Origin of the sequence: Photobacterium sp. WH77 (genome assembly GCF_022014395.1) — a bacterium.
Classification (GTDB): Bacteria; Pseudomonadota; Gammaproteobacteria; order Enterobacterales; family Vibrionaceae; genus Photobacterium; species Photobacterium arenosum.
On the sequence record NZ_JAKLTE010000006.1, the window covers coordinates 228,054 to 274,333 of the forward strand.

At 46.6% G+C, this 46,280-nt stretch carries 45 protein-coding genes and 1 other RNA gene (1 of these 46 only partly in view); 36 read left to right on the forward strand and 10 right to left on the reverse strand.

Annotated features, from left to right (window positions below):
- On the forward strand, positions 1–102 hold the 3' portion of the coding sequence (fadJ, locus tag L6J37_RS09050) for a fatty acid oxidation complex subunit alpha FadJ (RefSeq protein WP_237794819.1). 2,046 nt of this gene lie to the left of the window's left edge; only the last 102 of its 2,148 coding nucleotides appear in the window; its start codon lies off the left edge, out of view; the stop codon is at positions 100–102.
- A 100-nt stretch (positions 103–202) separates the two neighbouring features.
- Here fadJ and L6J37_RS09055 read toward each other — a convergent pair whose 3' ends face one another.
- Together L6J37_RS09055 and L6J37_RS09060 are read right to left on the reverse strand one after the other, a co-directional pair.
- The gene (locus L6J37_RS09055; RefSeq protein ID WP_027253977.1) at positions 203–508 is read right to left on the reverse strand and encodes a hypothetical protein; all 306 of its coding nucleotides are present in this window, start codon (positions 506–508) and stop codon (positions 203–205) included.
- Between the two features lie 239 nt (positions 509–747).
- On the reverse strand, positions 748–3,513 hold the full coding sequence (locus L6J37_RS09060) for an insulinase family protein (protein ID WP_237794820.1): 2,766 nt from the start codon (positions 3,511–3,513) through the stop codon (positions 748–750).
- 211 nt (positions 3,514–3,724) lie between these two features.
- On the opposite strand from L6J37_RS09060, the gene sixA reads away from it, so the two are divergent.
- Both sixA and L6J37_RS09070 read left to right on the forward strand, forming a co-directional pair.
- Positions 3,725–4,219, forward strand: coding sequence for a phosphohistidine phosphatase SixA (gene sixA, locus L6J37_RS09065; RefSeq protein ID WP_192014736.1), 495 nt, complete (start codon positions 3,725–3,727; stop codon positions 4,217–4,219).
- Positions 4,220–4,316: 97 nt separating this feature from the next.
- A complete protein-coding gene (locus tag L6J37_RS09070; protein WP_237794821.1) occupies positions 4,317–4,676 on the forward strand; it encodes a hypothetical protein in 360 nt (119 codons plus the stop codon).
- Positions 4,677–4,747: 71 nt separating this feature from the next.
- On the opposite strand, the gene smrB is transcribed toward L6J37_RS09070, so the two are convergent.
- The gene (gene smrB, locus L6J37_RS09075; RefSeq protein ID WP_027253981.1) at positions 4,748–5,281 is read right to left on the reverse strand and encodes an endonuclease SmrB; all 534 of its coding nucleotides are present in this window, start codon (positions 5,279–5,281) and stop codon (positions 4,748–4,750) included.
- Positions 5,282–5,334: 53 nt separating this feature from the next.
- Between smrB and prmB the strand changes: the two genes are divergently transcribed.
- The 15 genes from prmB (at position 5,335) to L6J37_RS09150 (ending at position 18,660) form a co-directional block, all read left to right on the forward strand.
- Positions 5,335–6,267, forward strand: coding sequence for a 50S ribosomal protein L3 N(5)-glutamine methyltransferase (prmB, locus tag L6J37_RS09080; protein WP_237794822.1), 933 nt, complete (start codon positions 5,335–5,337; stop codon positions 6,265–6,267).
- 210 nt (positions 6,268–6,477) lie between these two features.
- Positions 6,478–6,786, forward strand: coding sequence for a hypothetical protein (locus L6J37_RS09085; RefSeq protein WP_237794824.1), 309 nt, complete (start codon positions 6,478–6,480; stop codon positions 6,784–6,786).
- 424 nt (positions 6,787–7,210) lie between these two features.
- A complete protein-coding gene (locus L6J37_RS09090; protein WP_237794826.1) occupies positions 7,211–7,564 on the forward strand; it encodes a glyoxalase/bleomycin resistance/dioxygenase family protein in 354 nt (117 codons plus the stop codon).
- A gap of 290 nt (positions 7,565–7,854) precedes the next feature.
- Positions 7,855–8,619: a hypothetical protein gene (locus tag L6J37_RS09095; protein ID WP_237794827.1), complete on the forward strand. Its 765-nt coding sequence runs from the start codon at positions 7,855–7,857 to the stop codon at positions 8,617–8,619.
- A gap of 418 nt (positions 8,620–9,037) precedes the next feature.
- Positions 9,038–9,628: a hypothetical protein gene (locus tag L6J37_RS09100; protein WP_237794829.1), complete on the forward strand. Its 591-nt coding sequence runs from the start codon at positions 9,038–9,040 to the stop codon at positions 9,626–9,628.
- A gap of 546 nt (positions 9,629–10,174) precedes the next feature.
- A complete protein-coding gene (locus tag L6J37_RS09105; RefSeq protein WP_237794831.1) occupies positions 10,175–11,941 on the forward strand; it encodes a hypothetical protein in 1,767 nt (588 codons plus the stop codon).
- 307 nt (positions 11,942–12,248) lie between these two features.
- Complete coding sequence (locus L6J37_RS09110) at positions 12,249–12,986, forward strand: alpha/beta hydrolase (RefSeq protein ID WP_237794833.1); 738 nt, start codon at positions 12,249–12,251, stop codon at positions 12,984–12,986.
- Between the two features lie 82 nt (positions 12,987–13,068).
- Positions 13,069–13,578 (forward strand): DinB family protein, encoded by a 510-nt coding sequence (locus tag L6J37_RS09115; protein WP_237794835.1) that lies wholly within the window; start codon positions 13,069–13,071, stop codon positions 13,576–13,578.
- 183 nt (positions 13,579–13,761) lie between these two features.
- Complete coding sequence (locus L6J37_RS09120) at positions 13,762–14,166, forward strand: GFA family protein (protein WP_237794837.1); 405 nt, start codon at positions 13,762–13,764, stop codon at positions 14,164–14,166.
- 110 nt (positions 14,167–14,276) lie between these two features.
- Entirely contained in the window at positions 14,277–14,663 is a 387-nt protein-coding gene (locus L6J37_RS09125) for an NUDIX hydrolase (protein WP_237794839.1), read from the forward strand.
- Between the two features lie 173 nt (positions 14,664–14,836).
- Complete coding sequence (locus L6J37_RS09130) at positions 14,837–16,087, forward strand: MFS transporter (RefSeq protein WP_237794841.1); 1,251 nt, start codon at positions 14,837–14,839, stop codon at positions 16,085–16,087.
- A 116-nt stretch (positions 16,088–16,203) separates the two neighbouring features.
- A complete protein-coding gene (locus L6J37_RS09135) occupies positions 16,204–16,641 on the forward strand; it encodes a hypothetical protein (RefSeq protein WP_237794842.1) in 438 nt (145 codons plus the stop codon).
- A gap of 140 nt (positions 16,642–16,781) precedes the next feature.
- A complete protein-coding gene (locus L6J37_RS09140; protein ID WP_237794843.1) occupies positions 16,782–17,378 on the forward strand; it encodes a class I SAM-dependent methyltransferase in 597 nt (198 codons plus the stop codon).
- Between the two features lie 243 nt (positions 17,379–17,621).
- Complete coding sequence (locus L6J37_RS09145; RefSeq protein ID WP_192014745.1) at positions 17,622–18,092, forward strand: DUF1456 family protein; 471 nt, start codon at positions 17,622–17,624, stop codon at positions 18,090–18,092.
- 217 nt (positions 18,093–18,309) lie between these two features.
- On the forward strand, positions 18,310–18,660 hold the full coding sequence (locus L6J37_RS09150; RefSeq protein ID WP_027253994.1) for a putative quinol monooxygenase: 351 nt from the start codon (positions 18,310–18,312) through the stop codon (positions 18,658–18,660).
- Between the two features lie 79 nt (positions 18,661–18,739).
- On the opposite strand, the gene L6J37_RS09155 is transcribed toward L6J37_RS09150, so the two are convergent.
- Positions 18,740–19,321, reverse strand: a complete 582-nt coding sequence (locus L6J37_RS09155) for a TetR/AcrR family transcriptional regulator (protein ID WP_192015046.1) — start codon at positions 19,319–19,321, stop codon at positions 18,740–18,742.
- A 133-nt stretch (positions 19,322–19,454) separates the two neighbouring features.
- On the opposite strand from L6J37_RS09155, the gene L6J37_RS09160 reads away from it, so the two are divergent.
- Positions 19,455–20,495, forward strand: coding sequence for an alkene reductase (locus L6J37_RS09160; protein WP_192014746.1), 1,041 nt, complete (start codon positions 19,455–19,457; stop codon positions 20,493–20,495).
- Positions 20,496–20,695: 200 nt separating this feature from the next.
- Positions 20,696–21,937 carry a winged helix-turn-helix domain-containing protein gene (locus L6J37_RS09165; protein WP_218383707.1) on the forward strand — a complete coding sequence of 414 codons (1,242 nt, stop codon included), beginning with the start codon at positions 20,696–20,698 and terminating at the stop codon, positions 21,935–21,937.
- Positions 21,938–22,064: 127 nt separating this feature from the next.
- Here the strand turns inward: L6J37_RS09165 and L6J37_RS09170 are convergent, their stop codons facing one another.
- Positions 22,065–22,397, reverse strand: a complete 333-nt coding sequence (locus L6J37_RS09170) for a PBPRA1643 family SWIM/SEC-C metal-binding motif protein (protein WP_027254000.1) — start codon at positions 22,395–22,397, stop codon at positions 22,065–22,067.
- 176 nt (positions 22,398–22,573) lie between these two features.
- Positions 22,574–23,302 (reverse strand): SDR family NAD(P)-dependent oxidoreductase, encoded by a 729-nt coding sequence (locus L6J37_RS09175; protein ID WP_218383706.1) that lies wholly within the window; start codon positions 23,300–23,302, stop codon positions 22,574–22,576.
- Between the two features lie 118 nt (positions 23,303–23,420).
- On the opposite strand from L6J37_RS09175, the gene L6J37_RS09180 reads away from it, so the two are divergent.
- From L6J37_RS09180 to L6J37_RS09195, 4 genes are all read left to right on the forward strand, one after another.
- Positions 23,421–24,320 (forward strand): LysR family transcriptional regulator, encoded by a 900-nt coding sequence (locus L6J37_RS09180; RefSeq protein ID WP_237794844.1) that lies wholly within the window; start codon positions 23,421–23,423, stop codon positions 24,318–24,320.
- Positions 24,321–24,360: 40 nt separating this feature from the next.
- The gene (locus tag L6J37_RS09185; RefSeq protein ID WP_237794845.1) at positions 24,361–24,723 is read left to right on the forward strand and encodes a GFA family protein; all 363 of its coding nucleotides are present in this window, start codon (positions 24,361–24,363) and stop codon (positions 24,721–24,723) included.
- A gap of 303 nt (positions 24,724–25,026) precedes the next feature.
- Positions 25,027–25,278: a helix-turn-helix domain-containing protein gene (locus L6J37_RS09190; RefSeq protein WP_218383703.1), complete on the forward strand. Its 252-nt coding sequence runs from the start codon at positions 25,027–25,029 to the stop codon at positions 25,276–25,278.
- A complete protein-coding gene (locus L6J37_RS09195) occupies positions 25,279–26,595 on the forward strand; it encodes a type II toxin-antitoxin system HipA family toxin (RefSeq protein ID WP_237794846.1) in 1,317 nt (438 codons plus the stop codon).
- Between the two features lie 121 nt (positions 26,596–26,716).
- Here the strand turns inward: L6J37_RS09195 and queC are convergent, their stop codons facing one another.
- Together queC and L6J37_RS09205 are read right to left on the reverse strand one after the other, a co-directional pair.
- Positions 26,717–27,415 carry a 7-cyano-7-deazaguanine synthase QueC gene (gene queC / locus L6J37_RS09200; RefSeq protein WP_237794847.1) on the reverse strand — a complete coding sequence of 233 codons (699 nt, stop codon included), beginning with the start codon at positions 27,413–27,415 and terminating at the stop codon, positions 26,717–26,719.
- Between the two features lie 105 nt (positions 27,416–27,520).
- Positions 27,521–28,588 (reverse strand): PLP-dependent cysteine synthase family protein, encoded by a 1,068-nt coding sequence (locus L6J37_RS09205; RefSeq protein WP_192014758.1) that lies wholly within the window; start codon positions 28,586–28,588, stop codon positions 27,521–27,523.
- Between the two features lie 135 nt (positions 28,589–28,723).
- On the opposite strand from L6J37_RS09205, the gene L6J37_RS09210 reads away from it, so the two are divergent.
- The 3 genes from L6J37_RS09210 to L6J37_RS09220 all read left to right on the forward strand — a co-directional run bounded on the left by L6J37_RS09210 (position 28,724) and on the right by L6J37_RS09220 (position 32,986).
- Positions 28,724–29,200: an Lrp/AsnC family transcriptional regulator gene (locus L6J37_RS09210; RefSeq protein ID WP_192014759.1), complete on the forward strand. Its 477-nt coding sequence runs from the start codon at positions 28,724–28,726 to the stop codon at positions 29,198–29,200.
- A gap of 259 nt (positions 29,201–29,459) precedes the next feature.
- The gene (locus L6J37_RS09215) at positions 29,460–31,205 is read left to right on the forward strand and encodes an ABC transporter transmembrane domain-containing protein (RefSeq protein WP_192014760.1); all 1,746 of its coding nucleotides are present in this window, start codon (positions 29,460–29,462) and stop codon (positions 31,203–31,205) included.
- Positions 31,202–32,986 carry a SmdB family multidrug efflux ABC transporter permease/ATP-binding protein gene (locus L6J37_RS09220; protein WP_237794849.1) on the forward strand — a complete coding sequence of 595 codons (1,785 nt, stop codon included), beginning with the start codon at positions 31,202–31,204 and terminating at the stop codon, positions 32,984–32,986. The genes L6J37_RS09215 and L6J37_RS09220 overlap by 4 nt, the downstream gene beginning before the upstream one ends.
- A 162-nt stretch (positions 32,987–33,148) precedes the next feature.
- Here L6J37_RS09220 and tesB read toward each other — a convergent pair whose 3' ends face one another.
- Positions 33,149–34,015, reverse strand: coding sequence for an acyl-CoA thioesterase II (tesB, locus tag L6J37_RS09225; RefSeq protein ID WP_192014762.1), 867 nt, complete (start codon positions 34,013–34,015; stop codon positions 33,149–33,151).
- Between the two features lie 129 nt (positions 34,016–34,144).
- Between tesB and L6J37_RS09230 the strand changes: the two genes are divergently transcribed.
- Positions 34,145–34,567 carry a YbaY family lipoprotein gene (locus L6J37_RS09230; protein WP_192014763.1) on the forward strand — a complete coding sequence of 141 codons (423 nt, stop codon included), beginning with the start codon at positions 34,145–34,147 and terminating at the stop codon, positions 34,565–34,567.
- Between the two features lie 52 nt (positions 34,568–34,619).
- On the opposite strand, the gene L6J37_RS09235 is transcribed toward L6J37_RS09230, so the two are convergent.
- A complete protein-coding gene (locus L6J37_RS09235; RefSeq protein ID WP_192014764.1) occupies positions 34,620–34,946 on the reverse strand; it encodes an MGMT family protein in 327 nt (108 codons plus the stop codon).
- Between the two features lie 39 nt (positions 34,947–34,985).
- On the opposite strand from L6J37_RS09235, the gene L6J37_RS09240 reads away from it, so the two are divergent.
- The 8 genes from L6J37_RS09240 to L6J37_RS09275 all read left to right on the forward strand — a co-directional run bounded on the left by L6J37_RS09240 (position 34,986) and on the right by L6J37_RS09275 (position 46,265).
- A complete protein-coding gene (locus tag L6J37_RS09240) occupies positions 34,986–35,717 on the forward strand; it encodes a hypothetical protein (RefSeq protein WP_192014765.1) in 732 nt (243 codons plus the stop codon).
- Positions 35,718–35,868: 151 nt separating this feature from the next.
- Positions 35,869–35,965: signal recognition particle sRNA small type (gene ffs / locus L6J37_RS09245), an RNA gene on the forward strand.
- 652 nt (positions 35,966–36,617) lie between these two features.
- Positions 36,618–37,859 carry an HlyD family secretion protein gene (locus L6J37_RS09250; protein WP_218383668.1) on the forward strand — a complete coding sequence of 414 codons (1,242 nt, stop codon included), beginning with the start codon at positions 36,618–36,620 and terminating at the stop codon, positions 37,857–37,859.
- Positions 37,860–37,907: 48 nt separating this feature from the next.
- Complete coding sequence (locus tag L6J37_RS09255; protein ID WP_237794850.1) at positions 37,908–40,019, forward strand: peptidase domain-containing ABC transporter; 2,112 nt, start codon at positions 37,908–37,910, stop codon at positions 40,017–40,019.
- Between the two features lie 26 nt (positions 40,020–40,045).
- Positions 40,046–41,251 (forward strand): lanthionine synthetase LanC family protein, encoded by a 1,206-nt coding sequence (locus L6J37_RS09260; RefSeq protein WP_218383664.1) that lies wholly within the window; start codon positions 40,046–40,048, stop codon positions 41,249–41,251.
- Positions 41,252–41,373: 122 nt separating this feature from the next.
- On the forward strand, positions 41,374–44,520 hold the full coding sequence (locus tag L6J37_RS09265) for a lantibiotic dehydratase (protein ID WP_237794851.1): 3,147 nt from the start codon (positions 41,374–41,376) through the stop codon (positions 44,518–44,520).
- Between the two features lie 138 nt (positions 44,521–44,658).
- On the forward strand, positions 44,659–44,835 hold the full coding sequence (locus tag L6J37_RS09270) for a hypothetical protein (RefSeq protein ID WP_192014770.1): 177 nt from the start codon (positions 44,659–44,661) through the stop codon (positions 44,833–44,835).
- A 299-nt stretch (positions 44,836–45,134) separates the two neighbouring features.
- A complete protein-coding gene (locus L6J37_RS09275; protein WP_192014771.1) occupies positions 45,135–46,265 on the forward strand; it encodes a hypothetical protein in 1,131 nt (376 codons plus the stop codon).
- The last annotated feature ends 15 nt before the right edge of the window (positions 46,266–46,280 follow it).

Here is a 46,280-nt window from a genome sequence, read left to right on the forward strand (position 1 = left end):
GTTGAATTGCTCAATGAGCATGTCAATAAGTACGGTGATCGCTTCCTCCCCTGCGAACGTCTGCTGCAGATGGCGCAGGATGAACAGCGTTTCTACGACTGATTTCCTGTTCAGAACCTGATAAATCAAAGGCCTGCATAGCAGGCCTTTGTCGTTAGAGGGAGATGGAGACAGAGATGAAGTCAGGAGCGATGCGAAACGCTTAACTGATTTTGTGGTGCTTTAACCCTTGCTGCACATTGATGCCCAGACGAAAGCGCCGGTACAGGCTTTTCGGGCGGACTAAGTGCAGCAGCAGGATAACCGAGCCAGCCACCATCAGTGGGTTAAAGCCAATCCACAGCATGAAAGTCAGTGAACACAGGGCGATAGCGGTCAGCAGACACAACATGCTGTCAAGCTGGCGCGGATGAATAGCCTTCATACAGGAACGGCAGAATAGCCGGCTGTGTAAACTCTGGTTTTTCGCCGTAATAGACTGACGGCAGATCGAACAGGCGTGTGACATAACAGGTTCCTGAACATTGTTCTGAGAAATTATGCTTATTCGACCTCACGGCTTCTTGCATCACTATCCGATACAGACGGCCAGCCTGAGGCTGTATTTTTGGATTTGTTAATGTAGATAATCGACTGACAGGAAAAGGAAAATTAAGAGGGATGTCAAAAGTGGAATCATGATTCCACTTTTATCGTTTGGTATATGCAAACAGCCTCCCCCTGAGATCGGGACTCAGGGGGAAGCGGTTACTGGGCGTTACGCTGAAAATCGCTGACTGAGGGAATAGGATCACCCGCTTCCAGCGGGGTAAGGTTCCGGTGCGCGCCGCCCTGATAATACATCACCAGCCGATTCGCCGTTCTGGGTTTAATGTCTTCTACCAGAAAGCGGACTAACTCAGCACGGGACAGCGATGCCATTTCGTGGGCAATTTTGTGTCTTTGGTCAAAATGGTCATCTTTGTGGCCAATGCTGACCCAATAGCGCTGGGCACGTGCGCGCAAATTGGTATCCGGCTCGGACAACTGAGCGATCAGCCCTTGTTTACTGGCCTGCCACTGGCTCTCATTGAGCTCAAGCAAGACCAGCGCAAAGGCATTGGTAAACTCATCAATCGCTTCGAGCAGCTGCAACGGACCGGCCACCGGCGATTGTATATACAGCAGCAAGCCCGGATAGCGGTTAAGCGGCAGATTCGCCGTGCCTACCATGTACCCCAGTTGCTGTTCGGTACGCAGTTCGTGGAAGAAGGTGGTCGACATCAGATGATTGGCCAGAGTGTAGGTAGCAATGGCCTTGGGCGACTGTTCCCGTGACTGGTAGTAAATCAGGATGGCGGAATCGGCATGGCCGCAGTCCACTTCATAGCGCAGCGTGCCACATTCTCCCAGATGGACCAATGGCCGCTGTGCTTCACCATAGAGCTGATCTGTCACCCGAAACGCGTCTTTCAGCACTTCTGCCAATGCCAGTGCATCATCTTTACGCCAGTCACCATATACGAAAGCATCAATGTGCAGTTCGGCAAACATGGCTTCGACAAAACCGGGTAACTCGGTGACTTCAACGGTTTTCAGCTCTTTGATCATAGCCGGGTAGGGTGGGTTATTCGGTTGCAGCAAGCCGGTCAGTTGGTTAAACAGCTGAGAAATGGGTTTGTCTTCCGCAGCATTGCGCCAGTTACGCAGCATCTGTGCTTTGATGCTGTTAAATCGGTCGATATTGAAAGTGCGGCCGGAGAATTTTTCCAGCAGCAGTTTGAGCAGCAAAGGCTGCTTCTCGCTGAAACCGGATAACTGGAGTGTCACCCCGCCCTGATGGGCATACAGGTTATACGCCATCCCCGCCACTTCTGCCGGGTAGGCCACTTCGTTGCAGGACTCCATCAGCATTTCGACACACAGGCGCGTCTTGACGATATTGCGCACAGAGCTTACCGCGTGCGGGCTGTCGATGGCGACATAAACCAGGCCTTTGGGCACTCTGAACTCATGTTCTTGCATAAACCACAGCCGGAAGCCCGGCAGATCCTGAATTAACTGAGGAATCGCTTCCTGTTCATCCGTCAGCGGGTGTGGATCCATACGCTGGCACAGGTAGGGGTTTTGCTCGGGCAGCAAGAGCGCCGGGTTGTTGCCCGGCTCAGCCCAGGCAGTTAACTGTGCTTCGGTAAACGGCGTGACCGAATAAGGGGTGTGATACCAGTCGGCCACTCTGTCGTGCTTTTGGCCTTTTGCCACCAGCGTCAGGCGAAGATTGTCCGGACGAAGATAGCCAAGTACGTCTTTCAGCAGCGCTTCATCGTACTGGCTCATCATATAATCGCCGTAGACGATATCGTCCGGGGCGTAGTGCAGCAGGTTCATCACCAGATAGCTGACGGTATCGAGCGGCCTGCTTTTCTCCTGATAGCGGAACGCCTGCTCCAGCACTGCTTGCTTTTCCAGGTAGCGCCATTCTGCCAGCCCTTGCTCTGTGATGAGCCGGATATACTGGAAAATAGTGGTGACGATATGATCGACACGGTTCAGGCCATCGGGTGTCAGGTTCAGGCCGATGGTAAATTCCCGGAAATTACTGCCACTGATCCCGCCGCCTGCTGCCAGAGTATTGATCAGCCCTTCACTTTTGAGGACAGACATCAGGCTGCCTGTGCCTTCATTGCCCAGTAAATGCGCCAGATAGGATAATGGCTTGCTGCGATAATGGGCATCCATGGGGGGCAGAGTAAAAGACAGCGTGAGTTTCCGTACTTCCTTAATTGGCTCAATCGCAATAAAACAGGCGTTTTCTCTGTCTGTTATCAGGGGAACCTCAATGGCGGGTTTGTCCTGGCCTGAGTTGGGAATAGCGCCAAAGAACTGTTCGGCGTAGGTCGCCAGTTCGTCCATAGATTGCGGTCCCAGTAGTACCAGCCCCATTTGATTGGCGGAATAATGTTGCTGGTAGAACGCAATCAGTTCATCGCGAACCGGGTTATCCGGCCTGTCTTCCAGGGTGGTGATATCGCCCACTGAAAATTTAGCAAACGGGTGCTCAGGGTTAATGGTTTCTTTGTGCACCTGATAAAGACGGCGTACATCGTCTTTGAGCTTGAGTTTGTACTCGGAATCGACAGCCTGACGTTCTTTGTCGACCGCGTCGACATTGAACAGCGGGGCAATAAAAAATTGCCCGAAACGTTCCAGACCGGCTGCAAAGGCCGGCGGGGCGATTTCAAAAAAGTAGGTGGTGTTTTCCGTGCCGGTCCAGGCATTGTTGCTGCCGCCGTACTGGTTAACAAAAGACTGGAATTCGCCCGGGTTGGGAAACTTTTCCGTACCCAGAAATAACATGTGTTCAAGGAAGTGCGCCATTCCCTGACGATCCAGCGGATCATCAAAGTGGCCGATGCCGACAGACAGCGCTGCTGCAGCCCGGGGTGCCGTGTGATCATGAACCAGCAAGACCCTGAGTTGATTGTCCAGTGTCAGATAGCGGTACTCTTTGGGATCGTTCGGACTTTTGAACACAGGAAGCGCCTATATTTACAGGGAATTAGGGTAATTATGACGCCCAATAATGGCACTGGCAAATTCTGTCTGGCAATGATGTGTGACTGCGCGTCAGTAATAAGAGCGATTCAGCCGTCACGCTTTCACATCGCGTAATATGAAATGGCTACCCTGTCTGTACCAGCCTTTGCTAGCATAACGACAGAAACGCGCAATCGGACTGGAGACTATGCGAATTTTTATCATGCGTCATGGCGAAGCACAGCATTTTGCCCCAAGTGACGCGGAGCGGCCCCTGACAGCCCAGGGCAAGACGTATTCCCGGCAGATGGCCAAGCAGTTAGCGAGTCATCTGGACGGGCAGCTTGATCTGGTGTGGATCAGCCCGTATCTGCGCGCTCAGCAAACCTGGCAGGCGATGTCAGAAGAGCTGCCTGTGCCAAACACCCTGATGACGGTTGATGATATCACGCCCTACGGTGACGCCAGTCAGGTGGCAGACTACCTCAAAGCCGTGATTGCGCTGGAGAAGCCGCAAACGGTTCTGGTGGTGTCGCATTTACCGCTGGTGGGCTATCTGAGTGCCGAGCTGGTACCGGGATTGCAGCCGCTGATGTTCCGCACTTCTTCCATTGCCGCAGTGGATTTTCATGCTGAGGGGGAACCGTCCGCCTTATTATGGCAGGAGAATCCTGTTGATGTTGTCCAGCCTAATCACCATTGATTGGCTGCGGTACGCAGTTTTAGATTGCCGGCCTGTCCTGATCCGACAGGTCTGGTACAATAAACGATAAAAATAAAGACTGATAAATTAAGTGGTTATGAAAAAAATTGTATTCGTATTGCTTGGCTGTCTGGGACTGACGGCCTGTGTGGCAAACATGGTGACACCCAATATTGTCGCCAACGGCGCGATAAAATGGGCAAATGGTGTGAGAGAAGAGATGAACATTTCTCAAACCGGCAGCACCTTAACCTTTGTGAGACCGCCTTCTATGCTGAATCCGGGCGGTATCACCATTTTTTCCCGTATTGACAGTGCCCGTAATGGCAACTGTGAGCACTATTACAACGAAGGTTCGGTAAAAGTACGGATGCAGGTGTGTGATACCGGCGAAGTTACTCTGATCCAGGACGGACAGGTGGTTAACGTCGGTGCATTGTCTCAGACTGTGTATTGATCAGATCAGAGCTGCTGAGCGAGGCGTCAGGCGCTGCAGCCTGACACGCTTTCGTACCGGGAGGAATCGCTCTACCGCTCGGGCACTTCAATCAGCACCAAGAGTGCACCAGCGCCACCAAACTCCAGGGGTGCCTGGTGAAATGCCATCACATCCGGGTGCTGAGCCAGCCAGAGCGGCGCTTTCTGCTTCAGAATATGCTTGCCTATCCCGTGCATCACACAGGCGCAGGACACCCCGTCTTTAATGCAGGCTGCAATCATCGCCGCCAGCTCACGCTTGGCTTCTTTTTGTGTCATACCATGCATATCCAGAAAAATATCCGGTACATAGACACCGCGCCGTAACTTTTTCACTTCATACTTGGAGACGCCGGATCGGGCATATTGCATCGGGCCATGTTCGCTCAGATGAGGTTCAAACTCGTCAGAGAAATAAAACTCGTGATTATGGCTCTCTTTGGCACTCACATTGCGCTTATCGGTCTTCGGGCTCTGTCGGCGTGAAGTGATTATGGTATCATGCGACAACTTTTTAACGCCCTTCACTGCATCCTGAAAGAGCGAGAAATCGTCCTCTTCCAGAGCAGGGTCTTTTTTACTCATAATGAATTTCCAACTACTTTATCGCGGTATTGTAGCGCCATTTGGAGGCTATTTTGGATAAGATTTTTGTCGACGAAGCCGTCAACGAACTTCACACACTGCAGGATATGCTACGTTGGACCGTCAGTCGATTCAACGATGCCGGCCTGTTTTATGGCCACGGCACAGACAATGCCTGGGATGAAGCGGTGCAGCTGGTACTGCCAACCCTGCATCTGCCGATTGATATTCCGGCTGACGCGCGTTTCTCGCGCCTGACCAGCAGCGAGCGCCGAACGATTGTCGAGCGCGTGGTGCGCCGGGTAACCGAGCGTACCCCTGTGTCCTACCTGACCAATAAAGCCTGGTTCTGTGGCCTGGAATTTTTCGTCGACGAGCGCGTGCTGGTGCCACGCTCACCGATTGGCGAACTGATTGATAACGGTTTCGAACCTTTCCTGACCCGTGAACCTACCCGCATTATGGACTTGTGTACCGGCAGTGGCTGTATCGGTATCGCCTGTGCCTATGCGTTCCCGGAAGCGGAAGTGGATCTGGTGGATATCTCGACCGATGCCCTGGCAGTGGCCGAGCAGAACATTCACGACCACGGTCTGGAACAGCAGGTGATCCCGCTGCATTCGGATCTGTTGCGTGACGTACCCAGAGACAAGTACGACATCATAGTGTCCAATCCGCCTTATGTGGATCAGGAAGACATGGACAGCCTGCCGGAAGAGTTCCGCCATGAACCGGAGCTGGGTCTGGCCGCCGGTTTTGACGGTCTGGATCTGGTGCGCCGTATTCTGGCCAATGCCCCGGATTATCTGGCAGACGAAGGTATTCTGATCTGTGAAGTGGGCAACTCCATGATTCACATGGAAGAGCAGTACCCGCACATCCCGTTCACCTGGCTGGAATTCGAAAACGGCGGCCACGGCGTCTTCATGATGACCCGTGAACAGCTGGTCGATTGTGCCGGCGACTTCGCTGACTACAAAGACTGATCTCTGCTTCACCGTACTTAAATAACGAAACAGCCAGATTGCGATCTGGCTGTTTTTGTATCTGCTGATTTTGTCAGGCATGACTTTGCGGTTGGTCGCAAAAACGGCGTTTCGTTTTTTCACTCCGGCAGTCGAGGCCTAAACATGATGCAAGTATGCCTGGCGCCTATTTATCTCCGTACCAACAATCAATTAAAAAAGGAACTTAAGATGAGTCAGATTCAATCAAAACATGGATTCGCTCTGGGAGTTGTGCTGACAGCGTTATCCATGACCCTGACCGGATTTGCATCGGCGGCTGATCAAACAGGGACGACACAGCTGATCATCAATGATGGCAAGCAGGATCAGATGATCATTAATGATGGCAAGCAGGATCAGCTGGCCGAGGATGTAAAAGCAACGTCAGATTCACTGGAAAAAAGTGCCGTTCAGAAAGAAGCGTCACAAGAGCAATTAACGCATCCTGATGCTGATAAAGAGAAAAGTAATCAGGACAGCCAAAAGAATCGTTCATAAGGCCGCTACGCATCAGTTGATGATTGAATTCATAACGCGCTGAAATCTCCGGGGGCGCGCTGAGCGTCCTCTGAATAAGGGAAAAGACCACAATTTCCCGTGCGAGTCCCCCCTCAATATATGCAATGCTATGACCCTCTTTGATGAACAGACTGGCGTGGTTGCTTGCCGCAAGCGCACAAGTTCAGCCAGGCTAATACCGGATAATCTGGCTGTTTCTTGATTGACTGTTTTTATCACCTCCCCGCGAAACTTGCCCTAAACCACAAAGTTGACACTGCAATGTCATGTTTTAGTGAAACCTGTCCCATATGCCAATAATATGTCTGACTCATCAGACGAAAATACCCTGCTTACGTGACTTCACTGTCAGGGGCGGTAGCGTCTTTCACCGTGAGCATGAATTGAACCGAGGGGGATCGAGATGACACCTTCAGCGCTCCTGGTGCATGTTCCAGACGTGCAAGCCGGGCTGGATTGGTACCGCAATGCTTTCCCGCAAGCCAAACCTGTCTATATAGAAGCATTTGATTTCACTGTGCTCGACATCAACGGATTCTCACTGGAAATCGTACAGGCCGATGAAAAAGTCAGCGCAGGCGCAAAGGGCACAGTGCTTTATTGGTCAGTCCCTTGTCTGCAAACCGCCATCAATCATCTTACCGAATTAGGTGCAGTACATTACCGAGGCCCGATCAATATCGAAAACTGCTTGAGCATGTGCCAGCTTCTGGACCCCTTTGGGAATCTGATTGGGTTGCGGGGGAAGAGGGTTTGAACAGCCTTACCTGATTTGATTGAGTGATAGGATATGATGTTTTTTAATTTGTTGAATTTAAAGGGTTTTTTGGTTGGTGTGTTTTGTATCAATTTGTTATTGTGAGTGGGTTGTGTTTTACGAAAGAGTTATGTGACATAGGGTTGTAGAGAAAATGTTATAAATTTACTCAACATCGAGGAATAGTATGAACGATAAGAAAGAAAATGAAGAAGTCAAAGTAAATGAACCTGAGCCTGAGCTTGAGATACAAGCTCCTAAGCTGTCATTTGGTCTAGAAGACCACACAGATGACTAGTTGGTTTGCAAGAAAGCAGCATGATTTACAGCCAGCTATGGATAAGCTGGTTAGATTGGCTAGTGAACATTGGCCTGAAGATAAATGGGCATTTTTATACTATTATTCTAGAAAATCGTTGGACGAGGAGATTGATAGGTTTCAGCGAGTTGATGATAAGTCAATAAAGTTGCTTTCATCTGTCTCAGTCATAATTACTATTTTTGTAGCACTATTTAAGTGGGTTGTAGAGGATAGTAAAGTATCATTTTCACCCTATGTGTACTGTGTTGCTATTTCACTTTTTTCGGCACTAGGCATTGCGTGGTTTTTCTTTTTTAAAGCACTAAAGTTGCAATTGACACCACGAATGCCTCTTGATGATTCGATATTCATGCTAGTAAAAGAAAAAAATATGGCGACTATTCATGTTGCCTTGTACAAAAGTTGCCAAAATGCGGTAAATAAAAGCCGAGATATTGTTGAAGGTAAGGCCAAGAAACTACAATATGGTTACAAGGCTACTTCTTTTTCTGCTGTGTTTCTTATCATCTTTGTCGCAATGGTTTCTTTTGAATCAATAACTTATTCATACGGTCATATAAAAACCAAGGAGAGCACTGTAATGCCTGATGATAACCCAAAAAATCCAGTCCCAGAGCCAAGTAGTAATGAGCCTGATTTAGATGTTACTGCACCTGATATCCAGATGGTCACTAATAGTGATGACACACCATTAGAAACCAAAGGGGCAATTATTACAGAATCTGACGACTGAGATTTATAACAAATAAGGATAAGTGTCGTGCAGTCGACACTTTATCCGGGGGCAAGCCCGAAGCGGAATTATTATGGAAATAGCTTGGTTGAATGCCGTAGGGCGGCGATGCAGACTGTTGTTAACCAGCTCTCTGACCCAATAATGAGAATCACCACAGGCTTGTATCCCGATGCTCGCTGGTGGGATATAAGAAAACGTTTCAAGGACTTTTGAACGCATTATTGTTTTGTGGTTCAACACCTTGTCTTGGTGATCCTCGCCGTGGATACTAAAGCTATGATTTGGCTAAATCAATGCTATAGACAAATTGTGACATGGTGACCTCCAGTGATTAGGTAATCAGATTTACCGAGTGTGGCAAAGCCTGATGAGGGGAGCTCATGTGATTCGTTAGAATAAATTCGAGAGTCTTGCAATGATATCAAAATATAAATCATTTGAACCTAAAACAATCCCAGCAAGCGCTCTTGCAAAGATGGGACTGAAAGGCGTTACAGATGTTCCTGTTCATCCTGAACAATATTCACAGTTGAATTATTGCCTTAATAATGTCCAGAGATATCTAGAAAGTAATGATGGTTCACTGATGTTTGGTTGGATTACTTCTGTTTGGGACAATCTTATCCTTAGGCTTACGGCACACGTTGTTGTTCAAAAGGCAGATGGTAAACTAGTTTGTATATCTCCATCTGCACTAAACGCCAAAAAGGTAAAGTTCATACCAGATCCTGAAATTCAGAATTTAATCCAAAATGGGCGCATGCCGATAAAACATATCGCGTTGAAAGAACATGTTCTGATTCAAGAGTTGTTAGACTTAGAAACAGAATTCGAAAGTTTACACCTGTCTGAAATAGGAGTGATAACAGCACAAGTAGCTAATGAGTTTGACTTCAAACGAGTACTGATATATTCGAAATTAGAGAAGTTAGCGCAAGAAGTAACCTCGAAAAATGACCAGTGCTTTTGTGGTTCAACTAAGCAAAGGAAACAGTGCTGCAAATAAATTTATTCTAACAAACGTCTAGGGATAACACAGGGTGAGAGCACGTATGCTCGCTTTTTGCTCACTAATAAATTCTCTCGAAACATCCGAACAACTATTGAACAACTCACATGTTTAGAACCTGTGGTAGATGGCTAAAAATCACTCTTTTTATAGCTCCACACATGCTATTTAAGTAGTGATTTTACAATTTATTAACTCATGCTCTCGCCCTGAGGGATAACATAGCTGGTTTTTCCACAATCCTTGTTAACAACGATGCCATGATCTTTGGCGTATAACCAAGTTTCGCCAACTCCCATAACCAGCAATTAGGAGCGGCACAGGTTTCCATTCGAAATATTGGGAAAAGTTTAAAGGACTGTCGAACGTGATACTACAGCTGTGTTTGGTATAAATTAATGCCAGAAATAGATGGAGACATGGTGATCTCTAGTGATTTCGTTTCCAAACTTACCAAGTGTAGCAAAGTTTGAAGAGGGGAGTCTATTGTCACTCGTAACGGCTATTTTCGTGTATAGGCGTATTATAGAAGGATTTTAATATATGATTAATAATTTAAGTCTGAGTAAGAATGTTCAGTTTTATGTGCTGAATAAAGCACTTACTAAGAAGTCTATTCAAGATACGTTCAAAGAAATATCGAAAGAACGTGTTGGTAATTATCTATTAAATGACCAAAAAATAAGTTATATAACGGCCTCAGGTAATCAGGTTGTTTACTCAATCCTGTCATACAAGATCGAAGTAGAACCTTCATTTTTAACGGGAACTTCGGTAAAAGAGAAAAAATATGCATATCTATTACTAATTGAATGCGATGATGCCTTGGCAATTTTGAAAAAATATGTTGATTCGCCAGAAAAACACTTTTCTTCTTTTATTGAAGAGTTTGATTACGAAAAATTCTGTCATTTTCACGGGGATAAAAACCCAGAATATGAGAGGGTTACAATGAAAAACATGAGCATATCAAATGCTGTTATAAGATCACGCTCGTTAGAAGCAAAAAGTTTAAATGGTATTATATCATCCAACTCATCTAGCCGATCAATTCCAAGTAACTTCAGAATGAAAGTAGGGGATGATTCATACACTCTAACCCCAAGTACCTCTCGAGTTAGCAATAGAGATAAGAAATCAGCATATGACGAACTAATCGATTGGGTTGTAGAAATTAAAAATGAAATAAAAGTAACCACTAATCAAAGTGAATTCCTTAGTAATTTTGCTTCTCCTATTTGTTTGAAAGAAATTATAGATCTAGGTCATCAAGTCGTAGCTATCCTCATAGATTTGTCTGAAATTGAAAATAAGGTTTCGGATGGTATCGCAGTTTTAAATAGAGAAGATGGTAGCCAATTGAATGGAAAGGAAATTAATAGACTTTTTAATCAATTAAAATCTCCTATTTTAGTCGATGGTAATTTTCTGAAAGTTAAAGGTTCAACTCTATCCGGAAAGATTTCATACTCAAAAAAGTTAATTACTATCAGGAATAATATTCTTGATGGGATTTTTGTGAATGAAAATGGATCTGAAAGCTATACTTTAGGGAGATATATAAATAAAGAGAAGCCTTTTTCTGCTGTCTTTGATTCGCCAAATTATTCTTATTATTCAAGATCTTGCTTTGAGGATAAGCACCTAATAAATAACATTCAATCGATACTTAATATATTTGATGATGGTTATGATTTTAGTGGTACCCTTAGTGAAAAAGAAAAACCGCATGCTGCCAATTTAACCAGATTCCCTGCCAACTCGCTTTTCCGGAAAGTAGAGGATCAATATTGCGCTTCTCATGATATTGTTATCTGTGATGACATGAATGATGAATGGTCTGATCATATTGCTATAGATAGTAAAAGTGCCATTCCATCTATCTCATTTATACATTCAAAATTTACTATAAAAGATACATATGGTGCGAGTGCTTTTCATGATGTAGTCGCTCAAGCATTAAAAAATATTGGTCGAACTCAGGCAGAAAAACAACTATTTAAAAATAAATATGACAATGATTGGCACAAAAATTATGAAAGCACCAATATTAACAGAGTTTCTGGTGCTCTGAATTGGCGAGATATCGAATTAGCTCTTGATAAAGTGAATCAGAACCCTAATGCTATTAAAAAAATTGTACTTGCAACTCCTTTTTTGAGTAAAGCTAAATTAGCCGGAGAACTAAATAAGTTGACTTCAGGTCAAAAATGTAAGCCGCACTATGTGCAATTGATCTGGTTAATAAACACGTTTATAAGTTCATGCAAAGATTTTGGTGTTCAAGCTCATATATTGTGTAAACCATAGTCTTAACAAATAAAAATAACCGGCACTTTACCGTGTGTTGGATAAGCCCAAAATGGCCTTATTAGGAAATAGCTTAGTTGTGAGGGCCGGAGGGCGGTGATCTAGGCTGTTCTTATCAGGCATAGTAAGCCCATAAGCTATCAGGTGATTAATAATTTCAGTTAGCTACATGATCTTTCCTGCTGGGAACAGCTCGATTTGACCGAGTTCAAACGAAATGGTCATATTATCACTCAATTAGCAAAGGCAGCATAGCCCTTCGGGCTGAACGCTCGCCGCTTCTTTGGACGTTATGTCGACAAGGAAAATGATGAATCGAATTCTTGCATTAATACTTATATTCACGTCTTCGATTGGGGTAGCCGGTGAAATTGTCGATCACAATAGAAATCGGATTATCCCAGTTGAGATTTCGTTTCCTCCGAGCAGCTTTGACTGCTCTATTGACTCAAAGTGCCCAGTTATCTTCTTGAGCACAGGCTATAGTGTTTCTCATACAAAATACCAATTCCTAACAGATCTGTTTTCTGAGCTCGGCTATTTGGTTGTCGCTATCGGACACGAACTGCCGAGTGATCCTCCGTTATCTGTATCAGGCAATTTATTTGAGACTCGCTCAGAAAACTGGATGAGAGGCTCTCAAACACTAAAAGTCGTGAGGCAGGAGCTACAAGCTAAATACCCAGAATACAGCTTTAATAGCTTAGTTTTGGTTGGTCATTCAAACGGGGGCGATATATCAGCTTGGCTAACTCGTGAATCGCCTTCATACGTAAGCCAAATCATTACCTTAGATCATCGCCGCGTTCCTCTTCCTAGAACCAAAGACATCAAAGTGTTGTCCGTCCGAGCTAGCGACTTTGAAGCTGATGATGGTGTTTTGCTTACCAATGCTGAACAAGTGCAATACGTTAGTTGCATTATAAAGATTCCTAATGCTCGACATAATGACATGACTGATTATGGTCCTATATGGCTTAAATCGAATATTCAGCAAATCGTTCGTGACTGGTTAGATGAAGCATCGTGCGAATTGTCGGCATAATAAACGACTATGGTATCAATTGCTGGCTTTGCCCAGTCTTTATCAGCAACGATGCCATGATCTGAGATATTTCGGAGAAAAAATGCAGTTTTCTAAAGCGTTTCAATATAAACAATGGGCCAATGCTGAGCTGCTTCAATTAGGGGAGCGGCAGTTTTCAAAATTACCGGAAGTTGATGCCACATTTTTCGTTCGGATTTTAAATCATACCACCGTTGTCGATAGTCTGTTCATCAGTCGAATTATCGGTGAACCTGAGAAATACAGTGGTGATAATACAGTAGAAACTCCTTCCTTATCCGAACTGCGTCAGACAATGAATGAGCATGACTCATGGCTTATCAATTATACGCAGTCAGCCACGCCGGAAGAACTCAAGCGTATTGTTTCATTTAAGTTTATAGATGGTGCCTTCGGACAGCTCAACGTTGAAGAAATCTTGCTGCATTTACTGACCCATGGCAGTAACCACCGAGGCATGGCTTCAAGAGTGTTAGCTGAAAATGGTCTTGAGCGTCCAAAAGATACATTTACGCGTTATCTGCATGAAACAGAGCCCACAAGAAGATCGCGTGCTGGCACCGAACACTGATGAGTCTTCTCGAAGGTAAAAGGGACTGCCAACGCGTGACATTATTAGTTTTGCCGTCAGTGCGATGATTCGGCTAAATCAATGCCATAGATAGGTGGCATAGTGGCCTCCGGCTCATCCAGTGCAGTAAAGCCTGAGGAGGGGGCGATGTCACTCGTTATACAACATGGAGGGAAACGTAAGATGAGCAACACATACAAAGGGTCTTGTTTGTGCCGGAGCGTTCAGTTTTCTGTTAGCGGTTTCAGTGAAAAGGCTGCGAACTGTTATTGCACAATGTGTCGTAAATTTCATGGTGCTGCTTTTGGAACTCTGGTTGGGGTGCAGGGCTTAAACTGGCTTTCAGGAGAGCACTTGCTGAAAGAGTTCGTTGCACCCAATGGCACGATTCGAACCTTTTGTTCCCATTGCGGCTCCAGTTTGGGCTTTCGCATAAAAAATGCGACGCCGAATGACATTGAGCTCGCTATCTCGACGTTTGACGACGATATCCCCGTTAAAGTCGATGCTCAAATTTACACCGCATATAAGCCAAACTGGTGTCAATTACATTCCAATTTACAGACGTTTTCAGAAGGGCGAGGTTAGGTGTTTTTCTTTAATAACAATCATTTATGACGTAAAGAGGTAAGTTTTGGCACACATGTACTCACCCCTTAAGCGGGCGTTTTGCATTAAAATCCACAAGGAAAGTGAGTATGAAAAATCTCGCCATGGGTGTAGTTGTAAGAGAAGGTAAAGTTCTCATCCAAAAGCGTTTTAGACCAGAAAAAGGAATGGTTTTTGAGTTTCCAGGTGGCTCAGTAGACGCGGGGGAATCAGGTGAGCAGGCTGCAATAAGAGAGTTGTGGGAAGAGACAGGTCTGAAAAATTTAAAACTCCTTGGCAGCCACAAAGCAGAAAATGATTTTGGTGGTGAAATTCACTATGTGGTTTTGGCGGCAAGTACTGGCATTGAACCTCAAATGATTGATCCTGATCGTCAACAAACTTTTTATTGGTTCGAGCCTTCAGAGGTTCCTCTTCAATATTTTTACAGGGCTGATATTGCGTTTATCGAAAGCTATTTGGGCCAATACACATAACAAACAAAATTTAAAGGTAAGGTCTTTCAATGTTGGGGGACAACTCATTTCGACAACGAATGTTTTTCACTGATATTTAAAGCATCACTTATTTTTGAATAACCACCAATTCCCCAGTCTCTGCTTTAGACGGCTGAGAACTCTGTGGGTATCGAAAATGTTACAGGAGTTTCATGGTACAGAAATTATTGTCAGCGATTTCAATTTATCGGGGCTTACCAAGTAATATTTATTACCTGGCGTTAGCACGAATGATTTTAGGAATGGGTAATTTCATTATTCCATTTTTAGTCTTGCTTTTAACAGATAAACTGGGTTATTCAGCCACGGTCGCAGGTTCTCTCGCTATGGGGGTGACAGGGACTTATCTTTTGGGTAGCTTTTTAGGCGGGAAACTATCAGATGTATTTGGGCATAAGCAGGTCATGGTATTTGGCGAGTTTATAGGTGCTATATTTCTTATTTTCTGTGGTTTTTTTCCTGAATCATCTGTGTTAGTTCCGGTGTTTTTATTTGTATCTTATTTCTTTGTTGGTTTGTCATTGCCAGCAAGTAACGCTTTAGTTGCAGACCTCTCTAATGTTAATAATCGTGATGCGGTGATGTCGTTGAGTTATCTCGCATATAATTTTGGCTCTGCTTTAGGTCCAATCATAGCGGGGTATTTATTCTGGCATTTTACGGAATGGATATTCTTTGGTAATGGCTTTGCTGCATTGTTTGGGGTTTTGATTGTGGCTGCTTTTATTCAGGTACAACCAGAAAATGAAGCAATTAACGAAAATGAGTTAGAACAGCCTGTTGAAGGAACCATATGGGCTGTTTTGAGTGCAAGACCAAGGCTTTTATTCTTTACGCTATTTTGTGGGCTGTTGTGGTACTCTTTACACCAAATGACAATGGCAAGCCCATTATATTTAAGTTATATATTTGGTGAATCGGGTCCAATCATATTTGGCCAGTTAATGACCTATGCCTGTGTGCTGGTCGTGCTTATTACGCCTCTTTTAATGAAACTTACGTCGAGTAAAGCGGAGACTGTCTGTTTGGCCTATGCTGGCTTGATGTTTGCTTTTGGATATATGCTAGTGATGGTTTTTCCAACTATTCCTGTACATTTTCTGGCTTGGTTGTTTTTATCTTCCGGAGAAGTATTGTTACTGACAAAAGAGGGAATATATTTGGCGAATAACTCTCCGTCCAGTCACAGAGGGAGAATTCAAGGAGTACTCGTGACGCTCAGGAGTCTCTTGGTTATGCCAAGCTTTGTCGTTGTCGGATATTTTATTGATCGTTATGGCTATAGTGTTACTTGGTCTAGTGTGATTGTGATTTCAATTATTTCTGCTGTTGGTTTCTATTTGATCACCAATAGTAATAATAACCAAAAATCAGTCGTGATTGAAAGCAGGGAGTCAATATGAATGATTATGGCGTCAATAGAGTTTTTTGGTGATAGCTACATCTCCGTATATATGATCGTGATGTTTGGTATGTGATAGTTTCAATCTTTAAAGATAATTTAAAATTAGGATGCAGTATGTCTCAAAGTTTTCTATCAGCTGTTTTTCAGGGACCAAAAGATATTGTCATGGCACAACGGATTGTAAAAGTATCTGTTTATGTGTCGATATTGATGATTTTTATATTAGCGACTTTAGCCATTGCTGGATTTTTTCAAACAAGTTCAGATGCCAGAGTTCAATACATGTTGGATCCCTGGATGTTGATTGATGTTTTCTTGCTGGGTGTTTTAACCTTTTTTCTCTACAAACGGAAGCTATGGGCAGCAATTGTCTTTTTAATCTATCATTTGGTGAATTCGATTATAATCTACATCGAGTTAGAACGGTTTCCTGGTGCACTTGGTTTTTTGAAATTAATCTTATTTATGGCTGCTGTTCGTTCGGTTTATATGATTAATGAAGATAGTAAAAAAGAGAAAGCAGATAAGTCGCTAAATGAGGAAGCGGCCTAGAATTTTTTACAGGTGACGAATCCGGCGTTCAAACCGCCTTAGACAACACCAAAGAACCCAAAGGCATTTCTGAATACTCTAACAAATTCTTGTGTCTGTCTTTGGGTTTTCATTTTCTTCTCGCAAGGAAAGATTAGCACATGGATGAAAATACAGAGGTCTGGCGACAATTCTATGAAAAAGCGTTGGCTCGTGCTCATTTAAAGAGAACTGAGTTTGCCGCAAAGTTAAATGAGTCGAACCTGGCTGTAGCAGTTGATTGTGGCTGTGGAACCGGTAGCGATATAGAGTATCTTGAAAAACAAGGTTATCAAGTTTACGGCTTTGATATTAACCCTGAGTCGGTCGCTATCTGCCGTGATCGTTTTGCAGCTAAAGCGTTAGTTGAAATCAGCCAGTCTTCATTTGACGTTTACGATTACCCGAGATCCGGCCTCGTTATTGCCAACTCAAGCCTCTTTTTTGCTGAGCCTTCTAATTTTCAGAGCACCTGGGAAAACATTGAATCAAGCCTTGAAGCCGGTGGTGTATTTGCTGGCGATTTCATGGGGATTAACGACAGTTGGGCTTCACAATACCGAAGCCTGACAACACCGCTTACTGAGGAGCATGTAAAAGCGCTGTTTACTGACTTTGACATTATCAGGTTCAGCGAGCGTGACGAAGATGCTAAGACGACATTGGGTAAAATGAAACACTGGCATACATTTTCGGTGGTTGCTGTGAAACGAGCTTAAACATTGAAAGACGGGCACTGTAGCAAAAAGGGTTTGCACCTTGTTCGCTGTTGCTCTTGATTCCAACTTTCCTTACCTGATTGTTCAAATGTGGCTAAGCCTGCGCAGAGAGCCTGTGTCATTCGGATCTTTCTCCAGCGGCGACACGAGCAATTGATAGGGCTTGGCTCGCAAGTCTGGTAAGATCACCGCTCTCCAGCAATCGTGTTGATTGCCATGGCATACCTAAGACTAGGATCTATTTTGACCAATAATGATATCTTGCGTCGTGTACGTGATACCTTTGATTTTAAAAACAATACTATGATTGAAATCTTCGCGATGGCGGATTTCAGCGCAACCGAAGAACAGGTTGCGGGTTGGTTAGAAAAAGACGCTGCCGAGACCTTTATCAAGCTGACTGACACTGAGTTAGCCGTGTTTCTGAATGGGCTGATTAATTTCAAACGTGGTAAGCGTGATGGCGAGCAACCCAAACCGGAAGATCATCTGAACAACAATATGGTGTTCCAGAAATTACGTATTGCGTTGAATTTAAAAGCGGAAGATATTCTTGAGATGCTGCAGACTGTCGGTGTAAGCTTAAGCAAGCATGAACTGAGCGCCTTTTTCCGCAAGCCAGACAACAAGCACTTCCGGGAATGTAAAGACGAAGTCCTTCGTCAATTTTTATCCGCTGTTCAGCGCCAGTCAGGTGCCAACGCTAGCGAGTAAGAATCCGGCGCGTAATGATAAATCAATAGCTTACTCTGTGCTATTCAGGACAGACTGAAGATGGCGTCAATCAATGAAGTGAAGGCGTATGCCTCAGCTTTATTCGCGATTGACGTCATTTCACCACATTGCACCTGGCGGCCTTCAACTTTCTCACTTCTATGCTATCGTTTGCAAACGACATCATCTTAACGTTCAGAAATAGAAAGGAAATCGAATGACAAGTCGCGTTTATGTGTTGGCACAATTTAAACCCAAAGCAGGCAAAGAAGCCGAACTGTTTGACGTACTGAAAGCACTGGAGCCGGATTCGCTTCGCGAGCAAGGCTGCGTTCAGTACACACTGACCCGCCAGATCGACCACCCGAGTGCGACAAGAAACGACTATCCCATCGTGTTTAACGAGATCTGGGCAAGTGCAGAAGACTGGTCTGCGCATGGTCGCCGGCAACAAATTCAACACTTTTTTGAAACCCAGGTTAAAGCGGAATCAGGCCTGGTTGACGATGCAATCGTGACCGCTTATTCCGATGAAGGGTACAACTTTGACGCTCCTGTTTACGACTAACCTCAGCTTGTAGTGTTCATCTTGTCTTCTGTTAATCGCAAGCGGCTCAGAGACTTGGGCCGCTTTGTTTCCCGAAGCATCATCTCCCCTGAATATTTCTCAACAACTCTTCACTCAGCTCGCGCAACACACCAGGTGCGGGGCAGGTGTGGGAATAGGCGCGGATGCCGTAAATTCCCATGACCAGGTAACGGGCAAGTGTTTTTGCATTGCGCTGATTTGACAATTCGCCGTTCCGTTGGGCAAGTTCAAATTTACAGACAAACAGCTGCTCCCAGTCTTTCAGTTTATGGCTGATCAGGCGCTCAATCTCTTTATCGTCCCGCGCCAGTTCACTCAGGGCTTTTTGCAACAGACAATCTTTAATCTCTTCCTGCTCGCATTCGATCACCATTTGCTCCAGATAGGCCGCAATACCAGCCATGATTGTGGGTTGGCTGTCAAATAACTGCACAAAAACTTTGTCCCGTTCAGCCTGATAGTGCTCCAGCGCTGCCACTAGCAAGCCGCGTTTATTGGTAAACGCACAATAGATGGACCCCGGATGCAGCCCTGTGGCCTGCTTGAGATCCTGCATGCTGGTTTTGCTGTAACCCTTGGCGATAAAGGCATCCATAGCGGAATGTAATACCGTTTCGCGGTCAAATTCGGCGCTGCGCATTAATTTTCTCTTATCCATGTGGCTTGCAGGGATTTTATCCGATCTTGAATGGGCATTCAAAAAATACTTGAACGCGCATTCAAGATCGACTAATTTGAATGGGCGTTCAAGAAATGATCACAGGGTGTCCCTAATGGAAAATTTGTTTCAACCTCTCGCACTGAATAGCTCAATCACACTGAAAAACCGTATTCTGATGGCGCCGCTAACCCGCTGTATGGCGGATGATGAGCTGGTGCCGACTCAGGCGATGGCCGATTACTACGCCCGTCGTGCGGAGATTGGTCTGATCATCAGTGAAGCCACCATCATCCGTCCGGACGGGCAGGGCTATCCGAACACACCAGGGCTGTACACACCGGCACAAATTGCAGGCTGGCGTAACGTTACCGATAAAGTGCATGACAACGGCGGTAAAATTTTTGCTCAGTTATGGCACACCGGCCGTGTGGCACATCCCCATTTCTTTGGCGGCGATTTTGTGCTGGCTCCTTCCGCGCTGGGTGTGGAAGGCACAGTGCCGCGGATGCGTGAGCTGACGTATCTCGAACCGAAACCGGCGAGCAAGGAAGAGATCGAAGAGCTGATTGCCGATTACGCTCAGGCCGCCATCAATGCACTGGAAGCGGGTTTTGATGGGGTCGAGATCCATGGCGCGAACGGTTATCTGATCGATCAGTTCCTGCATTACAGCAGCAACGTACGTGAAGATGAATTCGGCGGAAACCCAGAAAACATGGCGCGTTTCCCGTTGGCTGTGGTCGATGCTGTCGTGAAAGCCATTGGTGAAGACCGCACTGCGCTGCGCCTGTCGCCGGGGGCTTACTTCAATATTGATGCCGATGCCCGCGATCGCGAAGTATTTGACTACCTGCTGGGTGAGTTGGAAACCCGTAACCTGGCCTTCCTGCATGTGGGCGTGTTTGACGACCAGATGGAATTTGATTATCTGGGCGGCACGGCTTCTGAGTATATGCGCTCGCGTTACAGCAAGACGCTGGTCGGCGTGGGCGGTTTTACGCCGGAAAGCGGCAGTCAGGCGATTGCCAGCGGCAAGTTCGATTTGCTGGCGATTGGTCGTCCTTTGATTGCCAATCCGGATTATGTTGCCAAAGTCCGAGCCGGTGAAGCACTGACCGAATACTCAGATACCATGCTGGCCGAGCTGGTATAAGCAAAGTTTTACCTTGTTACATAAATCGAACGGAAGGCTCTGCCTTCCGTATTTATGTGAAGGGCCGAAGGTTAGTAACCGGAGCGGGACGCAGAATCAGATCAAAGCCATCATTGCCGATTACGCTTCATCGCTCTCAATATCGGGTGCTGATCCTGATACGATAGGGCAGTGAAATTACACGCTAGGGAAGGATGACAGTGATAGAAATAAAACGGCCGCAGGATCTGGCGCGTTTACGGCGTCTGGCGTTGGCTGCACAGGGGTTACTCCAGGCTCAGCCTTATGGACGCGGCCTGGCCGGAGCACGCAAAGCGATTAACCACTTAGGTTATGTGCAGATAGACACCATCTCTGTGGTGGAGCGCGCACACCATCATGTGTTTCACGCCCGGGTACCGAATTTCAGGCCGGACATGACTCATCAGCTGTTGCTCGATGGCGACATTTTTGAGTACTGGACCCATGCGGCGGCATTTATCCCCATCGAAGATTTTCGTTTCTCCTTACCCTACAAACACGCGATCAAATGCGGCCAGACGCATTGGTACAAAGAGCGTGACAGCAAACTCATGACAGAACTGCTGGCACGCATTCGCGCCGAAGGCCCGATACGTTCGCGTGATGTGGACACCAATTCCAGCAAGCGGGCAGGCTGGTGGGACTGGAAACCCGCTAAAAAAGCGCTTGAACAGTTGTATATGGAAGGCGACCTGATGGTCAGCAGTCGCGAAGGCTTTCAGAAAACCTATGATTTAACCGAGCGGGTACTGCCTTCGCATGTGAACACTCAAATGCCGGATATGGCGGAATTCGCAGCGCATTTGCTGGACCGTCAACTGCGTGGTCATGGGTTGATGTCGATGAAGGGGCTGACTTATCTGCGCCGCAGCACCGACCTGCGCAAAGCGGTGAAAGATTTAGTGCAGGAAAAGCTGGCGATGGGCGAGCTGGAACAAGTGAAAGTCAGCAGCGGAGAAGTCTTTGTGATGGACGCCGGGGCACTGGAGCGCCCGGTTCCCCGGCTGAATCAGCGGATGCTGATCCTGTCGCCGTTCGACAATGCCGTGATTCAGCGGGATCGGCTCAAATCGCTGTTTGACTATGACTATCAGATTGAATGCTATGTGCCCGCCGCCAAACGAAAGTATGGCTATTTCTGCCTGCCGCTACTGTACCGCGGTGAATTTATCGGACGGATGGATTGCAAGGCGCACCGAAAAATCAGCCATCTGGAAATCAAATCCCTGCACATTGAAAATCATAGTTTTGATGAGGAGCTGCTGATGGCGGCGTTTGCTGCGGCTGTCGCGCAGTTTTGTCATTTTCAGGCGTGCAGCACTGTGTCTCTGACTCAGGCTCATCCCAAACAGCTTGTGCTGCCATTACAAAGTGCACTGAAGGCGCTGGAAGACAAGCAGGAATTTGCAACAGGTCGCTGAAAAAGCCACAGACGGCTGGAAAAGAGGCGGAGCTGCCTGCGTATGAACATCAGGTTTTTGTCGTTCATAGGCAGGTCGCTGAAAGATGCTCTGGTATAGATGCTCAGGCAAAGCGACTCAGGTCGCGTTAGCCACAGCACTTTTTGAATTTTTTACCGCTGCCGCAAGAGCAAGGATCGTTGCGGTTGGGTGTCTTTTCAAAGGTGATGGTGGCGGGCTTGTTCAGCAGCGTATCCAGCTCAACCGTGTTTTCTTCCTGAGTGGCATCGACGACAATATCGGCCACGAGCGCGTGTTCAGCAACCAGCGCTTCAATCTCCGCTTTACGTGCTTCTGTGTTCACCACGACAGAAACGGGCGCTTCTTCAGTACCTGCCTTGACGCCACGGTTTACGTTATAACCCGACTGCGCATGGTTTTGCATTACATCCCTGCGGCCTTTGAAAAAAAATTTTGACATTGGAGATTCATCACTCGTTGGTATGACGTAACAGAGCGGCGATTATACGCATAAATGGTCATTGATAAAGCAGTGATGAAACAAACTCACCAAGAAAACGCCCTTCAGACTATGGCTGAAGGGCAGTATGCAGATCACGCAAAACGGATGGCTGTTTTTCCAGCGGGCCGGCTTATTTACAGCCCGTACCCGCCATTGACTTCCAGCACGGCATTACGCATGGCCAGCGATTGATCGGAAAGCAAGAACTCAATGGCACCGATTTGATCGCCGGGCGATAGCACACGGCCCAATGGCGTGCTATCCAGTGAGGTAAACAACGCCTGTTGCTGCTCTGTGGTCATTCCGGCTTTAGACTGAATCTCTGTCGCGGTGACACCGGGGCGAACCGAGTTAATCCGAATACCCTGCGGCGCGAATTCGAGATTAGCAACACGGGCAATCGCTTCAAATGCGGCTTTACTGGCAGAATACACTGCACTGTTGGCAAACGCCTTGTTGACGACAATGCTGGAAACAAACACCACGCTGGAAGGGTTGCTGAGGATCGGATGAAGCTGCTGCAGCGTCAGCCACGGCCCTTTGGTGTTGATGTCCATGGTCAGATCAAAGGCTGCTTCGGTGGTCGTCAGCATAGATTCGGGGTAGAAAACACCGGCGTTCAGCACCAGACCATCAAGCTGAATATTGTCACGTTTCAGCGTGGCCGCAAGCTGTTTAATGTGTGCTGAACGGGCGCTGTCTGCCACATACCCGGCGCAGCCAATGGTCTGTGCTGCCGTATCAACTCTGGCTTGATCTCGACCTGTGATGATGACCTGATGGCCGGACTGAACCAGATGTTCCGCCAGTGCCCGCCCGATACCGGCTGTACCGCCAGTGATTAAAAATGTCTTTCCTTTCATGGTATTTCTCCTGCCTGTGAGCTTGTCTCTAGCTGTGTGGACAGCGTATCAGCTTGATCTATTGCCAATAAGGCACCAATATGGCTACAGACTGGTTCCAGAATGGAAACGAACAGGGATGGATATGTCATACCTCAACTTGCCGCTGCTGCACGTCTTTCATCTGGTGGCAGAGCGCGGCAGCTTTCAGGCAGCAGCGACTGAACTGCATTTACCGCGATCTTCGGTCAGCAAGAAAATTCGCCAGCTTGAGCAGTTTATTGGTCAGCCTTTGCTGCACCGTTCCACCAGGCAACTGCAGCTGACGGATGTTGGCCGCAACCTGTTGCTGGGCACTGGTGATCTCAGGGTGGTATTATCGAACCTGCATGGCATCATTGACGAAACGCAACAGACACCGAAAGGGCGGGTGAAAATCAGTGCCAGTATTCTGATGGGGCAGCGCTTTGTGGTGCCGGTGCTGAAACAACTGCGCCAGACGTATCCGGATATTGTGATTGAGCTGAGTCTGGATGATCAGACGGTCGACTTGCTGGATGCGAAAATTGATATTGCCATTCGTATCGGTCAGCTACCGGACTCTTCCCTGATTGCCCGAAAGATCGGGAACAAGCACTGGGGATGGTTTGCCTCGCCGCGTTACCTTGCTGAGCGGGGCCGCCCTCAAGCGCCGCATGAACTGGCGCAGCACGATTGCCTGGTGTTTGAAAATACGACCAGTCGCTTTAATTTCTGGCCTTTTCAGGACGCGAGCGGCGACACAGAAACGGTTGAAGTGGCCGCGGCAATCAAAACCGACAACAGCCGGGCTTTGGTGGACATGGCGTGTGAAGGGCTGGGGATTATTATGGTTGACCCTGCTTTCGTGCAGCAGGAATGCCAGCAGAACCTGTTAGTGCCTGTGCTGACAGATTGGCGCCATCCAGAGCGCAGCCCGATACAGCTTGTCTGTGTCGGCGAACGGACCAAAGCATCGCAGGCGGTCTGGCAGTTTTTGCTGGCGCACTGGCCGGGGTAAAGTCATCATCGGCATTCAATCAAGAAAAGGAGTGTCAGGTATGTATCAAGGCCAGTGCCATTGCGGCAATGTCCGTTTAACCATTGCACGACTTACCGAAACCGCCACCCGCTGTAATTGTTCGCTCTGCCACCGTTACGGGGCACTGTGGGGGTATCTGACCGAATCAGAGGTGGATATTCAGGTGGGGGAGTTTGGCTCCGAGTATTATGAGCACGGTGATAAATGCATTCATTTTCATCGCTGCAAACGCTGCGGCTGCGTGACACATTATTCTTCGGCACCTGCTTCCGGCAGTGATCGGCTCGCGGTGAATTACAGCATGTTTTCAGCCCGGGAGATCAGGTCGGTTCGGATCCGTTTATTTGATGGGGCGGATACCTGGCAGTTTATTGACGAGTGAGTGGGAAATAACTCAGCCACCCAGCCAATGTAACAATTGCCAGCAGCGTTTAGCCTGATTACGGCAGGCTGGTCGATAGCCGCAGCGAGATCAGTTGAGTCCGCGGACCCTCTCTTGAGGGATGACTGGTTCGGCAGTAATGAGAAAAATATGTTTGTCGGTGAGTGCTTTACTACTGAATGATGCTTTTTACACGCAACTCCGTGTATTTTGTTTTTTACACGCATTACCGTGTATTTTTGTCTTTACACGGTAATGCGTGTAATATTGGTTTTACCGGTTATCGCGTGTAAGGAGTTAACAGTGAAAGTCACTTCCGCCCGTCAGCTCAGTCACCTGCTGCAAGATCAGCGCAAGAAGCAGGGCCAGTCACAGAGTGTCGTTGCCCGTAAGGTCGGGCTACGGCAGGATACAGTTTCGAAATTTGAGAATGCCCCGGACGGGAGCCGCCTTGATACCTTGTTCAAGCTGTTGGCGGCACTGGATCTGGAGCTGGAGATCTGTCCGCGCGGCGAAGCCCTCTCAACGGCAACTCAGTGGAAGGAAGAGTGGTAAATGGCTGATCTCATGATTGCGATGAATGGTTATCCGATTGGCACACTGCATCGCTCTCCATCCGGCGCTCATGAATTTTGGTATAGCGAGAGCTGGCTGAATACACCGGGAGCGCGTCCGATCTCCCTGTCATTACCTCTGGGACGACGTCGGTTTAAAGGGGAAGTGGTTTATAATTTTTTCGATAATCTGTTGCCGGACAATATGCAGATCCGCCAGCGGATTGTTGCCCGCTATCATGCGGCTTCGAGTCAGCCGTTTGACCTGCTGGCCGAGGTCGGTATGGACTGTGTCGGCGCGCTACAGATTTATCCGTCCGGATATCAGCCGGAAGCTGTGCGTGCGATTCACAGCAAGGTACTGAATGAGACGGCTTTGCGCAAAATTCTACAGGGCTACCGGGCCGACGCACCACTAGGAATGATTAGCAATGAAGTGGATTTTCGAATCTCCATTGCTGGTGCGCAGGAAAAAACAGCCCTGCTTCGACAGAAGGGCCAGTGGCATCTGCCAATGGGCAGCACCCCGACCACACATATAATCAAGCTGCCGATCGGTACGATACAAAGCCCTTCTCATACCATTGATTTAAGCGCCAGTGTCGAAAATGAGCTGGTATGTTTACGCCTGGCTGCTGCGCTGGGGTTGCCGGTTGCAGAGGCTGAGATGATGACTACGGGTGATATCCGGGCGCTGTCGGTCACCCGGTTTGACCGCCGCCTGGCCTCTGATCGTCAGTGGATCATGCGCCTGCCGCAGGAGGATTTCTGCCAGGTACTCGGCGTTTCTCCTGGTCTTAAATATGAGAGTGACGGCGGACCTGGGATTGTCGATATCATGACTTTTCTGCTTGGCTCGGCGTATCCAGAGCAGGATCGCGCAACTTTCATGCGTGCTCAGGTCGTGTTCTGGTTACTGGCTGCGACAGACGGCCACGCAAAGAACTTTTCGGTGTACCTGCTGCCAGATAGTGCATTCCGGTTAACGCCGCTGTACGACATTCTGTCTGTCTATCCGGTGATGGGTGGCGCCGGACTCTCGGAGCGCAAAGTGAAAATGGCCATGGGGCTGCACGGTACTAAGGGGCGTCAATACAAGTGGTATTCTATTTTTCCCCGTCATTTTCTGACTACTGCTAAAGCTGCCGGATTTGATGAAAATGCAATGCAGGCGATTTTAGATGAGGTGCGGAACAAAGTCCCTGCGGCGGTGGCAACCGTCCGGGCATCGTTGCCAGCTGATTTTCCTGTTGAGATTAGCGAAGCAATTTTTGAAGGTATGCTGAAACGGGCGCAGCGGATGGGTGAGATTTGCTAGAACGGATTTTTTAAATTATTTATTTCCATCAGTATGTTGTGCGAAATCGGCTAGAAAATGAAGATGCCGATGATAGACCAGCCGCCGTGGCGGCTGGTTTCGGAAGGTGTTAGATCGGTATTTACGCCCGGTTTGCAGCCTGCTTGTCGGTCAGCGCTTTCATCACTATGTCTTTGTTGCTCTGGTAGGACTCCAGGCCTTCACGGCGCAGATCGCAAGACGGGCAGTTGCCGCAGCCGTCGCCAATCACACCGTTGTAACAGGTCAGGGTCTGATTGCGGATGTAATCCAGCTTACCGTGCTGATCGGCCAGCGCCCAGGTTTCGGCTTTGTTGAGCCACATCAGCGGCGTTTCAATGCGCAGCGGACGATCCATGCCCAGTACCAGTGACTGATTCAGTGACTTCACAAATTCATCACGGCAATCCGGGTAGCCGGAGAAGTCGGTTTCACACACACCGGTAATGACGGCTTCTGCGCCTATCTGGTAAGCGTAAATGCCTGCCAGCGTCAGGAACAGTATGTTACGACCCGGCACAAAGGAATTGGGTAAGCCGTTATCTTGCAGCTCATGGGACACAGGAATATTGTCACGGGTCAGTGAGCTGATGGCCAGTTCATTGAGCAGGCCGACGTCCATTACCTTGTGCGCGGCAACACCTAAGTCTTTGCCAATGGCCTCTGCAATTTCAATTTCCAGTTTATGGCGTTGACCATAGTCAAAAGTGATGCAATGGACTTCATCATAATTGGCCATAGCCTGAATTAAACAGGTGGTAGAGTCCTGTCCGCCACTGAAAACGACAACGGCTTTGCGCATGGTGTTGCTCCGAATCTGGTTCAAAAATGAAGGCACATCCTACCCTGAGAGTCAGGATATGCCAAGCCACCTGCTTTGTTACAAGCACTTACCGGGAGAGTAGGATCAACTGAGTTGCCCTGTCTGTTCGAAGACCGCCAGTTGCTCAAGGTAAGGCTGAATATCACCTATGTTACTGGCCACCCAATCGGTGTCGAAATAGGTATCCAGGTAGCGCTCGCCACTGTCGCACAGCAAGGTCACGATGGAGCCTTGTTCGCCGCGTGCTTTCATATCACTGGCCAGTTGCAGCACGCCGTATAGGTTGGTGCCGGTAGAAGCCCCGGCTTTTCGGCCCAGCAGTTTTTCCAGCCAGTGAACGGTTGCGATACTGGCTGCATCCGGAATGGTGCGCATGTCATCGACCACGTCCGGGATGAAGCTTGGCTCGACACGCGGGCGGCCAATTCCTTCAATACGGCTGCCGCGCTCACCTTTCAGGGCGGGATTCCGGGTGAGGTAGTAATCGTGAAACACCGAATGCTCAGGATCCACCACACATAGCTGGGTGTCGTGCATCTGATAACGAATATAGCGGCCTATGGTGGCGGAGGTGCCGCCTGTGCCGGCGCTCATGACGATCCAGGTTGGTATCGGGTGCGCTTCTAACTGCATCTGTTCAAAAATGCTCTTGGCAATATTGTTATTGCCGCGCCAGTCGGTGGCACGTTCCGCGTAGGTGAACTGATCCATGTAATGACCGTTCAGTTTTTCAGCCAAACGACGAGATTCGTCATAAATCTGGCAAGGGTCGTCTACAAAATGTGCCTGGCCGCCATAGAATTCAATTTGTTCAATTTTTTTACGGGCAGTCCGGCGGGGGACCACGGCAATAAACGGCAAGCCCAGCAAGCGGGCAAAATACGCTTCGGAAACCGCGGTGCTGCCAGACGAGGATTCGATGATAGTCGTGTGCTCGCCAATCCAGCCATTGCACAGGCTGTAGAGGAACAGAGAACGGGCCAGACGGTGCTTCAGGCTGCCGGTCGGGTGAGTACTTTCATCCTTCAGATACAGGTCGATCCCTTCAATGGCCGGAATGTCCAGCTTGATGAGATGGGTATCGGCTGAGCGCTGAAAGTCGGCTTCGATTTTTCTGATGGCCTGGTTCACCCAGAGTGGATCGTGACGCATGAAACATCCTTGAAAATTGGCTGATTAACTCAATGAAAGTTTACGCTAACGGGAGGAAATTTCTTTGCTATTATTATTGTTGCTTTGATTAATTATAGAAATTTTTTCTTCAAAATAAACATTTCAGGGAAAAATATGGCCGAAAAGAATGCAGCGGAAATAGATACCACGGACCGATTGCTGCTGGACTTGCTGCAAATGGATGCCAGTCTGTCGCTTAATGATTTAGCAGAAGCTGTCAATCTGACTACTACTCCTTGCTGGAAACGTTTAAAACGGCTGGAAGAAGCGGGGATACTGAAGCGGCGGGTGGCCTTGCTGGATCCGGTCAAATTAGGCCTGTCATTCATTGCCTTTGTCCAGATAAAAACCAGCGATCATTCTCAGGACTGGTATCACCGTTTTGTCGCGACAGTGAGTGAGTTTCCGGAAGTGATGGAGTTCTACCGGATGGCCGGAGAATACGACTACATGATGAAAGTTCAGATGGCAGATATGTCTGCGTTTGACAGCTTTTATAAAAAACTGGTCAACAGTATCAGCGGATTAACCAATGTGACCTCTACGTTTGCCATGGAACCCCTGAAATACACCACAGCGCTTCCTTTATAAATCTCTGATTTGTATTGAAAAAGTACTGTATAAAAACAAATATTCCGTTAACGCTGTGAAAATAGGCAGCATCACCTGCTGTTTTGCTGCCATTCCTTACATTTGGGTTGATAACCAGCCTGCCTTTTTGCCAATATGTTGCTAGATTGTCACCTCAGTGTGACGAGTGATTTTATCCTCTCGATCCACCCGACTTTATAATATTTTTCTGTTCTTCGGCTTACTTCTCGTGAGCAGACCGTGCTTTGCTGGAGGAAACATGCAGGTTTTTTGGCAACTCAGGTGGTATTTTCGGCAAGAGTGGCGGCGATATGGCGGCGCGATCGCTATTTTTGTCATTATTGCTTTTTTTGAACTGATTCCACCCCGGGCCATAGGCTGGATAGTCGACGGTGTGGTTGAAGGCAAAATGACCATCAACACCATGCTGATGTGGCTGGGCGGACTGGCCGCGATGTGGGTGCTGGTGTATGTGTTGCGGATAGTCTGGCGTCTGTGGTTGTTTGGCAGTGCCGCGAAACTGGGCACTGTGCTCAGAGACAAACTCTATCGCCATTTTACCCGGCAGGCGCCGAATTTTTTTGAGCGCCACAAAACCGGTGATCTGATGGCCCGTTCAACCAATGATGTCAATGCGCTGGTGATGACAGCCGGAGAAGGCGTACTGACCGCGGCGGATTCGCTGATCACCGGATTGGCGGTTTTGCTGATCATGACGACCCAGCTCAGCTGGCAACTGACGATTTTAGCGCTCCTGCCTATGCCTGTTATGGCCTTGCTGGTCTCGCGCTTTGGCAGCCAGCTGCATGACAGATTCAGCGAATCGCAGGCCGCTTTTTCCGCCCTGACGGACACCACGCAGGAATCGCTGAACGGCGTCAGGATGATCCGTGCTTTTGGTCTGGAGCAAAGGCAGCAGGCCGCGTTTGAGAAAGTCGTTGACCATGCCGGTGAAAAGAATTTCGGGGTGGTGCAAGTGGATGCCAAGTTTGACCCTGTGATCCAGCTGACAATCGGGATGTCCTTTTTCCTCAGTGTCGGTGGCGGGGCCTATTTAATTCATCAGGGGGAACTGACTCTGGGCGATCTGACCGCTTTTACTCTGTATCAGGGGTTGATGATCTGGCCGATGCTGGCCATTGCCTGGCTGTTCAATATTCTTGAGCGCGGCTCAGCGGCATGGAAACGCCTGCAGGAAATTTTGGATCAGGCCCCGACTATCGTCAGCGGCGCCAAAGCACTGGCGGACACCCGTCAGGCGCTGGATATCCGGATTGAGGCATTTTCCTGGCCGCAGCAGCGCCAGCCTGCCCTGCAGGAGCTGGCGATCCACTTGTCGGCAGGTCAGATGCTGGGGCTGGCCGGGCCGGTAGGTTGCGGTAAATCTACCTTGCTGGCGCTGCTATTACGCCAGCAAGAGCTGAGCCATGGGCGCATTGCGTATGGCGGCGTGTGTATCCGCGATGCACTCCTGGAGCAATGGCGCAGCCGTTTTGCGGTGGTTAGCCAGAGTCCCTTCCTGTTTTCCCGCTCGATTGCCGATAACATTGCGCTGGGCAGGCCGGATGCCAGTATAGATGCCATCCGTCACGCTGCCGGATTAGCCTGTATTGATGAAGATATCATGCTGTTTCCTGAGGGGTATAACACTCTGGTCGGAGAAAAGGGCATCACGCTGTCCGGCGGCCAGAAACAGCGCATTGCGATTGCCAGAGCGCTGCTGCTCAATGCTGAAATTCTGGTACTGGATGATGCGCTGTCGGCCGTCGACGGCAAAACAGAACACAGGATCCTGCGTAATCTGCGCAGTCAGCCTCAGCGGCAAACCGTGATTGTCATTGCCCATCGCCTGACCGCGCTGGAGCAGGCCGATGAAATCGTCGTGCTGCAGCACGGTCAGGTGAGCGAGCGTGGAACGCACGCGGACTTGCTGATCAATGATGACTGGTACGCCGAGATGCACCGCTACCAGAAACTGGAACAAGCCATTGAGGAGGGGCAATGAAAAGACAGGCAGTTAACCGGGCGGTATTACAACGGCTGCTCAGGTACGCGCTGGACGATAAGCGCAACCTGTTTATTGCTATCGCGTTATTGTTCGTGGCCTCACTGGCGGATGTGTCCGGTCCCTGGTTATTGCAGCGCTTTATCGATAACTATATCGCCGTTGATCAGTTTCCGGCGGCCGATGTCGCGGCGTTAGTGGCGGCGTATATTGCGCTGATGATGCTGGCGGGAGCGTTTAAATACGCCCAGTCGCTGCGTTTTAATCAGATTGCCATCGGCGTGGTGCAGAAAGTCCGCAAGCAATTGTTTACCCGGGTGATGAACCAGCCTCTGTCGGCCTTTGATTACATGCCCAGCGGCAAGCTGATCTCCCGGCTGACCAATGACACTGAATCGATTAAAGATTTCTATGTTTTTGTGATTGCGACCTTTTTAAAGAACGTCACTTTGATTGTGGTGATGCTCACTGTGATGTTTATCATGAGCTGGCGTCTGACCCTGGTGGTAATGGCGTTGTTGCCGGTTGTGGTGGGTGTGATGGTGGTGTACCAGCACAAAAGTGCCAGTGCCTATCGACGCATGCGCGATTTGCTGGCGGACATTAACTCCTCGATGAGCGAGTCCATCCAGGGGATGAGTCTGATCCAGCTTATGCGGCAGGAAAAAGCCTTCAGTGCCTATTTTGCCGGGCTGACCGATCAGCACCTCAGGGCGCAAATCGGGGTCACCAAACTGAACAGCGTGTTATTGCGGCCCTTGATTGATCTGCTGTCCGGGATAGCCTTGCTGACGCTGGTGGCGCTGTTTGGTTTTGGTGGCACAGATCTTATCGGGGTCGGGGTGCTGTATGCGTTTCTGAGCTATCTGGGCCGGGTCACCGAACCGCTGATCGAAATGACACAGCAATTATCATTGCTTCAGCAGGCACTGGTGGCCAGCGAGCGGATCTTTGCGCTGATCGACTCGCGTCAGCAAGCATACGGTGAGGATGAAAGGGCGCTGACCAGCGGGCATCTGGCATGCCGTAAGCTGAGCTTCAGCTATGACGGCAAGCAGAAAGTGCTGGACAACATTGATCTCGAACTACCGCATCAGGGGTTTCTGGCACTGGTCGGGCATACGGGCAGCGGCAAAAGTACCCTGGCTTCGCTCATGATGGGCTTTTATCCAAGCTCCGAAGGCGGCGTCGAGTTAGATGGCCGTCCGCTGGAAAGCCTGAGCCGGCCTGTGCTTCGTCAGGGCATCGCCATGGTCCAGCAGGATCCGCACGTACTGAGTGATACCGTCAGGGAAAATGTCAGCCTGGGGCGGGAGATGACTGATGATCAGATCTGGCACGCATTAGAGACGGTCGGCCTGGCCGGACAGATAAAACAGTACGAGTTTGGTTTAGACACTGTGCTGGGAGGCGGGGAAGTGAACCTGTCTGCCGGACAGAAGCAGTTACTGGCACTGGCCCGTGTACTGGTGGAGCAGCCGAAAGTGCTGATACTGGACGAAGCGACTGCCAATATAGATTCAGGAACAGAGCAAAAAATTCAGCATACGCTCTCGGTGCTGCGTCAGAACATGAGTATTGTGGTAATTGCGCACCGGCTTTCAACCATCATGGATGCCGATGAGATTGTGGTATTGCATCATGGGGAAGTGATTGAAAGAGGCACGCATTTCAGCTTGCTTTCTGAGCGCAAACAGTACTGGCAAATGTACCAGTTGCAGCAGGTAAGTGATCATCTCCAGCATTTGGAAGAAGCACCTGCCGAGACAGCAGAAAATTGACATCAGCCTGACAAAAATGTACAAGTCATTCACTATAAATGGCTCCCGGGATAATGGTGGCATATTGCTATTCCGGGAGCTTTGCCGTTAGTGAGTGCTCAAGGTCTGTAAGGTGAATGTCTGCAAGATGAACGTCTTTTAGATGATCGTCTTCCAGATAAATCAGTCTTCACGTTTACGCATCAAACCTTCCTGTACGGCGGAAGCAACCAGCTCGCCGTCACGGTTATAAATCTCACCCCGGACCAGACCGCGTGAGCCGCTGGCTGATGGACTGTCAATGACATAAAGCAGCCAGTCGTCCATACGGAACGGGCGGTGGAACCACATGGAGTGATCTATGGTGGCCACCTGCATTTTCGGGGTCAGTAACGTGACGGCATGTGGTTGAAGGGCGGTGACCAGGAAACCCCAGTCTGAGGCATAGGCCAGCAGGTACTGGTGAATGCGAGGATCGTTCAACATTTCACCATTGGCTCTTATCCATAGGTATTGTTTGGCCGCCTCTGATTGAGGATGGAGCGGATTGACCACAGTGACCGGACGAACTTCAATCGGTCGCTCGCAGCCAAAGGTCTCGACAAATTTGCGGGGCAGCTGGTCTGCGATGGCTTTGACATGGTCCTGTTCAGGCTTCAGAGACTCGGGTGGTGGGGCATCTTCAGGCATTGGGAACTGGTGGTTAAAGCCGTCTTCCAGCGCCTGATAAGACGCTGTCAGGTAAAAGATAGGGCGACCGTTCTGAATTGCTTTTACCCGGCGGGTGCTGAAGCTTTTACCGTCACGCAGGTTTTCGACATCGTAGATAATCGGTTTTTGCGGATCACCCGGCAGCAGGAAGTAGCTGTGGAAGGAATGGACAAACCGGTTCTCAGGCACAGTTTCTTTCGCTGCTGACAAGGACTGTCCGATGACCTGGCCACCATAAACCTGGGGTAAACCAAGATGTTCACTCTGGCCGCGGAACAAACCTTGTTCCAGTTGTTCTAAGTGCAACAGATTGAGAAGTTCGTTCAGTTCTTTGCTCATCGGAGCTCCAGTTATAATGCTATTATTAGCCAAATTTTTACAGTTAGTTATCCATAAACTCAAGGCGAAAGGTTCTGAAGTGTTAGAACCATCAGTTTGTGGGAGGAATATCAAGGGCAGGGTACAACGATGAAAAAGATGTTTGCGTTACTAACCTTATTGGTCACGGCTATGGTTATCTCAGCATGTACAAATATGATCAATAAAGAAGCAGGTGTCGAAAAAGTTGAAGGTAATCTGACGTATCGTGAGCGTATGGCGCTTCCGGATGATGCGCTGATTACGGTGACCTTGTCAGATGTTTCTCTGATGGATGTGCCCGCGACAGTGATCAGCCGCCAGTCGTACCTGGCTGCAGGCAAGCAGGTGCCTTTTTCATTCAGCCTCCAGTATATGGAAGAAGAGATTAAGCCATCTCATACCTATGCCGTGAGCGCGCGAATCGAAGTGAACGGTAAGCTGCTGTTCATCACAGATACTGCCAATCATGTGATTACCGATCCGGCCAAAACCACTCAGTTGGATCTGATGCTGGTACGCGCAGCACAATAACTGCATAACCGCACCCTTATACTTAAAACCCGGCTTTTATGCCGGGTTTTGCTTATTCAGGAGATCTCTCTTCTGGGTATCCATCCCAACGGTAACGCTTCAAAGCAATCCTGCCCGTAACAGAAACCTCAATGCCATCAGCAATCAGACATTGCCGCTGGCGCAGGAAGTCATCACCCTGCTGTGAAATTTTCCCCTGACTGTTGATCACCCGGAACCAGGGCAGTGTAGAGCCTTCCGGCAACTGGCCTAACAATTTTCCCACGTGACGGGCATAACCGGGAAAGCCCGCAAAGCGGGCAATATCACCGTAAGTCGACACTTTGCCGTCGGGGATCTGCGCGATCTGGCTGTAGATTTGATTCTTAAAGTCGTCCATATTGGGATCCTGGGTAACAATTTGTGCAGGGAGGTGCAAATGTTATATACCACAATCCTGGCTGTCATGAGCATGTTACTGACCATTGTCGGGGTCAGCGCCCTTGGGCTCGCACAGCATCATTTAACCGTGCTTGCGGTGGCCATCCCCGCACTGTGGCTGTTGCCGCAAGGCGGCGTGTCCGCTGTGTTGCTGTTAATGGGTATCGGCATGTTTGGCGCCGTATTGCCTTTTCAGCCGCTCGCCCTCTCGGTGAGCCTGCTGATGATGCTCCCTGTCCTGACTGTCTCTTTCTCGCCCCGGGGCAACTGGCAGGTTGCGGCGTTACTCTTTGCTGTGGTGATCGCCATGGATGCCGGCTTACTGGCCTTGCAGGGCGAAGAAAAACTGGCAGGCCAGGCCGCGTATACCTTGCTGCAGGTGCTGGCGGTCTGTTTCATCTGGCTTGCCGCTCGCTACTGGCGCCCGGTTAAAGCGAATTATGGCTGGCCATTACTGCTGGCAGTGCCTTTATGGCTCGGTGGGCTGACACCGGCCGCCTTGGTTGTACTGTGCATCATAGGTGTCATCGTCGCACTTCAGACCCTGTACCAGCAGAATCAGCTTGTCTGGGTAACAAGGCTCAACTGGGTATTACCGGCGATTGCCTTTGCCACCCTGGTGGTGATCCCCGAATTTGAAGTGCCTAATCCTGTTTTAGTCGCTTGGCTGCTGGTGTTGGGCAGCGCCTCGCTGGCCGAATATTTACTCAACGAATTCGAAAGTACATAAAGGGAACCCGGCAGATGGGTAATAATCCAGCAGTCAGCAGCACGCGGCTTGCCAATGCCTTGCATTGTCTTTGGGGTTAGTGGATAATCCGTCCCGTTCTCGCAATTACCTGAAAGGGTTACCAGTGAGACATCGAATCTATGGAGGCCCCCATTGGTCCTCCCGCAACACTAACTCGTGAACCCGGTCAGGCCTGGAAGGGAGCAGCCGCAGCGAGCGACGTGTGTGCCGGGATGTGGCTGGTGGGGGTCTCCACCCATCTGGCGTTTGTGTTGCTTGCACCATAAGCCTGCATAATTCCCCTAAAAGCGTACATAATTGGCACCATAAGCGTGCATAAGCTATTTTTGTTGTAGTTTAACAACAAAACGGGCTAGGCATTATGTATCGTCGTCAGCTCGAATATTCCCGCGTAAAAAACTATTTAAATTTGTAAGTACCAAGTGCAGTGGTAATGACCCCGAACAGCATTTTAGGTGGTCAAGACAGCACTAAAGAAAGAGCTGTATCATTATAAGATAACGTCGTCCATTTTCTGCAAAGATCAAACTTGAAGCTGCATGTTTGGTGCTTAACCAGAGGTACTCAATTTCTAAAGCCAGTCACTCCTAAAATATGAATGAAACGGTACTATTCTGAGAACTAGCTATTTAGGAACCTTAACTTTTATCTAATATGAGACCAGAGGCACAAAAGAATAGGTAAACAATTTAGTTCTTGCAATTCCAGTCAATCGGTTAATGATTCTGCTCTAAATGTTTATCCTAGCCTAATCTTCTGATTTTTATGAATATGGTATGTAACTAGGCTGTTTGTTTTTATTGGGAGCACTTTGAAAGATAAGTTATTTTCTGTGACAATACAAAAATTGGGAATGTTAAAAATTAAGAGATCTTGCCCATGTTTCGCCGGGAAGCGGTAAATCATCAATATAATAAACTTTGGGGAGATGTAACTCTTTCTCAACCATTAAGCCACCGGGCTTTTTTCTTTCTTTTGGTTTTAATATTCCTCAGTGGTATGTTTTTTATTTTTAATGCAGAGTATAAGAAAAAACAAACAGTAAGTGGTTATTTACTGCCGAATAAAGGTGTTATTAAAACTTACTCGCCTGGCAGTGTTTATGTGACAGAGGTTTTTATTCAGGAAGGGCAGTACATAGAATATGGAATGCCTTTGTTTAGGCTTAAATACAAGCACAGTACAGATTTAGGGATAGACCTGAATGATATTCTTTCAGAAGAAATTAATAAGCAGCTTTCAATAATTAATGATCAGAAGATTCGAACACATAAGCTTTTCGAAAACAGGAAACGAGCATTCAATGAAGAGATTAACTCGAAACAGACTCAGATCGAATTGATTAATCTGAAAATTATTCAGGCCGAATCGCGTAAATTAATGGCTGAAAATCGACTTTTTAATTATGAAAAGATGTCAGAGAAAGGCTTTTTGTCAGACATTGATGAAGAGAGTCAAAGAGACCTTTTGCTAACACTACAACAAGATATTGTCACCCTAAAAGCAAAAGTTGCACTTCAAGAGCAGGAGATACGTAACCTCAATATAGAACTCGAACAGTTACCCCTCGAAGAAGAAAAAGAAATACAAGACCTGTTATTATCTGAGTCTCAGAAAAAGAATCGTTTGACTGAATTATCCGGAAAAAGTGAAATCCTTTTACGTAGTTCATCAACTGGCCGAGTGACGGGTTTAGATATAAAAGTAGGTCAATTACTTCGGCCACAGCAGTATATGTCGAGTATTTTGCCTGAAGGATCGGTTTTATATGCAGAGCTGATGGTTCCCACGAGTGCTTTCGGCTTTGTTTCTAAAGGTCAGGTCGCAAGAATAAAACTCGATGCATTTCCGTTTCAAAAATTCGGCATGTTGGATTCTGAAATATATGAAATGACAGGAAATATTATTCTTCCAGGAGAATTCACTCTTCCTATTGCGAATACTGAACCTATGTATCGAATTAAAGCAAAGCTTGCCAAACAAACAGTTCAGGCATACGGAAAAGAAGTGCCTTTACAAGCAGGAATGCAACTTGAAGCTGACATTATTACTGATACACGGTCATTAGCTGAGTGGTTAATGGAACCGTTGTTTAGTTTGAGAGGAGTTGTGGAGTTTTAGGGCTTTAGGTCTATCTGCATGGTAAGGTTAATAAGGGAATATTAAGCATTGAAAACAATACTCCAGTCAGAAGCTGCAGAATGTGGCTTGTCGTGTTTAGCTATGATTGCGGACAGTTATGGTTATAAATCAGATTTGAATTCTCTTAGAAATAAGTATACGCAGACCCTAAAAGGCGTTAATTTACAACAGCTTATTAATATTGCTGACGAGTTGAATTTAGCTGGTCGAGCGTTAAAACTGACTCTCGAACAGCTGGGCCATTTAAAATTACCCTGTATCATTCACTGGGACATGAATCATTTTGTGGTGCTTCTATCGGTATCTAATAAGTCTGTGACGATTGTTGACCCTGCTATAGGTAAACGGACTCTGTCTCTGGAGAGTATAAGTGATCATTTTACCGGAATAGCGCTAGAGTTAACGCCGACAAAAGCCTTCAAAAAACAAGATGTCAGGGTGAAGATGAGACTTTCTCAGTTTATTCACTCGGTAAATGGCCTAAAACCTGTTCTTTTTCAGCTTTTTGCGCTGTCGTGCATATTGCAGGTGTTTGCTTTGGCGAGCCCGTATTATATGCAACTCGCGATAGACGAAGTGATCGTGAGTTTTGATCAAAGCCTGCTCTCAATGCTCGCACTGGGCTTTGGCTTAGTGGTTTTACTTAATGTAGCGACCAGTGCATTGCGTGGCTTTGTTGTTATCCACCTTGGTGCGACCCTTAACCAGCAACTGGCCTTCAATCTTTTCCAGCACTTAATGCGTTTACCCTTGAGCTTTTTTTCAAAGCGCCATATGGGCGACATCGTATCCAGATTTGGGTCGTTGGAACAAATAAAGCAAATGCTAACAACAGCTATGGTGGAAGCCGTTATTGATGGCATCATGGCAGTGATGACGTTAGTCATGATTTATCTCTATAGTCCGCAACTTGCGTGGGTAGTATCAGCGGCTATGCTGCTATACCTCTTATTGCGTTGTTTGTGGTACCGACCACTTCATGAAATTTCCGAAGAAGCCATTGTGGCTGATGCAACTGAAAACACCAACTTTATGGAAAATGTGCGTGCAATGCAGACCATAAAGCTTTTTGGTATTGAAGCAAAACGACAGGCTCTTTGGCAGAACCATTATACAAAGGCGTTGAACCTCAATGTACGAGTAGAGCGGTTAAATCTGGCCTATAACCTTTCCAAGAATTTTCTTTTTGGTGTTGAAAATGTTCTGGTTATTTTTCTTGGCTCACAGCTTGTTATGGCTTCAGGTGGAGATGAAATTTTTACTATCGGCATGTTCATGGCGTTCATGGCCTATAAAATGCAACTTATACAGCGCTTCTCTTCACTAGTCGATAAGCTCATTGAGTTCAAAATGCTGGGTTTACATTTAGAACGCCTTTCTGATTTGGCACAAGCTGAACAGGAATCCCACTTACACTCCAAGCAAAATCATGATATGTCAGGTCAGCTGAGCATCAATAATATATCTTTTCGCCATTCCTCGGGAGAGCCTTATTTATTCCAGAATCTGAGAGCAACGTTTGAGCCCGGAGAGTGTGTGGCAATCGTTGGGGCTTCAGGAGGTGGAAAAACGACATTGATGAAAGTCATGCTTGGGCTGTATCAACCTGAATCTGGTGAAGTAACTGTCGATGGGAAAAGCCTGGATGAACTGGGACACCTTCAGTATCGACGTCAAATAGCGACCGTTATGCAGTCGGATGAATTGTTGTCGGGATCTATTGCCGAAAATATCGGTCAATTTGATCCAAATCTCGATATAGATAGTGTTAAGGCATGCGCAAAAATGGCAGCCATTGATCAAGATATTATGGCGATGACAATGCAGTACAACTCGCTTGTTGGTGACTTGGGCTCAAGCCTTTCGGGTGGACAAAAGCAGCGAGTGCTTCTTGCGAGGGCGTTATATCGCAGCCCTAAAATACTGTTCTTAGATGAAGCGACTTCTCATTTGGATATTGCTTCAGAAAGTGCCGTTAATCGTTCTCTTTCTGAACTTAACATTACTCGCATTCTTATCGCTCACCGCAAGGAAACAATACAAATGGCTGATCGAGTATTGGAGCTTAGGGATGGGCAGTTGTTTGAAGTAACCGCTCAGTACAAAAGTATCAGCAAGATTACTGAATACTCCCAGTGACTAACATAACAACCAGAGAACAAGCTATGAGTTCAATTTGGGCGAAGGAACCTGATCGTATAAACATTATTAACAGCTTACTTCATGATATTTGTTCTTACTTAAATGAAAAAGCGACGGACACTGATCCATCGCTCTATCGTGGATTGGCAGGTCAATTGCTCTTTCAATGGAATTTGAGAAAGTATAACGAATCCTTAGTCGACCTAACGCGCTTTGAAAAAAAGTTCGATATGTTTCAATCTCAAATGAGTGATCTGAAGGATATCTCGTTTGGTAAAGGATTGAGTGGGTGCTGCTGGCTCCTTGAGTTGTTGTCTGCTGAAGCTGATGAAGCAGAGTATGATCAGGAGATTAATCGAGATTTCGAATTGTATCTGGCTGAAACGTTTAGCGATCATCAATGGAGTGGTGATTATGAACTCGTATTTGGTCTGGCTGGCTATGCGGTTTTTTGTCGCAGGCGTTTTATTAATAATCCCCACGAAAAGGCGTATCGTTCAATACTTGAAACATTAACCAGAAGTGCAGTGAATACAAAAGACGGATTGAGCTGGAGTACACCTGTCTCATCAGCACTACGTTTTAATTGTTCCTCTGATAATGAATTTAATCTTGGTGTAGCGCATGGCGTAGGCTCTGCTATTGCAACACTCAGTTTTGCTCTTCCGCTAATTGGGGACGAATGGCAGCAAATCAAAGGGATCTTAGAGCGCTCTTGCCAGTGTTTATTGGCTAATCACAACTCGCCCGAAGCCAGTACATTTTTTGGTTATTATGCTGGACAGACATGCGAGACACGCCTTGGTTGGTGTTATGGTGATCTTAGTGCTGCCTGGGTACTGTCAAACGCCGCTTCAGCATTGAAAGACGAAGCAATGTTGAGTCGTGCAAAGGAAATTGCATTGGCTTCGACTCATCGTACATTGCAGGGATCGGGTGTGGATGACGGTGGATTATGCCACGGCAGTTCAGGTTTGTTTCATATTTATCGTAAGCTGTACAAAAAATTTGGTTTATCTGAGTTCTATGACGCCGCTGACTACTGGCTTGACTATACATTGTCTCTTTATCGGGAAAAAGGATTATCCGGACTCAATCAGTATGTATCAGAACAGGGTGTTTCTATCGAAAATGCAGGACTTTTGGAAGGCTATTCTGGTATTGGTCTCTGTCTACTAACTGCAGTTGGCGTTGATGACAGTTGGGATGATTGTTTGCTCCTCAGTTAATTAGAACTTCCTTTACAATAATCAATCACATTAAGCACCGCTGCTTTTCTTCATTCGATTTACCGTCAATCTAGCCTTAGTTTACTTAGGGGGGAATGACGATTTAAGACATGGACAATGATATGAAAAAAATAAAGTGTGACAATTTCTTTGTTATGAGAACACCAAGTCTGCCTGTGACTGATTATTTTTCATGGGAAGGTGACGACGAGCAACTTACCAACACTTTGGAGAACTGGCTCGAATATCCGAAAGTCAGGGAAGCACTGTATCTATCTAGTCCATCATTATTGTCAAGAATCCCGATATGGAAAAAAGATCCCAACAGTAAACAAGGGAAAAAAATTGGGTGTGCATTGCTAAAATACTATATACGGATGCATTGTCGCCCTACGCCATTTGGCTTGTTTGCTGGTATCAGCAAAGGGGAATTTAGCCATACAACAGATTTGTGTTGCTTACCGTGGGAAGAAGATAAACGAAAAACCAGGCTCGATATGTTATATCTTTCAGGGATACGTGATTATCTTTCTCTGGAAGAAAATATTACAAAACACACTGTAGTGAAATCGAACACTACCCTTTATCACTCAGGCCACCGCACATTGAGGTATATCGAGTCTTATCAATCTGGTAATGCATTGAATTACCAACTTAGTGAGGCTGAAACAGATGAGTACCTTGACTCCATACTAGAGCTCACAAATAAAGGCATAACTTTAAATGTGTTAGTAGATAAATTTTCAGATGCTTATCCGTTAATTGCAAGGGACGATATAAGGCAATACGTAGAAGATCTTCTTAGTGAGAAGATCTTAATATTGGATATGCCTTTGCCTCTCACAGCAGAAGAGCCATCTTCGCATTTGGTGAAATCTCTCTCTATGTCAGGGCTAATGAAGTACTCGTCGGTATTACATTCGGTAGTTGACACCCTCCAAGATTTCGACACCAAAACGCATGTCAGCACTGAAGGTTATTCAGAGGTGGTAGATAAGCTAAAAGCATTACCTTTTCCGCTTAATCCTACAAAGTTGATTCAGGTAGATACGGAGCGTAATTTTTCATCAAAGCTCCTCAGCAGGGATATTGCTGATTCCATTGAAACAGCATGTTCATTACTAGCAGGGGTCACGCACGAAGCAGCGAATCCACTCAAAAATTTTATCACTCAATTTCAGCGTCGATACGAGGGGCGTTTTGTCCCTCTCAATAAAGTGCTAGATGATGAATCAGGGATTACCTTTGGATCTGAGAAAGGCTACGAATCACCTCTATTGGCAGGTATTCCCCTGAGTGTGAGTTCAGCTAATGGTAAAGCTCTAGAAAGCACACCGTTGGATGACCTGATCTTGAAAAAATTATGTCGTAGGGGGGCCTTTGCTGAGGAAGAAATTTACCTGGATCGGAAAGAGCTAGAAAAGTGTGCAAGGCCGGGTAAGACGGAGTTGCCGGTTTCGTTTGGAGTTCAGGCCTCCTTATTCGAAACAGGAGATGAAAAGGAAACCTTGATTCATTTTCAGGGTTGCTATGGTCCATCAGCAGCGAATTTTTTAGGTCGTTTTTGTCATCTGGATAAGGATCTCACAAAAAAAGTAAGAGAGCACCTTCAAAGAGAAGAAAATTCGCGACCTGAAGCTATCTTTGCGGAAGTGATCCATTTACCGGATGGTAGACCTGGAAACGTTATTTCACGCCCTAAGCTGAGGAATCATGAAATTGTATTTTTGGCGGATTCGGATCTCGATGAAAATTTTCAAATCCAGCCTAAAGAGCTTTTTGTTTATGTTGAAAACAATCGGGTACGTCTGTGGTCAAAACGGTTGGGTAAAGAAGTGATTCCCCGAATGTCTTGTGCCCATAACTTCAATGCAAACAGTTTGGGAATATATAAATTTCTCTGCCAGATCCAACAGCAAAATATACAACTCCCCCAATTTATTTGGCCTAAAGCACTGAGCGTGGCGGAAGTATTACCAAGGGTGAAGCTTGGTAATATTATCTTATCTCCCAGAACGTGGAACCTTCAAAGGAAACTATTCATTGAATTAGAAAAGATGCCGAAATCTCAGTTTACTGAGCAAGTTAACCGTTTTCTTTCTAAGTATGACCTGCCAGAAAATGTTGTATTTTCACTACATGATAATGCATTGACATTGAACTTAAGAAGCGCTAAGTGTCTTCAGGTTCTTTTGAGCGAAACGCAAGGTTTGGATACCGTAAAGCTTCAGGAGTCTCTAAATCATATTTATTCACCACTCGTGAAAGAGCAGAGTGATAGCGTTAAAAGATATGCAAACGAAGTTCATTTTTTGTGCATGAATCAGGAAAAGAAGGGAGTCGGTTCAGTGCCGGAATCGACAGCAACATTTAGTGAGCCGAGCCAAGAGAAAAGGCGTTTTATGCCAGGAAATGAATGGCTTTCTTTGCATATTTATGGAGGAAACTCAGATGTTGAGAACCTTCTTACTAAACATTTATCTCCTCTTATTAAAACAATGCAGAAAGAGAATCTTTTCAGCAATTGGTTTTTCATACGATATAGCGATCCTGATTGGCACCTCCGTCTTCGATTTAGAGGCGAACCGAAAACCTTGCTAAGTCGAGTACTCCCCGCGGTTTCAGAGGTGCTTTGCTCATTAACAGAGGTTGATAAGCTTGCTCATTTCACAGTCGCACCTTATGAGAGAGAAATAGAAAGGTATGGGGGGGATGCTACTATTGCTATTGCTGAGTCCTTGTTTGAGGTTTGCTCAGAAACCACACTTAAGGTTTTAAGTCAAATTGATATGCATGGAGAAAGTCTACGCTGGAGAGCTGCTATTATGATTTCAGACAGCGTACTTTCATCATTTGGTTACGAGTTAACTGATAAACTTTCGTTAATTAGTCGGTTACGTAGGGCGTTTGGGAAAGAATTCTCTGAAACGTCAGCGCTTCGTAAAATATTGGGGCGTAAGTACAGAGAATTGTCTGGTTTCCTTCATTCCGATTTATCTAGAGATAACTCTTTCCCTGTGAATTATCCCCCTTCTGAGCTCTTTTCAATTGTCCAGTCTCATGAAAAAAGTGTTTCAGTATTCAGCAGTAAGTTACTTAGTTTAAGTGGTGATGAAACAATAATATCGAAAGACGAGTTGTTGGCTTCTCTTCTTCATATGCAACTTAATAGAATTTTTCGGGCTTACAATAGGCAGCATGAGTTTGTAGTCTACGATTTTCTTCGAAGATACTACTTGAGTACACAAACACTTACGGCTAATAACTAATTTGTCATTTTCATAATTACGTGACTAGCCGCATAATAGAGCATAAATTTATATTATTGTTGCTACTTGACTGTTCTTGATATGTTACGTTCTATCAAGTCAGTCTTGAATGCTGGCATTAAAAAATAGGAGAAAGTAATGAAACTTAATGTTAAAAAAACTGTAGTCGCAAAATTATCGAAAGATGCAGACAACATGCCTGTTGAAATTGAACGTGAAGCAGCAGAGCAAGTTGCAGGTGGCTGGCCAACTTTATCAGTTGGCCTTTCTTGCATGAAAACAAAGCCTGTTCAAGCATCAAGTGAAAGTGAATAAATACCAAAAAGGAATATGACATAGTTGCTATTGAGCTAAATTATGCAATTAGTCTGTTTCCTGCTTTGTAATTGTGTTTATGGCAGATGTATACAAAGTTAAAATGTCTTACTGTCAGGCACTCAAAATAATAGAGTGCCTGATTTTTTTCATATCTATCTTCTTCTGAGACAATAACCATGATCAATACTTCATCGCTATTGCATGTTTACCCCGGCTTCATTAATGATTTAATTCAGCATGTAGAGCGCTTTGATAGTCTCGGTAGTAGCAATGGAGGTGAGGTGTATGGATCCTTAATGGAACCATTGCTGCTTAAAGAGGCATTCGATGTTGAATCTCTCTCTGAAGACGTTATTTTTACATTGCTTACAAGTTTAAAGGAAGACAGCCGTCAGAATGGCTCTTCCAAATTTCGTCTTTATATTGAAGGAAAGGAAAACCAAGCGGAGGAAAAGAGGTTTATAGGAGAAGAAAGAGAAGCGTCAGAAAGCATTGAACAATTTTTTATGCGGGTTTCTGAAGGGAAGAAATTCGGTATCGTCATTAACGGTGTTCAACAGTGGTCAGATGATATTTCCCGGTTCGCTGCAAAAGTATTCAAGCCTTTAGTTGAAAGATATGGCTATTCATGCGCCTCTGTTGAAGCAACATTGTTTATGGGAAATTACGGATATACTCCATTTGGTATTCATGTTGATGATCCCTATACGCATGTTGTTCACTTTCATCTTGGTCCGGCGGCTAAATCGATGACACTCTTTGAACCGGAATTATTCCATCAACTAAACGGGCCAGAAAAAAATTGTTATCAACCTGAAGACCTGATCTCCTACGGGGATACATACGAAATAAGTGCAGGGTCTATGTTTCTTCTGCCTGCTAATTACTATCACGTGGGTAATACTCAGTCATTTTCTATTGGGCTGGCATTATCAATTTCCAAGAATCCAGAGAGTGCTATAACACAATTCCTGCTCTATGATGCAGTTAATGACAATCGCTTTGCAGGTGATGTTCACGAAGTGATAGAACGTTTAGAAATCAGTCAGATCACACTGGCTGAGTGGATGTCAGAAAGACTTGAAGATCACTGTCTGAGAAATAAAAGTCAAAAAGGGCTAAGATATTCTTTTATCGAACGTGAGGTTCCAGAATTTGAAAATAACACCGTATTTCTGCTTGATCCTGATTTCTCCATAGAGTTTGCGGATAACGGGGAAAAAATAAGGGTTTTTTGTAGAGGGAATAAAATAAAGTTGTCTTCTGAAAATCAGTTTATAGGTTTCCTTCAGTGTCTTACTTCCCAAAAAGATACTTTTACAATTAGAAAATTATATGAGTATTTTAATGGAGAGGTTAATATGGATACGATAACCTTTTTAATTGCATTATTTTATTCATTTGGTGTGATTCATATACGCGAGTAGATTTTTAAATATTTT

Bases quoted from the DNA above. Each gene is read 5' to 3' on its own strand.
- L6J37_RS09180 (WP_237794844.1), top strand. From the start codon at position 23,421: ATGGATATGTCATACCTCAACTTGCCGCTGCTGCACGTCTTTCATCTG.
- L6J37_RS09215 (WP_192014760.1), top strand. From the start codon at position 29,460: ATGCAGGTTTTTTGGCAACTCAGGTGGTATTTTCGGCAAGAGTGGCGG.
- L6J37_RS09110 (WP_237794833.1), top strand. From the start codon at position 12,249: ATGATGAATCGAATTCTTGCATTAATACTTATATTCACGTCTTCGATT.
- L6J37_RS09170 (WP_027254000.1), bottom strand. From the start codon at position 22,397: ATGTCAAAATTTTTTTTCAAAGGCCGCAGGGATGTAATGCAAAACCAT.
- L6J37_RS09090 (WP_237794826.1), top strand. From the start codon at position 7,211: ATGACACCTTCAGCGCTCCTGGTGCATGTTCCAGACGTGCAAGCCGGG.
- L6J37_RS09265 (WP_237794851.1), top strand. From the start codon at position 41,374: ATGAAAAAAATAAAGTGTGACAATTTCTTTGTTATGAGAACACCAAGT.
- L6J37_RS09230 (WP_192014763.1), top strand. From the start codon at position 34,145: ATGAAAAAGATGTTTGCGTTACTAACCTTATTGGTCACGGCTATGGTT.
- L6J37_RS09100 (WP_237794829.1), top strand. From the start codon at position 9,038: ATGATATCAAAATATAAATCATTTGAACCTAAAACAATCCCAGCAAGC.
- queC (WP_237794847.1), bottom strand. From the start codon at position 27,415: ATGCGCAAAGCCGTTGTCGTTTTCAGTGGCGGACAGGACTCTACCACC.
- L6J37_RS09185 (WP_237794845.1), top strand. From the start codon at position 24,361: ATGTATCAAGGCCAGTGCCATTGCGGCAATGTCCGTTTAACCATTGCA.
- L6J37_RS09115 (WP_237794835.1), top strand. From the start codon at position 13,069: ATGCAGTTTTCTAAAGCGTTTCAATATAAACAATGGGCCAATGCTGAG.
- L6J37_RS09130 (WP_237794841.1), top strand. From the start codon at position 14,837: ATGGTACAGAAATTATTGTCAGCGATTTCAATTTATCGGGGCTTACCA.
- L6J37_RS09125 (WP_237794839.1), top strand. From the start codon at position 14,277: ATGAAAAATCTCGCCATGGGTGTAGTTGTAAGAGAAGGTAAAGTTCTC.
- smrB (WP_027253981.1), bottom strand. From the start codon at position 5,281: ATGAGTAAAAAAGACCCTGCTCTGGAAGAGGACGATTTCTCGCTCTTT.
- L6J37_RS09235 (WP_192014764.1), bottom strand. From the start codon at position 34,946: ATGGACGACTTTAAGAATCAAATCTACAGCCAGATCGCGCAGATCCCC.
- L6J37_RS09105 (WP_237794831.1), top strand. From the start codon at position 10,175: ATGATTAATAATTTAAGTCTGAGTAAGAATGTTCAGTTTTATGTGCTG.
- L6J37_RS09160 (WP_192014746.1), top strand. From the start codon at position 19,455: ATGGAAAATTTGTTTCAACCTCTCGCACTGAATAGCTCAATCACACTG.
- L6J37_RS09275 (WP_192014771.1), top strand. From the start codon at position 45,135: ATGGAACCATTGCTGCTTAAAGAGGCATTCGATGTTGAATCTCTCTCT.
- L6J37_RS09240 (WP_192014765.1), top strand. From the start codon at position 34,986: ATGTTATATACCACAATCCTGGCTGTCATGAGCATGTTACTGACCATT.
- L6J37_RS09140 (WP_237794843.1), top strand. From the start codon at position 16,782: ATGGATGAAAATACAGAGGTCTGGCGACAATTCTATGAAAAAGCGTTG.
- tesB (WP_192014762.1), bottom strand. From the start codon at position 34,015: ATGAGCAAAGAACTGAACGAACTTCTCAATCTGTTGCACTTAGAACAA.
- L6J37_RS09195 (WP_237794846.1), top strand. From the start codon at position 25,279: ATGGCTGATCTCATGATTGCGATGAATGGTTATCCGATTGGCACACTG.
- L6J37_RS09135 (WP_237794842.1), top strand. From the start codon at position 16,204: ATGTCTCAAAGTTTTCTATCAGCTGTTTTTCAGGGACCAAAAGATATT.
- L6J37_RS09085 (WP_237794824.1), top strand. From the start codon at position 6,478: ATGAGTCAGATTCAATCAAAACATGGATTCGCTCTGGGAGTTGTGCTG.
- L6J37_RS09070 (WP_237794821.1), top strand. From the start codon at position 4,317: ATGAAAAAAATTGTATTCGTATTGCTTGGCTGTCTGGGACTGACGGCC.
- L6J37_RS09120 (WP_237794837.1), top strand. From the start codon at position 13,762: ATGAGCAACACATACAAAGGGTCTTGTTTGTGCCGGAGCGTTCAGTTT.
- L6J37_RS09250 (WP_218383668.1), top strand. From the start codon at position 36,618: ATGTTTCGCCGGGAAGCGGTAAATCATCAATATAATAAACTTTGGGGA.
- sixA (WP_192014736.1), top strand. From the start codon at position 3,725: ATGCGAATTTTTATCATGCGTCATGGCGAAGCACAGCATTTTGCCCCA.
- L6J37_RS09175 (WP_218383706.1), bottom strand. From the start codon at position 23,302: ATGAAAGGAAAGACATTTTTAATCACTGGCGGTACAGCCGGTATCGGG.
- L6J37_RS09095 (WP_237794827.1), top strand. From the start codon at position 7,855: ATGACTAGTTGGTTTGCAAGAAAGCAGCATGATTTACAGCCAGCTATG.
- L6J37_RS09270 (WP_192014770.1), top strand. From the start codon at position 44,659: ATGAAACTTAATGTTAAAAAAACTGTAGTCGCAAAATTATCGAAAGAT.
- L6J37_RS09260 (WP_218383664.1), top strand. From the start codon at position 40,046: ATGAGTTCAATTTGGGCGAAGGAACCTGATCGTATAAACATTATTAAC.
- L6J37_RS09220 (WP_237794849.1), top strand. From the start codon at position 31,202: ATGAAAAGACAGGCAGTTAACCGGGCGGTATTACAACGGCTGCTCAGG.
- L6J37_RS09210 (WP_192014759.1), top strand. From the start codon at position 28,724: ATGGCCGAAAAGAATGCAGCGGAAATAGATACCACGGACCGATTGCTG.
- L6J37_RS09155 (WP_192015046.1), bottom strand. From the start codon at position 19,321: ATGCGCAGCGCCGAATTTGACCGCGAAACGGTATTACATTCCGCTATG.
- L6J37_RS09055 (WP_027253977.1), bottom strand. From the start codon at position 508: ATGTCACACGCCTGTTCGATCTGCCGTCAGTCTATTACGGCGAAAAAC.
- L6J37_RS09205 (WP_192014758.1), bottom strand. From the start codon at position 28,588: ATGCGTCACGATCCACTCTGGGTGAACCAGGCCATCAGAAAAATCGAA.
- L6J37_RS09150 (WP_027253994.1), top strand. From the start codon at position 18,310: ATGACAAGTCGCGTTTATGTGTTGGCACAATTTAAACCCAAAGCAGGC.